Source organism: Paraburkholderia dilworthii (assembly GCF_000472525.1).
GTDB lineage: Bacteria > Pseudomonadota > Gammaproteobacteria > Burkholderiales > Burkholderiaceae > Paraburkholderia > Paraburkholderia dilworthii.
Map to the genome: position 1 here is coordinate 1 of NZ_AWZT01000015.1, position 57,671 is coordinate 57,671.

The window sequence follows — 57,671 nt, forward strand, 5'->3', positions numbered from 1 at the left end:
TTCCCGAGCGACGAAGCCGCCAGCAAACTGCTGTATCTGGCCTTGCGCAACATTGAAAAGGATTGGAAGATGCCGCCTATCACCTGGCGGCAAGCTGTCAATCAGTTCGCCATTCTGTTCGGTGAGCGATTCACCGCCGCCATCAGCTGAGATTTTTAACCGGCCTCAGCACACGAAATTTCTGACACCTCCGCGACGCGGCGCTCGCCTGCGCGACTACGCGCCACGTGCTATCTTTTTCGATTCACATTGCGCTTTCGCTCATCTGCACAACGACGCGCGCCAGCCGCCTGTCGGGCCGCCGGCGCGCGTCCGATGTCACAACATCACCATGTCCGATCTTTCTACTTCTCTTTCCCCCCCACCCCGCCGTTTCGACGTCAACCCGAAACCGCTTGCCGCAGCGCTCGTGCTCATCGCGCTCGGTGCCGTGTATCTGGCTCAGACGGTCAGCGGCCGCCAGGCCGCGCTATATATAGTCGGCGCGCTGCTCGGCATGTCGCTCTATCACGCGGCGTTCGGTTTCACGTCGGCCTGGCGGGTATTTATCGCCGACGGCCGCGGCGCGGGGCTTCGCGCGCAAATGCTGATGCTCGCCGTGGGCGTCGTGCTGTTCTTCCCGGCGCTTGCGTCGGGCAGCCTGTTCGGTCATCCGGTCGTGGGACTCGTGGCGCCCGCGGGCACGTCGGTGCTGGTCGGCGCCTTCATGTTCGGCGTCGGCATGCAGCTGGGCGGCGGCTGTGCGTCCGGCACGCTGTACACGGTCGGTGGCGGCAGCACGCGAATGATCGTCACGCTCGCGGCATTTGTAACCGGCTCGATCGTGGCGACCGCGCACATGCCGTTCTGGACCGCCCTGCCCGCCCTCAAGCCGCTTTCGATGGTGAAAACGCTCGGCGCGGGCGCCGCCATCGCGCTGAATCTGGCGGTCTTCGCGGCGATCGCGGCACTAACCGCGTTCGTCGAACGGCGCCGTCACGGGCGCCTCGTCAACGAGCCGGCGCGTGCGCCGCGCGCATCGCCGTGGCTGCAAGGTCCGTGGCCATTGTTCGTCGGCGCGCTGGCGCTGGTGCTGCTCAATTTCGCGACGCTCGCGCTGTCGGGCCGTCCGTGGGGCGTGACGTCGGCATTCGCCCTGTGGGGCGCCAAGCTTTTTGCGGCGCTGGGCGTGGACGTCGCCAGTTGGCCGTACTGGGCCACGCGCGCGAACGCTGGCGCGCTCGCAGCGCCGGTTACACGTGACGTCACCACGGTGATGGACGTGGGCATCATTCTCGGCGCAATGGCCGCCGCGGCGCTCGCCGGACGTTACGCGCCGGTCTGGAAAGTGCCGGCACGCTCGCTGATCGCCGCCGTGGTGGGAGGTTTGCTGCTGGGCTACGGCGCCCGCCTCGCCTATGGGTGTAACATCGGCGCCTATTTCAGCGGCATCGTCTCTGGCAGCCTCCACGGCTGGCTGTGGCTGGTCGCCGCATTCGCCGGCAACGTGCTTGGCACGCGCCTGCGGCCCGCCTTCGGGCTCGAAGTAGAGGGGGTCCGTCAGACGGGATGCTGATTCTTACCGAAAAGGTTACAAAGTGCCGCGTTTGTAACAGGGGCCATGTTTGTCCGTTACAGCCTCGGTCCGTCCCCAAAGCGTCTAATTAAAAGGTATTAATTACACGCTGCGCTTGCCTCTACAGTCCAATTTCCATTTCAGTCTTATTTACCGGTGGGAACGCGGCAAGTTCGTGTTGCGCGAATGACACGCTCTAGGCCCCAGCGGACAAGGGTTTTCATGGATCCGACGAAAGCTCGGCAGCCGAAAAACGCATGCAGCATGCCCTATTACGGGCTCATGAAATTCTTACCGAAATTTGATGCATCTTTTTGAGATATTTTTTTGAGAAGGGATTGATTTCTTGTTTTGCCCTTCATACAATTCGACCCAAGCTGTTACGAAATGTAACGCGATGTATCAAAAGGTCGCCATCTGTATCGAGGAGGCGACCCGTAGCCGAAGGACAACGTTTTCGGCGAGGCACAAAAGACATAACGGCGAAAAGCCGACTTAGTAATTCGGGGCTTCGGAAACAGAAAAAATGGACCGTAGCAGCGAGACGCTGGACTCAATCCGCGAGATTAACCTGTCGTACATCATGCTTGCGCAACGCATGTTGCGTGAGGACAAACCGGTCGGCATGTTCCGTCTGGGCTTGTCGTCGGAACTGGCTGATTTGCTTGCTGGGCTGTCGCTCGCGCAGATCGTCAAGCTGGCCTCTTCCGATCAGCTTTTGTGTTTCTTCCGCTTCAACGACCACTCGATGCTGTCGGCGTTGACGCAAACGACGAAGCACACCGCAGTTGCACCGACTCACGCGGCGATCCTGCTTGCAGGCCAGCCCGCCGAGCAATTTGCCTGATCGAGGTGACTGCGATGCTCAAGCGTAGCCTGACGGAAGACGCACAAGAAGTTTTTCGCGCCATCGCGCTGATCGAACTCGGCGCACGCATGCAGGTGCTGGAGAGCGAGTTGACGCTCTCGCGCGACCGCATGATCCGCCTGTACCGCGAGGTGAAGGGCGTATCGCCGCCCAAGGGCATGCTGCCGTTCTCGGCGGACTGGTATATGACGTGGCTCGCGAACATCCACGCGTCGCTGTTCTATAACACCTACCTGTTCCTGAAGAACGAAGCGCGGTGCTCGCATCTCGATGCGCTGACCAAAGGGTATCGGCTGTATCTCGAACATTGCAAGCACAGCGAGACCGAACCGGTGCTCGACTTGACGCGCGCCTGGACGCTGGTGCGTTTCTTCGACGCCGACATTCTGCAATTGACGAAGTGCTGCCGTTGCACCGGCAAGTTCGTCGCGCACAAGCATGATTTGCAGCACAACGTCGTGTGCGGCGCATGTCAGCCACCGTCGCGCGCGGGCAAGACGAAGAAAGCCGCAGCGGCTCGCCAGGAAGCACTCGAAGCCGCGCAGGTTGCCCAAGCCGCCTGATTGAATCAATCGATCTGATACACCTTCGATGACGGCTGGTCCGCCCGATTCGAAACCGAAGCCTCAAAAAGAAAAGGTCCGCCGATTTTTGCGCGGACCTTTTTTGTTCGACGTCGACACCTTGGCCACAGCGATGCAGCGACACAGCAATGCGCTGGCCTACGTTGCCATACGCTGCCCTGCGCAACTCATTGCGCAACGAGTCCCACCGTCTGCACGACCAGCCACAGATTCGCCGCCGTAATAACCGCAAACAGCGTCCACGCGAGCATCCGCGTGAGCAGCGTGTTCGCGAACTGGCCCATCAGCGAACGGTCGCCGGTCATGCGGATCAGCGGATAAAGCGCGAACGGCAATTGCAGACTCAGCACCACCTGACTTGCGACGAGTAGTTTGCCGACCGCGCCGTTGCCCATCATCTGCACGCCGATCAGCGCGGGGATCAACGCAAGCGCGCGCGTGATGAAGCGCCGCTGCCAGCACGGAATCTTCAGCTTCAGGAAACCTTCCATGATGACCTGCCCCGCGACCGTGCCGGTAAAGGTCGAGCTTTGTCCGGACGCAAGCAGCGTGATCGCAAACAACACGGCCGCGAAGCCGGTGCCGAGAATCGGCGCGAGCAGTTTATAGGCGTCTTCGATTTCGGTGACCTGATTGTGACCCGTCGCATGAAACGCCGCAGCCGCGAGAATCAGGATCGCCATGTTGATCATCAACGCGAGCAGCAGAGAGACGATGGTATCGATGCGCGACATGCCGATCGCGGAGCCGATGCTCGCCGCATCGCGCTTCACCGCGCGCGTCTGCACGATCGACGAATGCAGATACAGGTTATGCGGCATCACCGTCGCGCCGAGAATGCCGATCGCGAGATACAGCGGCTCGCGTGAGTTCAAAGCCTGCCACGACGGAATCAGTCCTTGCGCGACCGTGGGCCAATGCGGCTTCACGAGTGCGAGTTCGACGATGTAGCCGACGCCGATGGTCGCGATCAGCCCGAGCATGATCGCTTCGAGATCGCGGAAGTTCTTGCCCTTCAGGCCGAGCACGATCAGCGTATCGAACGCGGTAAGCAGCACGCCCGTGGTCAGCGAGCATTTGAAGAGCAGATGAAAAGCAAGCGCGCCGCCGAGCACTTCCGCAAGATCGCACGCGATGATCGACAGCTCGGCCAGCAACCATTGCCCTCGCGCCACCACAGGCGAATAACGGGCCCTCGACAATTCGGCCAGATCGCGCCCGGTGACAATGCCTAATCGCATGCTCAGACATTGCAGAGCCATCGCTGCGAGACTCGACAGCATGACGACGAACAGCAAACTATAGCCATAACGCGACCCGGCTTCGATATCGGTCGCCCAGTTGCCCGGGTCCATATAGCCGATCGAAACCAGCAGGCCAGGGCCGGCGAACTGCAGGATCTTTTTCCAGAAAGGCGCGCCTTGTGAGACGGCGACCGAGCCTTGCACTTCAGATGGACAAAACGGCGCCGTTGCCGTGGTCGGTAGTTTGAACTGCAATCCGGAATTCTCTTGAGAAGGGATGAAAGCGCGGCGCAGACTGGCTGCACCGCGGACCGCCTCAAGTGTACAAAGAAACTTCCGGCAATGTCCCGCTCAGTGCGTAACGGCCAACGTCGCGCACGCGATAGTCGAGCGGATCGTGCAGTGTGTGCACGCGAGCGTTGCGCCAGAAACGATCGAGCGCGAGCGGCGCATGCGTGGCGCGCGCGCCGCAGGCATCGAACAGTTTTTCGCTGACGTCGAGTGCCGCACGATGCGCGACGATCTTTGCTTCCGACGTGGCGAGCGCCACATGCGCGCGCGCTTCGGCGGAAAGCGAAGGGCCTTCGCGCCACGCGGCATCGAGCGCATTCGCGGCGCGCACGGCCAGCGCTTCAGCGCTCACCGCCTCGATACGCATTTCGCCAAAGCGCTGGATCAGATAAGGATCGTCCGTGGCTTTCGTCACGCCCGAGGCCATCCACGGCTTGCCGTATTGCGTGACGTAGGCGCGCGCTTCATCGAGTGCGCCTTGTGCAATGCCCACGAACAGATTGGTCATCACCTGCTGCGAGACCAGCGTGCGCAAACTTGCATACGGGGTGTCGGCGCGTTGCAGCACTTCTTCCGGCTCGACCCGGACATTGGCAAAAGAAACGCTGCCGCTGTCGGTCTGTCGCTGCCCGATCGGATTCCAGTCTTCGTTGACCGTGATGCCCTCGCGTGTGGTCGGTACTACTGCGAACATCGTGTTGCCGGTCTGCGGGTCGTGCCCGGAAACCGTCATCATCTGCGAACCTCGCGTGCCTGAGCAAAAGCCTTTCTCGCCATTCAGAAGATAGCCGCCGTCACCGGTTGCACCCGCAACGAGCCGTGTGTCGAGCGGATTCACCGCATTGCCCCACCACCAGCGCTCTTTTACGGTACCGCCCAGATAGCGCGCGCGTTGTTCCGCATTGCCCCACACATAAACGCTGACCTCCTGCAAGAACGTGAAGCCGAGCAGATGCGCGAGCGCGCTGTCGACCTGCGCGATCTTGCGAATCGTCTCGTAGATGTCGGGCCAGGTAGCGCCTTCGCCGCCGAATTCGCGCGGCACGGCGAGTGTGAGCAAGCCGGCGTCGGCGATCCATTGCTTTTCCTGCGCGGCGTGGCCGCCGGCAAGATCGCGTTGCGCGGCGCTCGCATGCAGTGCATCGAGCAGGCCGGCGAGATCGCGCACTGCGGGTGCGGCGGACGCGTCGCGCGCTTGCAGCGCCGCGGCCTGGCGAAGATCGTTCATGCTATTTCCACGTGATGATGTTCTGGAGGCGAACCTGCGGTGCAGGCGCGGTGCAGGCCCGCGTCGGTTGGACCAGCAGGTTCATGATAGGCGGTGATGCAGGCAACCGATAGGCGCGGTGATATTCATCATGCAAAATGCACTGCATGCAACAGCCGCGCCGCCTCGCGGTTAAGCGGGTGCCATCGCCCCCAAACTCACGCGCGCCGCGCGAGCCGCCGCACGAAGCGATCACCCAGCAGTTGCACCGTCGTCACGATCGCGATTAGCAACACGATCACCGTCACCATCACCGTCGTATCGAAACGTTGATAGCCGTAGCGGATAGCGAGATCGCCGAGGCCGCCCGCACCGACCGCGCCGGCCAGTGCAGAAGAACCGATCATCGCAACCACGGTGATCGTAAAGCCGCCGACAATGCCCGGTAGCGCCTCAGGCAACAGCACATGCGAGACGATATGCCTGCGTTGCGCACCCATCGCCTGCGCAGCTTCGATCAGACCGCGGTCCACTTCGCGCAGATTCACTTCGGCCACACGCGCGAAGAACGGAATCGCAGCGATGCTGAGCGGCACGATTGCCGCCCATACGCCGATGGTCGTGCCGATCAGCAAGCGCGTAAGGGGCAGCAGCGCGACCAGCAGAATGATGAACGGCGTCGAGCGAAATGCATTGACGAGCGCGCCGAGCGTGCTATTCACCGCGCGCTTTTCGAAGATGCCGCCGCGCGTGGTCGTGACCAGCACCAGCGCCAACGGAATGCCGATCAGTGCTGCGATCAGTGCGGACACGCCGACCATCACGACAGTATCGCGTATCGCACCGGCGAGTTCGGAGAGCCAGAGATCAGACATAGCCCAATACCTCGACACGGTTCGCATGGTTGCGCGCGCGTTCGAGCAACGCGGCGATCTGCGCCCGCACGGTGGCGCCCTCGCTCGCACTCATCTGCGCGGACACGATGAGGCGCCCTTGCGCACGCCCTTGAATGCGGTCGATTCCGCCATGCACGAAACTCACGCCGCTTCCGTCGATGCTTAGTGCCGACGCGAGGCCGGCAAGATCGGGATCGCGTGCATCGTCGCCGGTGAAGCGCACGTCGAGCAGCACGCGCGCGTCGGCTTGCGCGATATCGGTGAGCGGCTTCACGCTATCCGCAAGATCCGCCGGCAAATCGTGAACCAGCGTACGCAGCAGCGCTCGCGTAGCATTGTGCTGCGGATCGCCAAATACGCGCCACACGGGGCCGGTTTCGACTACACGGCCTCGCTCGATCACGGCTACCGTATCGCACACCTCACGAATCACCTGCATTTCGTGCGTGATCAGAACGACGGTCAGATTCAGCCGCCGATTGATGTCGCGCAGCAGCGCGAGAATCGCTTGCGTCGTTTCGGGATCGAGTGCGGACGTCGCTTCGTCGCACAACAGGATGTCGGGCTCGGTGACGAGCGCGCGCGCAATGCCGACGCGCTGCTTCTGCCCACCCGACAAGCTTGCCGGATAAGCGTCGCGCTTTGCCGCGAGACCGACGAGTTCGAGCAGCGCATCGACCTTTTTGTCTATCGCCGCTTTCGGCACGCCAGCGATTTTCAGCGGCAATGCAATGTTCTCGCGCACAGTCTTTGCGGATAGCAGATTGAAGTGCTGAAACACCATGCCGATTCGCCGGCGCAGCGTCACGAGTCCGCGTTCGGCGAGTTCGCCGACATTCACGCCATTCACGCGCACCGCGCCTGAAGTCGGCCGTCGAACTTGCCGCGCTCCAGTGTTTGCGCAAGACTCGTCCAGTAGTCGAGATCGGTGTAATGCGCCGAACGTCTCGCGGATGCGTCCACAAGCCATGATTGATATGGCCGACCGCATTCATGTTGAACGCGTTCAACAGGATCTTTTTCTTCGGCATCGCGTGACTCCTGTTGTTTCTATTCAGCGCAAAAGGCGCCGCTTACCAGGCGACCGCGTACAGATTGCCAAATGCCTTGTCGAGTGCGGCGCGCACGGCCGGCGAATGCTGATAGATCGAAATAAACTTGCGAATGCGCGGATCGTTCGCGCTTTCCGGACGCACGACCCATTGGATCGCGTAGTTCCTGTTTTCGAGGCCGTCGAACAACAGCGCGCTATTCGGGTCCGTCGTGCCCGCGAGCTTGATAAAGCTCGGGTAGCCCTGTGCAAGGTCGACGTCGTCGAGCGAACGGGCCAATTGCGATGCTTCGAGTTGAATGATCTTCAGATGCTTGGGGTTGTCGATAATGTCGAGCGTCGTTGCACGACAGTCGATGCCAGGCGTCAGCTTAATGAGCCCTGCGCGTTGCAGCAGCAATAGGCCTCGCCCACCGTTCACGGGATCGTTGGCAATCGCCACGGTCGCGCCGTTTTTCAATTCGTCGAAGCGTTTGATCTTCTTCGAGTAGAGACCGATTTTCATGATCGTGCCCGGCGCAATCGCGACAAAGTTATAGCCACCCTGCTTCTTCGCGTTCTCGAGAAACGGAATGTGCTGGAAGTAATTGACGTCGATGTCCTTATTCGCGAGCGCGGCGTTCGGCGTATTCCAGTCGGTGAATTCGATCACCTTCACGTCGAGTCCCTGTTCTTTGGCCTCGCGCACCGCGACTTTGAGTGCCTCGATTTTCGGGCTCGTGGCCGTGCCGATCTTCAGCGCGGGGGCATCCGCTGCGAACGCAGGCGCTGCGGGCAGAATCAGCGCGAAGCTAAGAGCGCTGACAAGCGCGAGCGTCGCGCGTGGAAAAAACGCCGCACGTTGGAAAGGAAAATGCGCATGATGGACTCTTGTGGTTGATACACGATGTTGTTCGCGGCGAGCCTGATCGGCGGCCCACGCCAAGGTGCGAATCATCATAGAGGCCACCATACATGCTGGTCTACGAACGGATTTTCGAAAGGAAAGTGCCAAAAAAGATTTGCGCGAAAAAAAACCGGACCGTGTTTGTCGCGCGGTCCGGCTTCTTTCCAGCACTCAGTTGCAGCACTCAGTTCCAACACTCAGCAATAGAAACGCCTAGCGCTTGGCCACCTGTTCGCCAGACACCGCAACGGGAACCGGCGTCGCAGCCGGAGCAGCGGAACCCACCGCGGTATCCGTCGCAGGCGCACCGCCCCAGCCGCCGCCGAGCGCACGAATCAGATTAACTGTCGCGACCGCCTGCGTGCCCTGCAAGTGGCTCGCTTGCAGTTGCGTACTCAGCACCTGACGCTCGCCGTCGATCACATCCAGATAGCTGACAGCACCTTCAGTGTACTGTGTACGCGACAGACGCGCCGCGCGCTGCGAAGCCTGCACTGCATTGTTCTGCTCGCGCATCTGATCTTCGAGCAGACGCAGGTCGGCAAGGTTGTCCTCGACCTCGCGGAACGCCACCAATACTTGCTGACGATACTGCGCGACGTCCTCGTCATATCTCGCACGAGCCTGCGCGAGATTCGCCTTGCGCCGGCCACCGTCGAAGAGCGGCACTGTCAATGCAGTGCCGGCGAGCGGCCCCAGAATGAACGCGCGGCTCGACCACATGAACAGATCGCCCAAAGTGGCCGACTCATAGCCGAATGCTCCGGTGATATCGAGCTTCGGGAAAAACGCCGACTTCGCAAGACCGACGCGTGCGTTCGCCGCGGCCATCGCGCGCTCGGCGGCAGAAACATCTGGCCGGCGTTCAAGCAGCGCCGAAGGCAAGCCCGGCGGCACACGCACCGTTACCGGCGCAAGCGGCGCTTCCCCGAACGAGAAGTCCGCTGGCGGCTTACCAAGCAGAATCGCGAGGCTATGCTCCGACGCCGCCCGCTGACGTGCAATGCCCACCGCGTCCGCACGCGCGCTCGCGAGTTCATTGCGGGCACGCGAAACATCGAGCTCGCTGATATCGCCTTCCTTGAAACGGCGCTCGACGAGCTTCAGCGTGTCTTCACGCAATGCCACTGTACGGCGATACAAGTCCTGATCGGTGTCGAGTTCGCGCAACTGGAAGTAGTTTTGCGCGACGTCGGCCTGCAACGACAGCTGCACCGAACGGAACAGCGCTTCGCTTTGCTGCTCGTCCGCGCGAGAGGCGTTCACGTTCGAGCCGACACGTCCGAACAGATCGGCCTCATACGACGCGCCGACCTGTGCACGCCAGATCGTGCCAGTCGTACCGCCCACGCTATCCGGTTGCAATTGCGAGGCCGCCGACGCGCGCTCGCGCGTCGGGCCAAAGCCCGCGTCGACCTTCGGGAACCAGTCCGACTTCGCCGCCCGCGTTACCGCACGCGCCTGCTGCACACGCGCCGCTGCGGCCTTGAGATCCTGATTCGCGGCAGCCGCCTGCTCTTCGAGCGCGTCGAGCTGCGGGTCGCCGAAAATCTTCCACCATTCGCCACGATGCGCGTCGTCGGCGGGCTGTGCCGTCTTCCAACTGCCCGCGTCCTGCGCCGACGCTGCCGATGTCGCAGACACACCCGAAGCCGCTACCGGCGCTTCCTTGAAGGCGGTGGGCGTATCCACCTCCGGCCTCTTGTACGTGGGCTCCACCGAGCAGGCGGCGAGCAGCGCGAGCAGCAAACCGCTTGCGGCCGCGCGGCCCCATCCACTCAAACTTTCAAAGCGTTTCATTGTTGTTTTCTCCTCAGGCGTCCGTGACCGGTGCGCCAATGCGCGGCGAATCCTTCTGCGCGACATGGATCGTTCCGCCGGCCAACGTACGCAGCACCACATAGAACACTGGCGTCAGCATCAGCCCGAACAGCGTGACGCCAAGCATGCCGAAGAACACCGCGACACCCATTGCATGACGCATTTCCGAACCGGCTCCGGTCGACAATACGAGCGGCACGACGCCCATGATGAACGCGATCGACGTCATCAGAATCGGTCGCAGACGCAGGCGGCTCGCTTCAATCGCCGCCGAGAGCGGTGTATGTCCGTCGTGTTCGAGCTCGCGAGCGAACTCCACAATCAGAATCGCGTTCTTCGCCGACAAGCCCACCAGCACCATCAAACCGATCTGCGTGAAGATGTTGTTGTCGCCGCCCGTGAGCCATACGCCGGTTAGCGCGGAGAGCACGCTCATCGGCACGATCAGGATCACCGCAAGCGGCAGCGTCAAACTTTCATACAGTGCGGCGAGCACGAGGAACACGAGCAGCACGCTGATCGGGAACACCCACAAGCCCGCATTGCCGGCGAGAATCTGCTGATACGTGAGGTCGGTCCATTCGAGCTTCACGCCGCGCGGCAGAACTTCGGCCGCCACGCGTTCGGCCGCGGCTTGCGCCTGGCCCGACGAGAAGCCCGGAGCCGGTCCACCGTTGATGTCCGCAGCCGTATAGCCGTTGTAACGCACCACCATTTCCGGACCATAGGTCGGCGTGACCGACACCAGCGACGACAACGGCACCATATCGCCCGCGGCATTGCGCGTCTTCAGTTGCAGGATGTCGTCGGCGCGTTGACGGAACGGCGCGTCCGCTTGCACCCGGACCTGATACACGCGGCCAAAGCGGTTGAAGTCGTTCACGTACAACGAGCCCAGATAGATCTGCATCGTATTGAACACGTCCGTGACCGGCACGCCGAGTTGCTTCGCCTTCACACGGTCGAGATCCACGTTCAATTGCGGCACGTTGATCTGATAGCTCGAGAACGTCGGGCCGAGTTCAGGCGTCTGCGCCGCCTTCTTCACGAACGCCTCCGCTGCCTTGTTCAATTCCGCGTAACCGAGCGCGCCGTGATCCTCCAGTTGCATCTTGAAACCGCCAAGCGTGCCGAGACCGAGCACAGGTGGCGGCGGAAACACCGCGACGAACGAGTCCTTGATCGCGCCGTATTGCTGGTTCAACGCGCCCGCAATCGCACCCGCCGAGAGCTTCTTGTCGCCGCGCTCCTTGAACGGCTTGAGCGTGACGAACACAATGCCCGCGCTCGAACTATTCGTGAAGCCGTTCACCGACAAACCGGGAAACGCCACCGCGCTTTCCACGCCTTTCTGCTTGAGCGCAATCGCGCTCATATCGCGGATCACTTTCTCCGTGCGATCCAGCGACGCCCCATTCGGCAACTGCGCAAACGCGATCAGATACTCCTTGTCCTGCGCTGGCACGAAGCCGCCCGGCACGACACGCGAGATCAGCACCGTTGCGCCGAGCAGGATCGCGTACACCGCCAGCATTGCGCCCTTGCGGCGCAACACGCCGGTCACGCCGCTTCCGTATGCCGTCGAGCCGCGATGAAACACCTTGTTAAAGCCCTTGAAGAAGCGTCCCAGCACGCGGTTCATCACGCGCGTCAGGAAGTCTTCCTTGGCGCCGTGGCTGCGCAGCAGCATTGCGGACAACGCGGGCGACAGCGTCAGCGAGTTGAACGCCGAGATCACGGTCGAGATCGCAATAGTCATCGCGAACTGCTTGTAGAACTGACCCGTGAGACCCGTCATGAACGCAAGCGGCACGAACACGGCGACCAGTGTGAGCGCAATGGCGATAATCGGCCCGCTCACTTCCTGCATCGCCTTATAGGTTGCATCGCGCGCACTGAGCCCGCTTTCGATATTCCGTTCGACGTTCTCCACCACCACGATCGCATCGTCCACCACGATCCCGATTGCGAGCACCATGCCGAACAATGACAACGCATTGATCGAGAAGCCGAATGCAAGCAACAACGAAAACGTACCGACAATCGACACCGGCACGGCGATCAATGGAATAATCGACGCACGCCACGTCTGCAGGAACACGATAACGACGATCACCACCAGCGCGATGGCTTCGAGCAGCGTATGCACGACCGCCTCGATACGCGAACGCACAAACTGCGTCGGGTCGTAGACGATTTTGTATTCGACGCCCGCAGGCATGTCTTGCGCGAGTTCCTTCATCGCGGTGCGGACTTCGTCGGAAATTGCGAGCGAGTTCGCGCCGGGCGCCTGGTTGATCGCGAGCGCAACCGCCGGCTTATTGTCGAGCAGCGAGCGCAGCCCGTATTCCGACGCCGCCAGTTCAACACGCGCGATGTCACGCAGATACGTCACGCCGCCATCGGGCGCCGTCTTCACGATGATGTCGCCGAATTCGCCCTCGGTCTTCAAACGGCCGCGCGCATTCACCGATAACTGCAATTGCGTGCCCGGCACCGAAGGCGATGCGCCGATCACACCGGCCGCCACCTGAATGTTCTGCTCGCGAATCGCGTTGACCACTTCGGTCGCCGTCAAGCCGCGTTGCGCGACTTTCTGCGGATCGAGCCAGACACGCATTGCGTAGTCGCCCGAACCCCACAACTGCACTTCGCCGACGCCCTGAATACGCGCGAGCCGGTCCTTGACGTTCAGCAACGCGTAGTTGCGCAGATACGTCATGTCGTAGCGGTTATTCGGCGAGATCAGGTGGACCACCATCGTCAGCGTGGGCGAACTTTTGATAGTCGTCACGCCGAGCCGTTGCACGTCTTCCGGCAGACGCGGCAGCGCCTGGTTCACGCGGTTCTGCACGAGTTGCGTCGCGAGGTCCGGGTTCGTGCCGAGCTTGAAGGTCACCGTCAGCGTGAGATTGCCGTCGCTATTGGCTTGCGACTGCATATACAGCATGTTCTCGACACCGTTGATTTGCTCTTCGAGCGGAGAAGCAACAGCTTCCGCAATCACTTTCGGATTCGCGCCAGGATACTGCGCGTGGACCACGACCGACGGCGGCACGACTTCCGGGTACTCGGAGATCGGCAGCTTGAAGAGCGAAATGATGCCCGCCAGCAAAACCAATACCGATAGCACGCCCGCAAAGATCGGCCGATCGATGAAGAATTTGGATATGTTCATTGGAAGCTCTTGATGTTTGGAGCAAGCGGTTGGAGCAAGCGCCGCGCATTCCATGCCGCGGCGGCTACGCTCACGAGTTCTTGTCCGCTTTGGCGCGCGCCTGTGCGAGCGGCGCGCTGTTCGGGTCCTGGTCGGTCGTCATGGGCACCATGTGCGCGCGGACCGCGTCGCCCGGACGCACACGCTGAACGCCGTTCACGACGATCCGGTCGCCCGCCTTCAGGCCGCTCTTCACGACGCGCAGATTGCCCTGCATATCGCCCAGGGAGATCTCGCGATACGCGACGTGATTGTTCTGGTCGACGGCCAACACGAACTTCTTGTCCTGGTCGGTGCCCACGGCGGCGTCGTCGATCAGCAGTGCGGGATGCGGTTCGCTGCCGCCCACTTTCACGCGTGCATACAGACCTGGAATCAACGTGCCGTCCTGGTTATCGAAACGCGCGCGCACTCGAATCGTGCCGGACGACGTATCGAGACGGTTGTCCACCGACTCGATCGTGCCGCTGCGCGAGTAGCCGCTTTCATCCGCGAGACCGAGTTCGACCGGCACCTTGCCGCCGTCCTTCGCGCGCCGCAGATATTGCAGATACGTTTGTTCGTCCGCGTCGAACGATGCGTAGATCGGCGAGACCGACACGAGCGTGGTGAGCGGCGTCGAGCCCGCGCCCGCCGACACCACATTGCCGACCGTGATTTCCGCGCGCGACACGCGGCCCGAGACCGGCGCAACAATCTTCGTGTAGCCGAGATTGATGCGCGCGGTTTCGAGCGCGGCTTGCGCGGCCTTCAGGTTCGCGCTAGCTTCGCGCGCGGCGTTCTGCTTCTCGTCGTAGTCGCGCTTGGCGATTGCGTTGTCGGCGATGAGGCGCTGCGCGCGCTCCCAGTCGCTTTGCGTGTAGCCGGTGCGCGCCTGCGCGGCCGCAAGCTGCGCCTCGGCGCGGGCCACTTCGGCCGCGTACGGGCGCGGGTCGATCACGAACAGCGTGTCGCCTTTCTTCACGAGCGCGCCGTCTTTAAAGTTGACGGACACGATGGTGCCCGGCACCTGCGAACGGACATCCACTTTTTCGACGGCTTCGAGGCGGCCCGAATAGCTCTGCCAGTCGGTAATCGTTTTTTGCACCACGGTGGCGACATCGACTTCCGGCACGATGGTCGGCGCGGCAGGCGAACTGGCATCCACACGAATCGCGCCGAACGTGCCCAGCCCGGCAACGACGATCACGGCTAGCGCGGCAATCGCCACACGGCGACGGGAAAGAGGAAGGATGGTCATTTAAAGCTCCCGGTATCGTTGATTAAAGTTCTGCTTATTTCTGTTTCAGCGATGAGCGCGCGCATCGAAGCGCCACTGAAAAAATCGCACCGCTTCCTGCAAGGCGGGCGGATGATCGGCCAACGCCGCATGCGAGATGCTCGGATAGCGGACCACCTGGGTCAGCACACCTGCGTCGATCAGACTGCTCGCGTATTTCTCCGCCTCCACATGCAGCACGTCGTTTTGCGCCGTCGCGATCAGCGTGGCGGGCAGGCCCGCTAGCCGCGACGATTCGAGCGGCGCCGCATATGGATGCATGCGTTGCGACGCCTGGGGCAGATATGCGCGGTAGCAGGCCGCGCACTCTCTTGCCGTGATGTCCGAGCCAAGGCGTTTCTCATCGCCGAGGCGCGTGAGGCTCGGGTCCAGCATCGGCCCGAACAAAGCCTGCGCGGAAATCTGCACGTCGCCGCGATCGCGGGCGATAAAAGCGAGGCAATTGGCCAATTGGCCGCCCGCATCGTGGCCGGCCACGCCAACTTTTCTGCTATTGCCGCCAAATGCACGCGCCCTTGTCTGCACCCACAACGCCGCGCGGTGCGCGTCTTCGGGGGCGGCGGGAAATGGAAACTCCGGCGCAAGCGAATAGCCCACCGACACGACCAGTGCCGGTAAATGTTCTGCGAAATAACGCGAGGCGAAGTCAGCGTGATCGATGGATCCCTTCGTAAAGCCGCCGCCGTGAAAATAAAGCAGTACAGGCAGTGCGGTTTTTTTCGCCTGCCGGTACAAACGCAACGTGATGTCCTGCGCGTGCCCTTCAATCTGCACGTCGGTGACTTCGAGTGCCGTGCTGTCGGCCTCTACCGGCGCACTGCCGGTGGGCACAAAAGAGTACGGCGGTTTAAATGCTTCCATGTCGAGCCGCGCAATGCGCAAAGAACTTCAATGGTGCGAATTGTGGGTTCGGCAGACTCGTAAATAAATGCCTATAATCCGGCAACACAATTCGGCGCCCCTGAACAATCGAATGAGATTGCTCTGTGGATTCGAATCCTGCTCAGTACGCCTGCCCCTTCTGGAGGTTTGCAATGGACCGGCTTCAGGCCATGCAAGTGTTCACACGCGTTGTCGACACCAACAGCTTTACCCGCGCAGCGGAAACGCTCGACCTGCCCCGCGCGTCGGTTACCACGATCATTCAGAACCTCGAAGCGTTCCTTGGTACACGACTCATGCATCGTACGACCCGGCGCCTGTCGCTCACGCCGGACGGCGCCGCGTACTACGAACGCTGCGTGCGCATTCTCGCGGACGTCGAAGAGACCGAGGCCAGTTTTCAGAGCGGCAATAAAAAGCCGCACGGCAAGCTGCGCATCGACATGCCGGGCTCGATTGGCCGCTTGCTGGTGATTCCGCAACTATGTGAATTCCACACGCGCTATCCGGACATCGACCTGCAACTCGGCTTGTCGGACCGGCCGGTCGACCTTTTGCAGGAAGGCGTGGATTGTGTGGTGCGCGTTGGCGCGCTACAGGATTCCTCGCTGGTGGCGCGCCGTATTGGCCTCTTTGAAGGCGTGACGTGCGCGGCCCCGGAATACATCGAACGCGCCGGCATGCCGGCTTCGCTCGAAGACCTGGAAAATCACAAAGCAGTCAATTACTTTTCGAGCCGCACGGGGCGCACGCTCGATTGGGCGTTCATGGTTGATGGTAAAGAGGTTGAAGTAAAAATGAAGAGCATCGTGTCGGTGAATGACGCCGATGCCTACGTGACCTGCGGGCTGGAAGGTTTCGGCCTGATTCAGCCGGCGCTTTTCATGGTGCTGCCGCATCTGCGTTCGGGTCAACTGGTCGAAGTACTGCCCGAGTTGAAGCCTTTGCCGATGCCGATTTCCGCAGTCTATCCGCACAGTCGGCATCTGTCGCCTAAAGTCCGTGTTTTCGTAGACTGGATCGCTGAAGTGTTTGATCGTTGCCCGCTGCTGAGCGGTCGTGGCACGCTCGACGCAACGTGTTCGAAGCGCACGCTGGAAGAACGCGAGTCCGCTCCCGCACTCGATACTCCGGTGATTTCCGAATGGGTTGCGTGATTGAGTTGAATTGAAGCACAGAAACTGAAACAGTGAATTCCAACCGCGGCGCTAATGCCGCGGTTGTTCTTTGTGCCTCTGTTTATATGGGCTTTGGTGCGATTGTTCCGGAATCGCGACAATTCATTTCGCGAAACCGCGATTTATCGACGTCGGCCCGAAGTCTACATTTCACCCTGTCGCAGCGCCGCTTGTGCTGCAAATGAATCGACAGGAGTGAATCATGAAACGCAATCTTCTCGCAGGTCTTGCTCTCTCGCTGCTCGCCAGCGCACCGGTATTTGCACAGAGCAATGGCGGGGGCAACGGCATCGGCCACGCCGGTAGTTATCAGACTCAACCGGTGCCGACGACGGCCGGAAAAACGCGCACCGAAGTACAGGCTGAACTGGTGGCCGCCTATCGTGACGGCTCGCTGCCTTCGCTCAATCGTACGAGCTACCCGAATAAAGGCTTGATCGGACAGACGCAGGCCGCGCGTATCGCTCTGCAGGAAGGGGCGAATGGCGACGTCACGCGTGTGGCTAACGGTCAATAAACACGTAACAAAAGAGCGATGCCGTAACGGTTAGTTTTCCGGAATAAACGCAGGTTACGGCAATAGCTTTCCATTCTTCAGAAAGGAGTACGTCATGACACCATCGGAACTCGATGATTGGGATACAGACGCCGCCGTTTGGACACCGTATCGCGCACCACAGCGTTAAGTGTCGTGCGCCGTTACAATGCGGGCCGCTTCGCGCGGCCCGCTTGCATTCGGCCTGGCAGTCGGCCTGGCAGTCGGCTTGGCAGTCGGCTTGTTAGTCCGCTTGTTAGCGCCTGGGCACGCCTTCGCGCCATTCGCCCCAATGCGTGACAATGTCCTGCACGAGCGGATTGCCCGAGCGGTACAGATTCTCAAGAGCAATCGTGAAGCCGCCTTGAGCGGCGTAGTTGAGCAGGTTGTCCGCGCTCGTCTGTCCGTCGTAAGGACGGTCGAAGTCCGAGCCCGCACGCACCACGGCCACACGGTTCAGATCGACCTTATGCACGGCGGCTGCGCGTTTTAGTGCCTCATACGTGGCATTGTCTTCCTGCTGCGTGGTGCAATAGACGCCCTTTCCATCGGTCAGAATCTTTGTCCAGTCGCGCGCCCGCTGGCCTAGCAGCGTGCCCGACCACCACGTATCGCCGGCGAGCGTATCGCATTGAATGACGGTCGGCGGACGATTAGCCGGTGCGTACGAATATTTGGCGCGCGCGGCCTGCGCCTGTGCATTATCGGAAAGCACGACATTGCGCGACAAAGCGAACGCGGTATCGGCGAGTTGCGTATTGAGCTGGAATACTTCGGTCCGATAATCGAGCGGCGGCTTTTCTGAAGGGCTCTTCGTGTTGATCCCAAGATAGCCGGTATTCCAGCCGGCCGGAATCTCGCGCCCGTCGATCTCCCATTGAATGCCAAAGTCGACAAGGTATTTCGCCCACGCAGCGGAGCCGACCGTGCCCTGTTGAGGATCGATGCCGGCAATGCCCGCCACCATGAAATACGTGCGCCGCAAATCGAAACGCGGCGAGAACGTCAAGGCCATGATCGACGCCGCGGCGTTCGTGTGCCCCATGCCGGTCGTCATCACGCAGACGTCCTGGCGATTGCAATGCACTGCCGGATAATCCGGCGACAGGCCGTCTACTGGAATATCGCGCCACGGTCCGAGCTTATCGAGCCACACCTGACCCTCCGGACCGAACATCGAGATGATCATCACCTTGACGGGCCGGCCCCGCGAGCCGCCCTCGCCGTGCGAGGCAATATCGCTGTCGTCAGCGCTTGCGGGTCCGGAACCAAAGGCCGCGCATGCCGCGAGTGCAATAACGGAGAGAGCGCCAAATGTGCGAGTCAGCATCTTGATCTTCCTTTTGCTTGTGATGCAGTTTGGGAGAGTGCCGCTTCAAGCCGAAAGAAGTATAGATGCGAAGAAATTAATTTCCACTACGTAACACGCTATTTCCCTCGCTGACGCGAAGCTCGCACGAAGCTCATCGCAACTTCTCCGCAAGTCTCCGCAACCTCGCCGCAACTTCGCGTCGAATGACGGAGCATGAAAAAGCAGCTTCAGACGCGCGGCACGTCCGGTTCGAAAAACACCCAACGCACCTGTGGAAACGCGGCCTGCAAGTCCGCCTCGATCGCGTTGATGGCGTCGACCATCGCGCGGCCGCTCGTGTATTCGATCATTTCCGCCTGCACGGCCACCACCACATGGCGCCCCCATTGCAGCGTAATCATGCTGATGATGCTGCGGATCTCGGTGCGCGCGCGCAGATGCGCCTCGATTGCGCGGCGCACTTCCGGGCTTGCCGATTCGCCGACGATCATCGACTTCACCTCGCGCGCCACGAGCCCGGCGATCAGCATCAGCAGCACGCCGACGGCGACGGAGCCTAACGCGTCATAGACGGGATTACCGGTCACCAGCGTGAGCAGCACGGCGGCGAAAGCCATCGCGAGGCCGGCCAGCGCGGCAATATCCTCGCCAGCGACGACCAGCAGTTCCGACTCGCGCGTTTCTCTGAACCAGCGCCACATGTTCTTCTCGGGATGGACCCTGCGGATCTCCTTCAGCGCGCCCCACAGCGAAAACGCTTCGAGCACCACGGAGACGCCGAGCACCACGAGCGCGACATACGCGTACTGCAAAGGCTCCCGTGCGACGAGACGATGCACGCCTTCGTACACGGAAAACGCGCCGCCGACAAAAAACAGCAGCAGCGCAACCAGCAGCGAATAAAAGTTGATCTCACGGCCGCCGCCCATTGGATGCAAAGGGCTTGCCGGCCGGCGCGCCTGGCGTAGACCGAATAGCAGCAGCAATTGATTACCGCAGTCGGCGGTGGAGTGAATGGCTTCCGCGAACATCGAACCGGAACCGGTAAACGAGGCAGCGGCGAACTTGCAGACGGCAATGCCAAAGTTGGCGGCAAGCGCATAAATAATGGCTTTCGGCGATTCTTCTTTCATCGTCCTGGAGGGCGTTGGTCAATTTTCGAAAGGCTTTCAACTGCCGGGAGTCCGTATTATGGACATGCCGGACAGCATGCGTCCAACCGCGGCGCTATTCGCCGCGTGCCTGGCTTTATCGAGCCTCTTCACCGTCCCCTCCACGCAATGCTCATGCCCTCTCGAGCGCCGCCATTTCGCGGACGATCACCAGCAGCATCGAGAGGCTCGCGCCGCCCGTCGCTCTAAGGTCCGCGAGCAGGCGAGCATAGCGCTCGAGTTGCACGGCGCGCTTGTCGCGCCATGCGTGAACCAGCGCATCGGGCGTGGATGCGTCGTCGGCGCCGGCGAGCGCACTCATCGTCAGCGCGCGTTTGAGGCGCGCCAGTTCGGCCAATGCGGACGCGCGTGCCAGCATGTCCCAATGCGACGGTGCCGGCAATGCGGCCGCGCGCTCGCTGATCCAGTGGTAATTGAGCAGCGTGCCGAGCGCGAAGTAGACACCCGCCACGAGTTCGAGTTTGCGCTCGCAGGTGGACGCCACTTCGGCGATGTCGAGCAGTGCCGCTGAAATCTCGCCGCTCGCAATGCGCACCGCGAGTTCACTGTCCACGCCCGCGTCGACCAGCACACGCTGGCGCTCGGACAGTGCTTCGAGATCGGCAGCCGGCAGCAAAGCGGGCCACTGCGGCGCGAGACGCTGCGCGGCGTCGCGGCAACGTGCGAGCAGCCCCGTCACGTCGTCGCTATTCACGCTCGGCGACGACAGATGCCGCAAGAACCACAGCGCCGAACGTTCCACAAGCCGCGCGACTTCGACGAACATGCGCGCCTGCACATCGTCGGGGACACGGTTATCGAGCGCGTCGATGCTGCGCCATACATCGTCGAGATCGAACACATCGCGCGCCATGATGCAGGCTCGCACGATGTCGCCCGGCAGCGCATCGGTTTCCTCCATCAGCCGATGCACGAACTCGCAGCCGACGCGGTTCACCAACGCGTTGGTGAGATGCGTCGCAAGGATTTCGCGGCGCAGCGGATGACGCTGCATCGGCTCGCTGAAGCGCTGGCGCAAAGGCTTGGGAAAGTACTCAATCAGCATGTCGCTGACGAGCGGATCCTCGGGTACCGAAGAATCGAGCAGCGCGTCGTACAGCCACATCTTGCTGTACGCGAGCAGCACCGCGCGCTCCGGCGTGGTGAGCCCCTGTTTCGCGGCCTGGCGTTCGGCCACTTCTTCGTCGCTCGGCAGAAACTCGATCGTACGATTCAGGCGGCCCGCGCGTTCGAGATAGCGCATGAGCCGCGTTTCCGCGTCGAGCAGTTCGACGCCGTAACGGCCGGCAATAGACAGCGCCTGGGTCTGGTAATAGTTGTCCTTCAACACGAGCAGGCCGACTTCATCGGTCATTTCGGCGAGCAGCGCATTGCGTTGCTTGTCCGTCATCTCGCCGTCGGCCACCACGAGTCCCAGCAGAATCTTGATGTTGACCTCGTGATCTGAACAGTCGACACCCGCCGAGTTGTCGATAGCATCGGTATTGATGCGCCCACCGCGCTGCGCGAATTCAATGCGGCCGAGTTGCGTGAGCCCCAGATTGCCGCCTTCGGCCACGACCTTGCAGCGCAGATCGGCACCGTTCACGCGGATCGCGTCGTTCGCGCGGTCGCCCACTTGCAGATGCGTTTCGCGCGAGGCCTTCACATAAGTGCCGATGCCGCCGTTGTAGAGCAGATCGACGGGCGCCTGCAAAATCGCGCGCATCAGTTCGGCCGGCGAAAGCGCCGCCGCGCTGATGCCGAGCACCGACTGCACCGCCGGCGACAGCGCAATGGTCTTCGCCGTGCGCGGAAACACGCCGCCGCCCGCGGAAATCAGCGAGGCATCGTAGTCGGCCCAACTCGAACGATCGAGAAGAAAGAGACGTCCGCGCTCGGCAAGACTGACTGCCGGATCGGGATTCGGGTCGAGGAAAATATGCCGATGATCGAATGCGGCCACGAGCCTGATATGCGGCGACAACAGCATGCCGTTGCCGAACACGTCGCCGGACATATCGCCTACGCCGACCACTGTGAAGTCCATCGTCTGCGTATCGACGCCCATTTCGCGGAAGTGCCGCTTGACCGACTCCCATGCGCCGCGCGCGGTGATCGCCATTTTCTTGTGGTCGTAGCCGACCGAGCCGCCCGACGCAAACGCGTCGTCGAGCCAGAAGCCATACTCCTGCGAGATCGCGTTCGCGTAGTCGGAGAAGGTGGCGGTGCCTTTGTCGGCGGCGACCACCAGATACGGATCGTCGGGGTCGTGCCGCACCACGTCGCGCGGCGGCACGACTGTGGTGCCTGAGAGGTTGTCAGTCAGATCGAGCAAGCCACGCAGGAACGTTTGATAGCACGCGATGCCTTCGCGCATCCACGCATCGCGTTCCGTTTGCGGCGGCGGGTTCTTCACGACAAAGCCGCCTTTCGATCCCACCGGCACGATCACGACGTTCTTCACCATCTGCGCTTTCATCAGGCCCAGGACTTCGGTGCGGAAATCCTCGCGACGGTCCGACCAGCGCAAGCCGCCGCGCGCGACGCGGCCACCGCGCAAATGCACGCCTTCAACACGCGGCGAGTAGACCCATATCTCGAACATGGGTTTAGGTTCGGGCAACCCGGGCACTTGTGCCGGATTGAATTTGAACGATAGATACGGCTTCGGCTTGCGTTGCGCATCGAAGAGGTAATAGTTGGTGCGCTGCGTGGCTTTTATCACGCCTAGAAACTGCCGCAGTATGCGGTCCTCGTCGAGGTTGGGCACCTGATCCAGCGCACTGTCGATCGTCTTCAGTAAGCTTTCCACGCGAGCCTCGCGCGTATCGGCCAATGACGGATCGAAGCGCGCGACAAACAGCTCGACGAGCATGCGTGCAATCGCGGGATTGCCGGTCACCGCGCGTTCGATATACGCGTCGCTGAATGTGGAGCCCACCTGGCGCAAGTACTTTGCATACGCACGCAGTATCGTCACTTCACGCGCGCTCAACTGTGCACGCAGCACCAGGCGATTGAAGTCGTCGCTTTCTATCGCGCCGGTCCACACCTGCTCGAATGCATCTTCGAACAGATCCTTTACGCGCTCGATGTCGAACTCGGCGTCGTCGGCGAGTTCCAGGCCGAAGTCGTGAATCCACGCAGGCATCGCGCCGAGCGCTTCGATCAGATACGGCCGCTCTTCATCGACACGCACGCCGAGATGTTCGAGCATCGGCAAACTGCGCGACAACGCGATCGGCATTCCCGCGCGATAAACCTTGAAGCGAAACGCGCGCGGCCCTGCCTCGATCGGACGGTACAGGTTCATCGCGAGGCGCTCGCTGCCCTGCACGCGTTCGATCAATTCGATATCGCGCACCGCCGTGCGTGCGGGATAGTCGTCGCGATAGCCGGGGGGAAACGAATCCGCATAGTGTTGCAGCAGACGGTTGCCGTGCTCTTCACCGAACGCGTCGAGCAGCGCATCGGCGACATCGTCCTGCCAGCGGCGCGCGACCTGCACGAGACGCGCTTCGAGTTCGCGCGTATCGACGTCAGGCATACCGCCCGGCTTCGCATGCACGACGAAGTGAATGCGCGCGAGCGTCGATTCGGAAAGCAGCGGCGTGAACTCGACGCTTTCTCCGTTAAACGCATCGGCGAGCAGATTGGCGATACGTTGCCGCAAATCGGTGTTGTACTTGTCGCGCGGCACGAACACGAGACACGACACGAAGCGGTCGAAACGATCGCGCCGCACGAAGAGACGCGTGCGCTGATGTTCCTGCAAACGGAGCACACCGAGCGCGATATCGTAAAGCTGGTTCTCGTCGGCCTGGAAAAGTTCGTCGCGCGGATAGGTTTCGAGCACGGTCACGAGCGATTTCGCCAGATGACCTTTCGGCAAGAATCCGGCCCTTCTCACGATGTTTGCGCATTTGCGCCGAACGATCGGAATTTCGGCCGTCGATAAAAAATACGCGGTCGACGTGTAAAGCCCGATAAAGCGCCGCTCGCCGACCACCTTGCCGTCCCCGCCCGTCAGCTTGATACCGACGTAGTCCAGGTAGCCGGGCCGATGCACGGTCGCGCGCGAGTTGGCCTTGGTGAGAAAAATTGGCGAAGCGCTCGAAATGATTTCGGCAGCGGCGGGGGGCAAGGCCGTTACTTCGGAAGTAGCAGCGGTGCCATCCACTGCGCGCAGTTCATCGCGCATGATGCCAAGACCCGAGCCCGGCACCGCGCGCAAGCCGTAGCCCGCGCCCTGTTGCACGAGTTCGTAGTCGCGGTGGCCGAGAAAGGTGAAGTGATCGGCCACCATCCATTCGAGAAACGCGCGGGCTTCCATTGCATCCGGACCGCTCTCGCCCGTCTTCATAGCCTTGATCGTGACACGCGCGAGTTCGACGATCTTCGGCCAGTCTTCCACTGCGGCGCGCACGTCGCGCAGCACTTTCGCAATATCGTCGCGCAGCGCGTCGAGTTTCGCGGCGTCGCCGCAACGGTCTACTTCGAAGTGGATAAACGAGGCCAGTTGCGAGCGCGTGTCGGCGGCTTCTTCCGCGCCCTGGGTGACGCGCGCGATGTCGCCGTCGGCCGCGCGCCAGATGCGAAACACCGGATGCACGACCGAATGCAGCGCGAGCCCCTGACGGTTCACAGCCATCGAAACCGAATCGACCAGGAACGGCATGTCGTCGTTGACGATCTCGATCACCGTGTGATCCGAGTGCCAGCCATGCTGTTCGAGAATCGGGTTGTAGACGCGCAGCCTTTCCTTGCCGGGCACGAAGCGCTGCGCCGTCTGCCAATGCGCGAGCGCGGCGCCATATAGGTCGGCGATGGAGCGGCTTTGCAGATCGTCGGCGTCGACGAAATCGTAGTAGTGCCGCAGAAAGGGCTCGACGATGTGAAACGTCGGCTCGGGCAAGCGCCCTCGTGCGAACTCGACGACATCGTTCAGCAAGTGCGTGACGGCTTCTTCGTTCTTTGCTTGCATGATGAACTCCCCGGCTGGCGGCAATGGCGAGTATCGCCCGGATCGCATGCATCGTCTGAAGAGGGATTATGCGCCTGCACGCCGCAACGCGACCGATGCGGCGAGTTAGGTTATACCCGCTGCCCGGGCTCATGCTGCAAGCGCGCAATCGCAGCCTGGCGCATGGATTCGATGTCCACGGCTTCTTGCGCGAGCCAGGCGCGCAGCTGCTCGGCGATCCACGCGGGATCGTCGTGCGGCAGATCGTGCCCCGCCCACGCATGCTCGCGATGCGGCGCGCCCCACGCTGCGGCTAGCTTCGTGGAACAGATGGGATCGACTAGCCGGTCGTCGCGCGAAGACAGAACCAGCAGCGGACACGCCGGTTTGGCCGCGCCTGCCGTAAAGCGCGCCGCCGCGAACAATTGACGCAAGGCATTGACGCGGCTCACCGGCGCGCTGCGGCGAATCATGCTCCATGATTCGAGGTCGGCATTAAGCGCGTCGACGCTGTTGCATGTCAATCGATGAATGGCGCGCTCCGCGTGCATTGCGTCGTTCCAATGCATCACGATTGTCGAAAGACCCGGCCATGCCGACGGACGCAGCCGTTCGTGTACGCGGCTGAACGGACGCATGCTGGTGTTGATCAGCACGACCCGCGCGATTTCGCCGGGATGCCGCTGCGCCCACGCGGTCGCGACCATGCCGCCCAGTGACATTGCCAGCACGTTGAATGGGCCGCGCGGGGTTGTGTTGGACACATCGGCGCGGACTGCGTCGCTGCTGGCCGCGTTTCTGCGGGCCGCGCCTGTGCCAACCCGGCCTCCTTCCGCAGCAGCAATGCGTACGAACTCGACCATTCCGGCGACCGTGGCCGGCGCACGCAAATGCGCGAATTCGCCGTTACCCGGCAAGTCGATCAGCAGCACGCGCGACGCCCCAGCCGCTTGCCGTAACGCGTCCGGCAAGCCGCCCCAGTGACGCGTCTCGCGTGTCAGTCCGCGCAGTAGAATCCACGTGCTCATGCGGTGTCCGGCCTGTACCAGTGGTCGATCGCGCTTTGCAGCAATTGTTCGCGGCGATTGCCTTGCGGCAACCAGCGCTGCGACGAAAAAACCGCGCGCGCGAGAAAATCAAGCAGGTTCGCGTGCCGCCGCAACACGCGCGCCGTGCGATGCGCCTTGACCGGATTGAACATGCCCTGACGCGAAAACAATTGCCGCGGATTCTTCTTGATCCATAGCCACGAGCCGAGCTCGAGCGTCATCGGCAGGAACACGTTGGGTGCGGGCGCGCGGTCGTACGCGAAGTCCCAAAGATCGCCGTGCAGCAGATATTGATGACTTTGCGGCTCGAACGTGTACCCATGATGAGGATGCGAACGCTCGAACATGGTCTTCAGCACGTACATTTCCGGCAGATGCGGCATCAGCTTGCGTGTGCGCGCGTATGGAAACCAGATGCTGTCGGTCCAGCCGTAGCCCGAATGGCAATCGAGCGCGATGCTCAGCGGCCGCGCGGCCAGTTCCGTTTCGACGACGTGCAGCAGCGCGGCCGCCTCGGCTTCCATCGGAGCGCCGCGGCGTCCGCGATACCACGGCAGCCACGCGCCGACGCGCTGCCCACCGGCCAGCAGCGGCACGCGCTCGTCGGCATTCTGCGGCGCGTTGCGCATCAGATCGACGCCGTTCGGATTGGCGCGCGTGGCCGCCCACATGCCGCCAGGATTGACGATCGGCATGAAGACGAGGCGGATCGACTGTAGTTGCCGGACCAGCAGTTCGTCCCATTCGAGCCGCGCGAGCAGCGCGCGCATGTATTCGAGTACGAGTTGCGAGCCGATCCGCTCCAGTCCATGAATGCCGCCGAAGAAGCCGATGGCCGGCGCTCGCGGATCGGTCGAACCAATGCTCGCGGTATGCACACCGAAGCGCCGGCCGCGCACCGTCGTCTCACACAGCGTGCGGATCGCGAAACTTGCGCTGCCCTGATCGAGGATCGCTTTGAGATCTTCGTACTCGGCAAAGGTGTCGGGGAGGAAGCTCAAAGGCTGCATGAGGGCGTCGCGAGTAGTGCTGGATGTCGGGGACGGCACGGCGAATGAAGCAATATAGCCTGGCGGCGAGTCAGCATGCATGACGGCCACGCACCGATCAAACACTGTCATGCCGGCGTCATCAGGACGTCATACCGCCTGCCACAAATCGCCTCCTTTCTCCCCATAAAGCCCCTCCACTTTAGTCGCCCACTCATCGATCTGCGCCTTCTACTGGAATAATCACGGCCTTGCTGCCGACAGTCAGGCCAGCCAACCAAGTTCCGCCCCTCGCCTTCGATGGAAACCCTTGTCGTCTTGCTGGTCCTGCTGTCCGCGCTGCTGCACGCCACGTGGAACGCGTTCCTGCATCTATCCGAAGACCGCGTCTGGCTGCTCGGCATGATGGCGATTCCGTATATCGCCGTGAGCGCAGTCGGTGTGATGGTGCTGCCGATGCCCGCGCCCGCCGCGTGGCCGTATATCTTTGCGTCAGTGGTGCTGGAATTCGGCTATCTGCTCGCGCTAATCCGCGCCTATCGAAGCGGCGACTTCGGGCAGATCTATCCGATTGCGCGCGGTCTGTCGCCGATGCTGGTCTTCGTCGGCGCGCTCGTGTTCGCGCATGAATCGCTCAAGCCGCTCGCCGCGATCGGGGTCGCGCTCGTGTCGACGGGCATCGTCTCGCTCGCGTTTCGCCGCGGCATGCGCTTCTCCGGCGAGAGCGTGCCGTTCGCGCTGCTGACCGGGTTTTTTATCGCAACGTATTCGGTTGTCGACGGAATCGGCGCGCGCGTCGCAGGCAATGGCCTGAGCTACATCATGTGGGTTTATCTGATCTGGAACGTGCCGCAGTTTCTGCTCGCATGGCATTGGCGCGGCGGCGCGAAAGGGCTTTTCATCGGCCGCTCGGTGGTGCTCAAAGGCATGGCGTCTGGCGCGCTCGCGCTCGTCGCGTATTGCCTGATCATCGAGGCGTACCGTTATCTGCCGATCGCGATGGTCTCCGCGCTGCGCGAATTGAGCTCCATCTTTGCGGTGCTGATCGGCTGGCTTTTCATGCGCGAGAAGCTCACCGCGCGGCGGATCGTTGCGTGTGCACTCGTCACGCTCGGCGCGGTGCTGATCCGGATTTGACGCGGGGGCGGCTGGCGGCCGCCGCATTTGCGCAAACTGCGCTGGCCTGGCGTCGATGGCGTCCGCGAGCGTGTTGAAGGCCGACGCAATGTCTCGTTGGGCACGCACGCATATTGGCACAACACGGTGCGACTGCGGCGCGGCCACACCCCACCATGAACCGCTCGTTCGCGCTTGTCGCGCTCCCGCTGCTCGCCCTGTGCTTGCCCTTCTTTGCCATCTACGCCAACTCTACGCACGCCCAAGACACAATCGGGCATGGTGGTGGTGTGTACCTTTCGTGCATGGGAAGGTCGCCGCCTCCTATAGCACTGCTTCGGCCGTCCCAAAGCGCACTAAATCCGGAAACCCATCAGTGCGCAAGTAATAAGGCGCCGGAAAATCGCGCTTTCTTATATCAGCGCTGCAAAGTAAGAATGCGCTAGGCCATGTTCTGAATGCGCAACGCCTGATGACGATTTTCGGATTTGTCCGATGTGCGTCGAAGTATCGATGTCGATAGGTTTGTGATTGCAGTGAAAGCTACATTCCAACGAATCCGGCGAAAGCCGTTTATCCGACAAGAACGATAGTCAACTTCAACGATGCAAGAGCGATATTCATGCGACTTTACAGATCGCAACCGATAGGGGCTTTTCGCAAATCATCGATCGTATCCCCGTCATACTTACTGCTTCTAAAGCATTCATCGCACAGCCGGTGTATCGACCAAAGGTTGCGAACACACAACTCTATTACCGGTACATCATCGGAGAGCACTCGTCCGTCGCTCCTTCCGTCAGCTTTGTTGTGAACTCGATTGCTCCCTGGAACACCGAATCAAAGGCAGAATAAATGGCTAAATCGGAAATTATCGTTCACTGGATCGAAAACGGATCGAATTCAATGACTGCCTACCAGGCACTGATGGGAGTGAAAGATAACCCACGTGATGCATTATCAGTTCTCAACACCAGTACGGCACTTGTTGCTACGGTGTCAAATATATCGCAGATGCTCCCAGCCGATTCGCATTATTACTAATGGAACGGTGGCGACGTCAGCACTAACAAAGATCGTCGTGGACTGGCAGGACCCGAATAAAAAGGTGCAGACGGGGGATATTCTAACGCTGCTCAGTGCTAGTGGAACGGTTGCGGTAACACTGCTTTTTTTGGGCTGAAGCTGGATCAGGTGCAGCGGCGGCAATCAGTGCTATAGCGTTATCCGCCGATTTACAGGCTTCATTCCAACATATGTAAGTAGCGCGAAAATATGGTTAGGGAATGCGCTTGGAAACATTATGCAAATTTCTAACCCGGCATCAGTCGCAAGCTCACACTTTATTGGGGGAGTGTGGCGAACGGAAGCGGCTACAACCTGTTCAGCTATGACGAAATCATGGGCACACATGGGCTATTCGTATGTTTGACCGATGAAGGTATGGTAGGACGTACGCTTAAAATCAAGGGCAACGCGGTTCCGGGGAGTCTTTCGCCTATTAACGAATCTATGTACAGATCCGAATACTGCCGATACCGGTACGATCTAGATGGGGGTACCGACTGGGCTAGCTGGTCTGACTACTGCCCTACCTTGTACAAGTAACAGTGATGAAAATGCCACAAACCGTCCGGGCTTCGCTTATTGGATTCTTTATAGCTTTTGCGCTTGAAGCGACGGTCGAGATCGCTCTGCTTGCCCTTCACGCCCTGCCGTTCTTCGGTTTCGCGGCCGTGCTGGCAAGCCTTGCAGCAAACCCGCTTGCATTAACTTGGGCGATTACGAAGAGAAGGTGCGGGTATGAGCTATTGAAATGGATAGCGGCCTTCAGCCTGACGTGGACTGTAGTCGGGATGCCATATCTGCATGTATTGGGATTATGGGCAGTCGCGCTCATAACGGTCTGTGTATGGACTCGCGTACTAGCGGTGGTGCTGATGCAGCGCAAGGCATCAAAAGCCTGGATCGACAGTAATACAGGATCATATATTCGTTAGAACCATAACAGCAACCTCCAATCTATCGAAAAATGACAACGCCCGCTCCGCGCGGGCGCTTCTTCCTCTGCATCAGAATCAACTCACCGACTGTTTCTGGGGCCCAGGCGAACGCGCTAACTCACGGTTTCAGCATTCGATAAACTTTCGCAGACTTCCGCCACGAAGCCAGCGACCATGTATTTATCGCGACGGCAACGCACAACAGGACGATTTTAAAGCTTGTGCACGCCCCTTCGCTCATTGCCTTCTGAATAAACATAAACCCCACGAGGGCCGTAAAAAGGAACCTTGCAAAAAGGTCACCTGGTGAGCCAATGCCACAAATCTCTCCTGTAGTGTGATTCAGCCATCCTATGAGCGTTTGCCAGTTTTCCGGGTCTCGGAGCACCGCAGTTACCACGGTGCCGTTTTCTAACGGGGGGCACCGCGCATGACCACAGCATATTGGCGCCTGCCTGCCACTGTGACATTAAATGTCACGCTTTCCGTCTGCAAACCATACTTGTCTTTAGCGGCAGTTATGCCGTTGATGTCTTCAAGGGTCACAGTAAGCGCGTGATAGGTCATAAATTCTTTGGTATATGGCTGTCTGGCTGGCTGTCCGCCCGGATAGTCCGATGCTACCGGGCATCGCACCGGTTTCTGTAAAGATTCGTCGCAAGCCGGTTCAACGGAAACCTTCGCCACGCCACGGTCGCCCAGGCTCAGCACCTGGACGCGACGCGATCCGTACGCGTAGCCGCGCCAAGCGTTTCAGCACGCGGGATGAAATTGCGCTTCGTTTGAAGGCGGCTCACTGATTGAGTCCGGCTTGAACGGGTTCAGTTTTCCGTTTTTTCATACCCCCACATCGCTCGGGCGTCCAGCGGCTGTCCGTCGCCGCGATCGGGGCGCTGCGCCAGCCAGTCTGACAGCACGCTCGCGCTCCAAATTGGCTCCTACGTTTTGATTTAAATGGCTCTGAAGCTAAGAGCCAAATCTAACTATAGTCGCTGCATGTGCCGCGCCCCGCGCGGCGTCCGCCGAGACCGAGGAGCCACGCGATGAACCTGAAGAACGCAGAACTGAAGAGCCGCAAGGATGCAGCCACGCCGCGCGGCGTCGGCGTCATGTGCGATTTCTACGCGGAGCGCGCCGAAAACGCGGAGCTGTGGGACGTGGAAGGCCGCCGCTTCATAGACTTTGCTGCGGGGATCGCGGTGTGCAATACAGGTCATCGCCATCCGAAGATCGTGGCCGCCATTCGCGACCAGCTCGACCATTTCACGCACACGGCGTATCAGATCGTGCCGTACGCGTCGTATGTGGAACTCGCCGAAAAGCTCAACGAACGCGCGCCCGGCGATCATCCGAAGAAGACCGCGTTCTTCACGACCGGCGCTGAAGCAGTCGAAAACGCGATCAAGATCGCGCGCGCCGCGACCGGCCGCCCCGGTGTGATCGCCTTCACCGGCGGCTTTCACGGCCGCACGCTGATGGGCATGGCGCTGACCGGCAAGGTCGCGCCGTACAAGGCCGGCTTCGGTCCGTTTCCGTCCGACGTGTTCCATGCGCCGTTCCCCAATCCCCTGCATGGCGTGAGCACGGCCGATTCGCTGAAGGCCATCGAATTCCTGTTCAAGGCCGACGTCGATCCAAAGCGCGTGGCCGCGATCATCTTCGAACCGGTTCAGGGCGAAGGCGGGTTCTATCCCGCGCCGGCCGAGTTCGTGCGCGCGCTGCGCAAGCTGTGCAACGAGCACGGCATTCTGCTGATCGCCGATGAAGTGCAAACCGGCTTCGCCCGCACCGGCAAGCTCTTCGCGATGCATCACTACGACGTGGTGCCCGATCTGATGACGGTCGCCAAGAGCCTTGCGGGCGGCATGCCGCTGTCGGGCGTGATCGGCCGCGCCGACGTGATGGATGCCGCGGCGCCCGGCGGGCTCGGCGGCACCTATGCGGGCAATCCACTCGCGGTGGCCGCCGCGCTTGCGGTGCTCGATATCATCGACGAAGAGAAGCTGTGCGAACGCGCCACGATTCTTGGCGACCGCGTCAAGGCGAAGCTCATCGCGCTGCAAAACGACGCGCCGCAAATCGCCGACGTGCGCGGCCCCGGCGGCATGGTGGCCGTCGAGTTCTGCAAGCCGGGCACAACGGAACCGGACGCGGAGTTCACAAAGCGCGTGCAGACACGCGCGCTCGAACGCGGCTTGCTCTTGCTCGTGTGCGGCGTCTATTCGAACGTGGTGCGCTTCCTGTTCCCGCTGACGATTCAGGATACGGTTTTCGACGAAGCCCTCGCGATTCTGGAAGACGTCATCAAGGACAGCGTCGCTGTCGCAGCTTGAGGAAAGCGCAATGACCAAGCTCACTCTGAAAGACCCGGCTCTGTTGAAAACTCACGCCTACCTCGCGGGCGAATGGCAAGGCGCCGACGACGGTGCCACGTTGCAAGTCACGAACCCGGCGACCGGCGAACTCATCGCGACAGTGCCGCGCATGGGCACAACGGAAACGCGCCGCGCAATCGACGCCGCCAACGCCGCATGGCCCGCCTGGCGCGCGACCACCGCCAAACAGCGCGCGGTGATCCTGCGCAAGTGGCATGACCTGATGCTCGAGAACGCCGACGATCTCGCGCTCATTCTCACCACCGAACAAGGCAAGCCGCTTGCCGAGGCGAAAGGCGAAATCCAGTACGCGGCCTCGTTCCTCGAATGGTTCGCGGAAGAAGGCAAGCGCGTGAACGGCGACACGATTCCCACGCCAGCAAGCGACAAGCGCATTGTCGTGACCAAGGAGCCCGTCGGCATTTGCGCGGCGATCACGCCGTGGAATTTCCCAGCCGCGATGATCACGCGCAAAGTCGGTCCGGCGCTCGCGGCGGGCTGTCAGATCATCGTCAAGCCGGCTGAAGCGACGCCGCTGTCCGCGCTCGCGCTCGCCGTGCTGGCCGAGCGCGCGGGCGTGCCGCGCGGCGTGTTCAACGTGGTGACGGGCGAGCCGAAAGCGATCGGCGCGGAAATGACCGGCAATCCGATCGTGCGCAAGCTGTCGTTCACCGGCTCGACGCCCGTTGGCCGTCTGCTGATGGCGCAGTGCGCGCCGACCGTGAAAAAGGTGTCGCTCGAACTGGGCGGCAACGCACCATTCATCGTTTTCGACGACGCCGATCTCGACGCCGCGGTGGCCGGCGCGATTGCATCGAAGTATCGCAATAGCGGCCAGACGTGCGTTTGCACGAACCGCTTCTATGTGCACGATAAGGTGTACGACGCGTTTGCGGAGAAACTGCGCATCGCCGTCGAACAATTGACAGTGGGCCGCGGCACCGAAGCGGGCGTCACGCAAGGTCCGCTGATCAACGAAGCGGCGGTGCTGAAGGTCGAGTCGCATATCGAAGACGCACTCGCCAAAGGCGCGCGCGTCGTGACGGGCGGCAAGCGTCATGCGCTCGGTCACGGCTTCTTCGAGCCGACCATCCTCGCGGATGTCACGCCCGACATGAAAGTGGCACGCGACGAAACCTTCGGTCCGCTTGCGCCGCTGTTCCGTTTTTCATCGGACGAGGAAGTGATCCAGCTCGCCAACGATACCGAGTTCGGTCTCGCGTCGTACTTCTATAGCCGCGACCTCGGGCGGGTCTGGCGTGTTGCGGAAGCACTCGAATACGGCATGGTGGGCATCAACACGGGATTGATCTCGAACGAGGTCGCGCCGTTCGGCGGCGTCAAGCAATCGGGCCTGGGGCGCGAAGGCTCGCACTATGGCATCGACGATTACCTGGTCATCAAGTACATGTGCCTAGGTGGCATCTGAATGTGAAAACGGCACGCAAAAGCGTGCCGTTTTTTTTGCTCGCACGCGGTTAAAACCGCCGCGCCGTTACCAAGCCTTACTGACCGACGTACACCGGAGCCGAATACGAGCTTGAGCGGACTTCAGCGCGGTTGCCAGTTTGCGACGAACCATTCGTTGCCGAACCGTAGCCGCTCGCTTGAGCCGTACCGTTTTGTGCGGCGACGCGCGCTTCCGCAGCCTGAATGTTCGCGGGGTAATCGTAGTCGTTGGACGTTGCCGGGTTGTAGCCGGCCTTCTCCAACTGGATCAACTCGGCGCGAACCTGAGCGCGCGTCACCGGCTGGCTCGATTGCGCGAAAGCGGCGAGCGGTGCGGAAATAAGGGCAGCGATAACAGCAGCTTCGATAAGCGATTTCATGATTACTACCTCCAGAGATTGTTTTGTGGGGCGCTGAAGGCGGTTTGTCTTCAGCAGATGGACACAGTCTAGGAGGCCAGCGACTTAGGGTAAACCCCGGATCAGTGAATTCACTGTTGCCGCAGTTGTGATAATGCGGCGGCATGCGCGTTGATTAGCGCTTTCGGCGACACGAAGCCGCCTGTCACCTGCCGGTCGCTTCGCGGACTTGCGCCGAATCGGGCGCGATACGTCCGCGAGAAGTGTGACGGCGATTCGAACCCGCACGCGACGCAAATCGACATAATCGACATGTCGGTCTGTTGCAGCAGCTCGCGCGCGCGAGAAAGCCGGAGTTGCAGATAAAAATGCGTCGGCGTGTCCTTCAGCGACGCGCAGAACAGTCGTTCGAGCTGTCGTCGCGTCACGCCGATTTCCTGCGCGAGCCGGTCGGGCGTCAACGGCTCTTCCATATGCTGCTCCATCACGCCGATCACCTGAATCAGCTTGCGGTTATGCACGCCGTAGCGCGCGGCAATTTCCATGCGTTGATGGTCGGAGCGCTGGCGGATGCGGCTCACCACGAACTGCTCGGACACGGCCGAAGCCAGCGCCGCGCCATGCTTGCGGCCGATCAGGTCGAGCATCATGTCGATCGACGCCGTGCCGCCCGCGCACGTGATGCGCCGCGCGCCGATCTCGAAAAGCTCCTGACTGGCATTCAGCGACGGATAGCGTTCGCGAAACGCCGACAACGCTTCCCAATGCACAGTCACGTTGTCCGCAGCGCCGAGCAGCCCCGCTTCCGCCAGAACGAAACTGCCGGTGTCGATGCCGCCGAGCGTCGCGCCGGCGCGTTCGAGGCGCTTGAGCCACTCGGCCAGCTCGCGCGTGTAGCACGCGAGCGGCTCGAAGCCCGCCACGACGAACAGCATGCGCACATCGCTTACTTCGTCGATTGCAGCGTCGGCGTTGATCGAAATGCCGTTGCTGGCTGCGACCGGCGCGCCGTCGAGACTCAGGATGCGCCATCGGTACAACTCGCCCTGAAAACGGTTCGCAACGCGCAACGGCTCGACCGCCGACATGAAGCCGATCGCCGAAAAACCCGGCAGCAGCAGGAACGATATCTCTTCAGGCATTTCGCGGGACCAGGTCAGATACGAAGGCGAACGCGTGAGACGGAAGCGGCAAGCGCAAGCCAACGCGCGGTTCCCGGCGAGCGTAGCAAGCGCATGGCAGGCGGGCAAGGCACGCCAAAATTCTTCGCCCGCCGATGCTGCATTGCAATGGCGCGACTGCGGCGCCGCATGCTGGTTTTCCCTTGTTGTCGCGTGCAAGCAAGAACGGGTCGCTGACGGTCGCTTTGGCGGCAATATGGGGCATTAACGTTAGGGCACTGAGGTCGGATCATTCATTCGGGCGGTCGGGGCAGCGCAGTCTGGCAGCGGTCGGGCAGCAGTTGAACGTCGTAGGAATCGCGCAGTCCAGCCATCAATGCAGGCATCGGTTCATGCATCGGCCCAAGCTGCACCTCACGCTTCACTAGTCCACGGGCCGCGGTTCGCGGGCTTACCTCGAAACAGTCGGTTCGAAAACGCGCGGTTAAACGTGCATAAGCGTCAATAGGGGAACGTCATGAAGTTACGCATCAAAACGCTGCTGGCCCAACTTGTGTGCCTCGCGGCAGCATTCGCCGCCGCCGTTACCGCACTGCCCGCGTTCGCGCAGGATCCGCCAGCCTGCCGCGCCGTGCATTTCGCGGACATCGGCTGGACCGACATCACCTCGACGACCGCGCTCGCCTCCACCGTTTTCGAAGGGCTCGGTTATCAGCCGGTTACCACCGTTGCTTCGGTGCCGATTTCGTTTGCTGGCTTAAAGAGCAAGCAGCTCGACGTGTCGCTCGGCTACTGGTGGCCCGTGCAGGAGAAAGCCATTGCGCCGTTCGTCGAATCGAAGTCGATCCAGGTGTTGCAGCCGCCGAATCTGACCGGCGCCAAGGCAACGTTCGCGGTGCCGGCATATGCGTACGACGCGGGCCTGAAAACTTTTGCCGACATCGCCAAACATCGCGATCAGCTCGACGGCAAGATCTACGGCATCGAACCGGGCAGCAGCGCGAACGCGGCCATCCAGAAGATGATCGCCACCAACCAGTTCGGCCTCGGCGGATTCAAGCTGATCGAATCGAGCGAAGCGGGCATGCTCGTTTCGGTGGACCGTGCGATCCGCGAAAAGAAATGGGTGGTGTTTCTCGGCTGGGAACCGCATCCGATGAACATCCAGATCGACATGAAATATCTGTCCGGCAGTGAGGGTGTATTCGGTCCGAACGACGGCGAAGCGCGCGTTTATACGCTGACGTCGCCCGACTATCTGACGCGTTGTCCGAACGCGGGCAAGCTCGTGAGCAATCTGCGCTTTTCCACGCAACTGGAGAACGTGGTGATGCAATCGGTGATGAACAGGCAAAAGCCCGCCGATGCCGCGAAGGCGTACCTGAAGAAGAACCCGCAAGTACTCGACGCATGGCTCGCCGGCGTGAAGACCTATGACGGCAAGGACGGTTTGCCCGCGGTCAAGGCGTATCTGGGGCTTTGATTCAGTGCGCGACTCGTGACACTTTCATCTACAGGAACTAGCACGCATGAACCATGAAGTCATCGTGACCTGCGCGGTCACCGGTGCAGGCGACACCGTCGGCAAGCATCCGGCCATTCCCGTCACGCCCAGGCAGATCGCCGAGGCCGCGATCGAAGCCGCGAAAGCGGGCGCCACCGTCGCGCATTGCCATGTGCGCGATCCGAAAACCGGACGCGGCAGCCGCGATCCGCAACTGTATCGCGAGGTAGTCGACCGGATCCGCTCGTCGGGTACGGACGTCATCATCAATCTGACGGCGGGCATGGGCGGCGATCTGGAGATCGGTCCCGGCGAAGACCCGATGCGCTTTGGCGCGAACACGGATCTGGTCGGCGGCCTGACGCGCCTTGCGCACGTCGAGGAGTTGCTGCCGGAAATCTGCACGCTCGATTGCGGCACGCTGAATTTCGGCGACGGCGACTACATCTACGTGTCGACGCCCGCGCAATTGCGGGCGGGCGCGGCGCGTATTCAGGAACTCGGCGTGAAGCCCGAGCTGGAAATCTTCGATACCGGCCACTTGTGGTTCGCCAAGCAATTGCTCAAGGAGGGTCTCCTCGACGCGCCGCCACTTTTTCAACTCTGCCTCGGCATTCCGTGGGGCGCGCCCGCCGATACGACGACGATGAAAGCGATGGCCGACAATCTGCCGCCCGGCGCGCAATGGGCCGGCTTCGGCATCGGACGCATGCAGATGCCGATGGTCGCACAGGCGATGCTGCTCGGCGGCCATGTGCGCGTCGGCCTCGAAGACAACATCTGGCTCGATAAGGGTGTGCCCGCAACCAACGGCACGCTCGTGCAGCGCGCGGTGGAAATCATCGAACGCCTAGGCGGACGCGCGCTGACACCCGCCGAAGGACGACGCAAGCTCGGTCTGCCCGCGCGCGGCGAACGGCAACTCGAACGGCGCGTGGCCGGGGAATACGCTTAAGCGTGCCGCGTTGCATGTGCTTGCGAACGGCTAAGGCTTCGAAGAACTCATAGGCAAACAAGGAAACATCAGCAATGGCAGTAATCGTCGATATCAAAACATTCGCCGCAATCGGCGCGGGCGTGATCGGCAGCGGCTGGGTGGCGCGCGCGCTTGCGCACGGGCTCGATGTGATCGCGTGGGACCCCGCGCCCGGTGCGGAAAAGCAGTTGCGCGAGAACGTCGCCAATGCGTGGCCCGCGCTGGAACGCGTTGGCCTTGCCGCGGGTGCGTCGCCGTCCAGGCTGCGCTTCGTCGATACGATCGAAGCATGCGTGGCGCACGCGGACTTCATTCAGGAAAGCGCGCCCGAGCGCGAGGAGCTAAAGCTCGCGCTGCATGAACAGATCAGCCGCGCCGCGAAACCGGACGCCATCATCGCGTCGTCCACTTCTGGCCTGTTGCCGACCGGCTTCTACGCGCGGGCCGTGAATCCGCAGCGCTGCATCGTCGGGCATCCGTTCAATCCGGTGTATCTGCTGCCGCTCGTCGAAGTGCTCGGCGGCGAGAGCACCGCGCCTGAAACTATCGACGCCGCGCTGCATATTTATCGCTCGCTGTCGATGCGTCCGCTGCGAGTCCGCAAGGAAGTGCCCGGCTTTATCGCCGACCGGCTGCTCGAAGCGCTGTGGCGCGAGGCCCTGCATCTTGTCAACGAAGGCGTGGCGACCACCGGCGAGATCGACGACGCTATCCGCTTTGGCGCGGGCATCCGCTGGTCGTTCATGGGCACGTTCCTCACCTACACGCTCGCGGGCGGCGATGCCGGCATGCGCCATTTCATGCAGCAGTTCGGCCCCGCACTCGAGCTGCCGTGGACTAAACTGATAGCGCCGAAGCTGACCGACGAATTGATCGACCGCGTCGTGGACGGCACCGCCGAACAGGTCGGTCCGCGCTCGATCAAGCAGTTGGAGCGTTATCGCGACGACTGCATTACGAGCGTGCTGGCCGCAATCGGCGAAGCCAAGGCACGGCACGGACTGACACCTGCGGATTGACGCGAGCCAAGCCGAGCCGAAGCGAGCGGCCCGCCGCACCCGTCGCACAGCGCCGCGCACGCGTCTAAACGAAACAATGGAGACCCGCACCATGCCGCAAACCGCTTCCCTGCCCTGCTATCGCGACACGGTGCGTGCGGAATGGGTCGACTACAACGGCCATTTGCGCGACGCGTTCTACATGCTGATCTTCAGCTTTGCGACCGACGCACTGATCGACGAAATCGGTTTGCCCGACTCCGTGCGTAAGGAACGCGGCCGCTCGATCTACACACTCGAAGCGCATATCAACTATCTGCACGAGATCAAGGAAGGCGCGCGCGTGCGCGTCGATATGCGCGTGCTCGCGTGCGACACCAAGCGACTGCATCTTTACCTGGAGATGTTCGCTGGCGACAGCGAAACGCCGGTTGCGGCCGGCGAGCAGATGCTGCTGCACGTCGACACCAGCGCGCCGCGCTCCGTCGCGTTCGATGCGGACGTGGCGGCTCGCGTGCGGGAACTGGCCGACGCGCATGCCGCGTTACCGCCCGCGGCGTACGCGGGCCGCATGATCGGGTTGCCCGCAGCCGTGCAACGCAGCCGGAGCCAACATGCTTGAGCCGCAGATGGCTGCATTTATCGCGCGCGCCGCCGCGATCTATCCGGGGCATAGCACCTCGTTGACGCCGCGCGAGCAGCGCGAAATCTACGACCGCTATGCGGCCGCGCTCACTCCGCCTCTGCCGCAACAAGTCGTCATCGAAGATGCGCAGTTTCTCGCGGCCGCTGGTCATTCGATTGCGCTAAGGCTGTACCGCTATGGTGCAAAGGCCGGCGCAATGCCGCGCGGCACGGTGCTGTATTTCCACGGCGGCGGCTTCGTGCTTGGATCGCTGAACAGTCATCAGCTCATCACGGCACGCCTTGCCGCGGATACCGGCCTCGATGTGATCGCCGTGGATTACCGGCTCGCGCCCGAACATCGCGCGCCGGCCGCGCATGACGACTGCATGGAAATCACGCTCGCCGCGCTGCAACGGCGGCTCCCGTTCAATTTGCCTGTCGGCGCCACGCTGCAACTCGCGGGCGATAGCGCTGGGGCCACGCTCGCCGCCAGCGTGGCGATGCGATTGCGCGACGAAGGCATCGGAGGGATAAACGGTCTTGCGCTGATTTATCCGATGCTCGGCACCGACCCACAGCCACCCGCACGCGATACCGAAGCGCAAGCGCCCATGCTGACGCTCACCGACGTCCACGCGTTTCGCGACATGTATTGGGGCGAATCGGCGCCATACCCCGAGTGGACAGTCCCGCTCGACGCCGCGCGTTATGACACGCTTCCACCCACGCTTGCAATCGGCGCCGAACACGATCCGCTGCGCGACGACGCGCGCGTCTTCGCCGAACGTATTCTGGCGGCGGGCGGAGAGGCGCGGCTGTGGATCGGCGCGGGACTCGTGCACGGCTGCTGGCGCGCTCTCGAATCGAGTCCTGGCGTGCAGGCCATGCATGAAGAGGTGTGCCGCTTTCTGTCTGCGAAAGCCGGCCCGGCCTGAGCGTCCAAATTCCCGCAGGTCTTATGCGCTTTCAATAAAAGCGTTTGTCAATCGGCCAATAAAGTCAACCTCGTGGCATAGCGAGTTTCCTTTTCGCTTACGCCATTCCCGCACTGGGCGTCGCAGTTCCCTTTGCTCTGTTGGCTGACCCACTGAATAAAAGAATCGCCGCGTCGACACTGTCATGCGGCAGACGGTGCGCTCATCAAGGCCCCCGTTGCGCGAGCCGCACACGAATTGCACGGCTCTTGTAGCGCGAATAGCCATATTGTCCATTTCCCCAAGAGAATGCGATGTGCCCGCCGTGCCGGCAGGTATGTGTGGCTGCCACAAGCAGCCGTTCCTGTAAAAGGAAAATCGTATGTTGATGCGAGAAGTTATCCCTCACGCTCTGAATCGCGGCAATGCGCTTCTTTCGGAGAACCCGCTGGCAACGGATTCGCCGAAAACCTTTCATCATTCGTTCGACATCTATCTAAAAGATTCGAACGCGTTCATGAACACGTATTTCTCGCGCTATTTCGAGTGGCAAGGCGTGTGTCGCGAGCGGTGGTTTCATGAGTGCATTCATGACGACCTGCTCGGATCGGACGGCATGTTCGTGACCAAACGCGCGCACCAGGAATACGTGCATGAGACGTTTCCGTTCCAGCGCGTGGATTGCTACCTGAACACGGTACAAGTGAGGCAATGCTCGGCGTATCTGCTATTCCGCTTTTGCGTCGATGGCCGGAAGGTATCGCAAGGCTATCAGCAGATTCTCTACGCAGGACGCGACCGGAAGATCCGGCGCTTTCCGGACGGAATCGTCGACCGTGTGAAGGAGTATGAGTTGCCGTTGTCGGCGCTGACGGAATAAGCCCCAGCGCTCAAACAGAAGCCTTAACGCCGGCGCGCGTCGCGTGCCGGCGATCCGGACAACGCCCTGTCCGCTGCCGAGCCCGGTAGCGGTAGCCGCACGGTGAAGGTGGTGTGCATGCCGCGCACCGACGCGCATTCGATACTGCCGCCCAGCAACTCGGTCGCGCGGCGGCAAAAAGCGAGGCCCATGCCGGCGCCGCTGCCATGTCGCTTCGTCGAAAAGAACGCGTCGAAAATATGCGGCAGAACGTCCGGGGGAATACCCGGGCCCGTGTCGCGGAATTGCAGTACACAGAAGTCCTGGTCTTCGAGCGCACTGATCGTGATCTGCCCTTCGCCGCTCACATGAATCGCATGCAACGCGTTTTTCAGCAGATTGAACAGCACGAAGACCACGACCGTATCGGAGCCGGAAAAGCGCAACCTGGGATCGATCGGCAAGATCGTGATGCGCTCTCGTTCGTCGACGCGAAACGGATAACGCTCGAGCGCGGAGTTCACACACTGCTGCACCGGGTGCGCGCTAAAACGGCTACGGTCCAGCCGGTCGAGCGTGTATGAAGCCAGCGCCATTTCGACCATCGCGCTCGTGCCGGACACTTCGCGCCTGATCGCCGTCGCAAGCTGGCCGATGCGCTCCGATTGGCCGGCGTGTTCGTGATCGTCGTAAAGGCCGTGCGTGACGGCGAGACGATAACCTGCGAACACGTGGCTCCAGACGCTCGCGATCTCGTCGGCGTGCATGCCGATGGTGGCGAGCGGCGTCGCGATCTCGTGCGCGATGGTAGCCGCAAGCGCATACGGATGAATCAGGTGATAGCGGACGATCGTGATGGCGAGGAGCCCAAGGCTCAATGCGATGAACAACACGCCAGGCGGATAGAACGGATAGCCGTAGTTGACGGCGTAATCCACCGCCGCAAACGAGTACAGGCCAAGCGCCGCGAGACAAAGGTCGAGACGCCGGCGCGCCTGGCCGCCCGCACTCCTGCGCGCGCCGAGCAGAAGCTGGCCGCTGCGCGCAGCAAGCAATACGGTCTGCAAGACATGCAGCGGATGCAGAGGCCCGGCAATCGGATAGTAGCCAAAGAAATAATGCTGATAACCGGCGACCACTTCATCGCCGGGCAGCAACACCGCGAGCACGAAACACAATCCGTACGACGCCAGCAGCACTGGCCGCTCGCGACGCCGCGCCGCCACTTCCGTCACGAAGTGATAGAACGTGGTGGGCAGAAAGAGAATGAACAGATAACCGACGCGGACCAGCAAACCAGCAATCTGCGGATCCCGGGTCTGGAACAGCAAAGTCCAGGTGCCCTGCCATGCGAAAGTCGCCGCGCACATCAGAAGGAAAGGCGCCGATAGCCGCGTGACCCCTTGCGTAATGATCACGTAGAGACCGAACACCACGAACATGGCCGACACGAAGGCAGTTGGAATGGCGTACATGTGGCTCGACGTGCCGGCACGCGTTAGCGCGCCCGGTTACTCCGCCACTGAACGAACGTGAGCGGCTTGATGCCCGCCTCGGCCACTTCGGACGCCTCGACCGGACTCCAGCAGTAGAAGGCGTCACCCCAGCCGGGAATGGCTTGCGGCTTCAGCATCCTGAATTCGACGCCAGACCGGTAGGCGAGATGCGGCCAGAAAAGCGGCATGACTTCGCGCACCGCCATCTGTCTCAGCAATTCGGCGGGGCCGCTTTCGTCTGCAACGATTTCGCCTTGGGAGATCCAGTCGTGCTCGGCCCACGCGACGAATACGCTTGCCCTTCCCTCGCGGTCGAACATGAGAATCGCGTTCTGCTCGGGACGCCAGTAGTACTCGACGATGCCCTGGTTCTTCACCACTTCGTCGATCACCGCGCGCGTGCGCGGATCGCAATACGTCACGCCGTTTTCGCCCAACGCGAGCCATCCCGTTTCGGAGCAGTGGCGGCTCTTCGCGTCTTTCAGAAAGTGGACGAGCCGGTTTGCCGAATCGGCGTCGGTCTTGCGCAGATACAAATCGACAATGCCGGCGTTGAATGCCTTGACCGCGACAGTTTCGTCGGCGACGCCTGTGAGCAGAATCTTCGCGCAATGCAGGTTGGATATCGACGACAAAAATTCGACGCCGCTCACACCAGGCATGTCGTAATCCACCACCACGGCCGCCACTTCGGAAAAACGGGAATCGCGCGCGAGCACATCGCGCTGCGGCGACGTTTCGACGAAGCGCTCAAAGCCGGTTTCGCTCAGGCACGCAGAAGCCGGCGCAAATTCCAGCGAGTTCTCGCGCGCGTGCTGGCGAATGAAGGCGAGTCCCGCTTGAGGACGCGAGAAAAACAGATTGGTGGAAACGTCCGGAAAGAAACGGCGCAGCGCGTCGAGGTAGTTGTCGTTGTCGTCGACGAAAACAACCGTTGTCGGATAAGAGACGGGTGGTCGAATAAACTTGTTCATATTTTTAGCGTGGTTCGTCAGGCCGCCGCAGGGTCGCTGTGACTGGCTCGCCGGTCACAGCATGCGCTGACGTAAGACACGCCGGCGCGCCGCCATGTGCGTACGCGCCGGTCTTCAATCGCTGGTTGCCGGGCCGGTCCCGTTGAACCATATAGTACAGGGCTCTTGGCATCAACAGTACAAAGTTACGCGTGTTGGCGGCAGCGTATGCGTGCTGAATGAAACGAATGAGCAGCGCCGAAAAGTGCTGCCGCGGCCGTGTTATTTGCTGCGGCTCCGATGCACGCAATCATGGCCGCGCAGCCACTTCGTCGAGATGATCCAGCAGGGCCGCGGGGTCGTCGTAGACGCGCAGCGCGCCCGCTCGCTCCAGTTCTTCGGTGCCGTAGCCGCCCGACAGCAATCCGACGCCGAGCGCGCGACAGCGGCGCGCCGCGAGCATGTCCCAGATGCTGTCGCCGACCACGACCGAGTGCTCGATCTCAACGCCAAGCCGTTCCGCCGCCGCGATGAAAAGGTCTGGGTCGGGCTTCGCGTATTTGACGTCGTCGCGCGTCACGACGACAGCTTTCGCCGGATCGACGCCAAGCGCCTGCAGATTAACCGCGGCGGTTTCCATGCGGCCGCTGGTCGCCACGGCCCACGGCGTACCGGCTTGGGTCAACGCGTCGAGCAATTCACGCGCGCCCGGCAGCGGACATACTTGCGCGCGCAACCTTTGATACGCCGCCGCATGAGCATGGCGAAGACGCTCACTGCGCTCGGCGCTGATGTCGCCGTGCGTCTCACGCAGAAGCTGATTGGTGAAGAGGCCGCCGCTCATGCCGATCTTTCGATGAATCCGCCAGACCGACAGCGAAATGCCTTCACTGTCGAGCGCTTCTTTCCACGCCAGCACGTGTTGATAGACACTGTCGACGAGCGTGCCGTCGAGATCGAACAGAAATGACGTCTGGATACGCATGGTGGGCTCCTTTCGATGGCTACGCCCACCAATATGCCACGGCGCACGCCGCGCGGCATCAGCGCGTCTTGCCGCGAGCGCCCTTTCCGGACGCGCCGGCGCGCGGCGCATCCTTGCTGGGTGGAGCGCCGGAGTTCAATTGCTCGATCCACGACAAAGCGTCGACATACGACAGAAACTGTTTCAGATAGCCTGGCGACAACTCGCGCATGAGCGACAGCGAACGGTGCACGAGGCTGCTCGAATTGAGCGGACCGGCGTTGCCGGGCGCCGGTTGCAGCGACTGCCGCAACTGCTTTTCGGTGCGGACTTTGGCCCACGTCTGCCTGAAATATTCGAGCGCGGGGAGTTCGGGATATGGCGCATGGCCGCGTTGATGATGCCGCGCCTCGCTTTGCATGTAGCCGACGAGTTCGGCAAGCGCGCCGCGTGCAGGCTCATTTTCAGACGATGGCTGAATCGCCGCGGCTGCCGCACGCCCGGCATCGCGGGCATATGCGTCGAGTAGCGCGGAAAGCCTCTCTTCGAGCAGACGCCGCGCCGCGCCGGTATGCGCGGCGGCGCGGCGCTCCAACGTGTCGATGAAATCGAAGCGCAACGGATCGAGGCGGTCGACGCCGCGCGCGCGCGAGGCGTCGAGGGTAGCGCGCGGGGTTGGTGCGGGCGGGCTGGTTGGTGTGGTCTGCGGGGCGGGTGTGGTTTGAGGCGTGAGTGTGGTCTCGGCTGTGCTCGCGGTCTCGGCGGTACGCGCAGTCTGAGCCGGGTACGCGGTCTCAGCAGTGTGCTTGGTTTCGGCCGTATGCGTAGTCTGGGCCGTATGCGTAGTCTGGGCCGTATGCATAGTCTCAGCCGCGTCCCCAGTCCGCGGTCCAATCTGCGAACGGTTCGACATCAGCGTCGCGTCCACCTTCGCCCTGTTACTCACGGGGCTTGCCTGCGGCAGCCGACAGCCGGGGAACCGGCGCTATCTCCACGCGACGATTGCGTGCCCGCCCTTGCTCGTCCGCATTCGAGCTGACCGGTTGTGCCGAGCCGAACGCCGCCGCAAACACGGACGACGCGGGGACGCCTGCATCGATCAACGCGCGGGTCACCGTCAGCGCGCGCTGCGCCGACAGTTCCCAGTTGTCCGCGAAACGGCGGTTGCCTTCGCGCAGCCGCTGGTCGTCGGTGAAGCCGCTCACCATCAGAATCTCGTCGTTCGCGCGCAGATACGCGGACAACGGAGCCGCGAGGCTCTTCAACAGCTCACGCCCTTGCGGCTGCAACTGGTCGGAGTTCAACGCGAACAGCACGTTGCCGCTGATGCCGATCCGCCCGTTCACCAGCGTCACGCGGCCCGCCGCGAGCGGTCCCGCCAGCGCCTGCTCGAGCGTCTTGCGGCGCTGCGTTTCCAGCTGGCGCTGCTTGACCTCCTGATCGAGCTTGTTCGACAGTTCCAGCTGCACGCCGATGACGGCCACGAGAATCAGCATGAACGCGCCAAGCAGCACGGACATCAGGTCGCCGAACGCCGCCCAGATCGGCGCGCCGGGCTCCACGCCGCCGTCGATGTCCTCGCTCATCCCGCTCATGCTGCCTCGGCTCCATCCGCTGCGCGTTGGGCCGCGAGCAGTTGCAGATCTTCGACGATCTGTTTTTGCGACATCACGCTGAGATCCACCACCTCGCGCGCCTGCGCGACGTAGTACGCAAGCTGTTCGTCACTGCGCGCGAGCGACTTGTCGAGAGCGGCTTCGATTCTTTCCAGGTGGGCGACGAGCTTGTCGTTCGACTCGCCGAACCGCTGTACGGCCGCGCCGAACGCTTCGCCGAGGCTCGCGACTTCGACGGCGCCGCCGGTGATCTGCGCGGCAATCGCGCCGATCCGGTCCGCCTCGGCCTCGACCTTCTCCGCGAACCGTGTGCCGACGCGCTCCAGCAAATCCGCCGACGTCGCGACGAGCGCATCCACCGCCGTTCGCTGCTGCGTCGATGCGTGATTGACGGCATCGAGCAGCGTTTCGAGCGTCTCCATCAAGCGGCTGCGCTCCTGCAACATTGCGGTATCGCGCACCATGCTGTCCGAGAGCTTCTGACGCAGTTCGGCGACCACTTCGGCTGCCGCCTTCGGCGCCTCCGACGCCGCCTGCACAAGCCGCGAAATTTCGGCGATCGTCTCGCTGGCATGCGCCTGGGTTTGTGCAGAAATATCGGTCGCGGTCTGCGCGAGCGTGTCGCATATCTGCTGCTGACGGCTCGCCGTGCGCTCCCCTGCTTGCTGCCATTCCTTGCCGAGCGCGGCTGCCATCGAGTCGAGCTTCGAGGTCCACGCAGTCAACCGCTCTTCGCTGCGCTCGCCCACTTGCTGCCACTCCTTGCCGAGCGCAGCTGCCGTCGAGTCGAGCTTCGAGGTCCACGCCGTCAATCGCTCTTCGTTGCGCTCGCCTGCCTGTTGCCACTCCTTGCCAAGCGTGGTCGATATCGAACCGAGCGTCGCCGCCCATGCCGCGAGCCGCGCTTCGTCTCGGGACGCCAGTTCGGTCTGCAAATCCGCATGCGACTGACCGACGCTCCGCACCAACGACGCCGAATGCTGTTCGAAGCTCGCCGCCGCGGCAGAGAGCGTCTGCTCGTGCCGGGCCGCCAGCGTCTCGGCAGACTGCTCCTGACGCGACAGCGCCTCCTTCCACACATCCGAGACGTTGGCCGCCGCGGTTTCCAGCCGCGCGGACATGCCATCGACCAGGCTGGCCGAGCGCTCGTCGAAAGTCTGCGTGAAGCGCTCGAGCGACGCGCGCAACTGCTGCGTCATTTCCTCGTTCGAACTCTGCTGGCCCGCAAGCGCCTTGGTCCAGATATCTGCGACCGTCGCAGTGGCCGACTCGAAACCGCTCGATAAACCATCAAGCTGGCGCTGCACCGCCTGCGTCACGCTCTCGTGCAGCGCCGTGCTCTCACGCGCGAGGCCGGCCATCGTCGCCTGCATGACGGGTTGGAGCGCCTCGCCCGCGGCGCGCGTGCTGTCCGCGACGCTCTCCTTGAGCGACTGCTCGACCGAGGCCGCGAGCCGCGTATAGGCGACCTGCGCCTTGCTGTGGAACGCCTCCTGGCTCGCAAGCTGGCGCTCGTTCAACGTAAGGCTGTGCTGCTCCATCGCCGTCATCATCGTTTGCAGGCGGTCGACCAGCGTCGGCATCAATTCGGCCTGTGTTTGCAGGAGCCGGAAGCTTTCGTCGCGCTGATGAGCCTGCGAGTAGATGCGCAAGCTCGTCGCGATTTCGACGTCGAGCCGTTGCGCCGCTTCGAGCCGCTCGCGGCGGCACAGCGCGGACAGCAGGCCGAGCATCGCCGAGCTTGCGACGCCGGCAATCGACGTGCCGAACGCGAAGCCGAGCCCCTTGACCGGCGCGGCGAGCGAAGCGCGAATGGCCGCGAGGTCGGTTGCGCTTTCGAGCGCCATGCCGGTGCCGCGCAGCGTCACGACCATGCCCAACAGCGTGCCGAGCATGCCGAGCAGCACCAGCAAGCCGACCAGATAAGGCGTAAGTGCAGGCCCCGGCAACGCGACGCGCTCGCCTTCGATACGCAGACGCGCCGCATTGCGCACACTCGGATGCAGCAACTCGAGCCATGCGCCGAGCCGCGGCGGCGGCTCGGATAAACCGGCGACGGCGCGCGCAAGCGTCCCCGTGGCCTGGCTATAGCGGCGCAATTCGAGCGCGCCCGCCAGATAGCAGGCGCCGATCAGCAGCGTGACCGCCAGCGCCAGCCAGTTCGAACCGACATAGCCGATGGCGATGCCGCACACCACGGCGAGACCTGCCGCGAACACAACGAGATCGATACGATATCTGGACATAGTGTCCCAGTTAGCGAGTACGAAGGGCGGCGAGCAGCCCTTCGACCGGTTGTAAACGAATATCCAGCTCAGCAAGCAACACGCTTTGCATGTCCTTGCGGAATACGTCGAGCCAGGCGCCGGGCGGGTCCGCCTGGGCATGCGTCGGCGGTGGTTTTGGGGCGACGGTGCTCGTCGCTGTGCCTGTGCCTGTGCCTGTGCCTGTGCCTGTGCCTGTGCCTGTGCCTGTGCCTGTGCCTGTGCCTGTGCCTGTGCCTAGGGCCGAGCTTGGGTTTGTGCCCGGGTCAGTTCCAACGCTGGCTTCAGCAGCTTCCGTGGTGCTGCTGACGCTGTCGCCGGCTCTTGTCCCATCGTCCGCCGCCTGGGAGGCGGCCTCCGCCTTCTGCGCGGCGTCGCGCAGCCGCTCGAAGTGCCCGGCGAGCAGCATAGGCACGCTCGCCAGCAGATTCCGCTCGCGCTCGCCGAGCGCGCGTTCCATCACGGCGTCCAGCAGCGCGAGACGGCTCATCGCGGGAGCCTTTGCGGCGAGCAGCGCGCGCAGGCGTCCGCGCAAATTGCCGACGCCGGTTTCCATCGACTGCTGCATGGCCTGATAGCGTTGGCGAAACAGCGCGTAGTCCACCGGCACCGCCTGTGCCTCGACATACGCGGGACTGCGGCGCTTTGCGGCGGCAAACGCGCTGTCGCCGGTAATGGTTTTGACGAGCGACGCCCGCACGCGCGCGTATTCCGCCTCCTCAGCGCTGCCGAACGCTCGCGCCGCCGCGGGCACCGCGGGCGGCGCGCCGTTGAGCGCCGAGGACAGCGCAATCGCGTCCGTCCAGCCGAGCCACTGGCTCAGTTGGTCAGAAAGCGATTGCCGGGGTTCGGGAACATCGACATCGGCGAAACCTGCCAGCAGGCGGACGAACGCCGGGCCGCTGAGAGCTGTGCGCTGGGGGGCTTGCAACATACCACCGGATGCAAAAAAGTCAGCAGTTTACACGCTGACGCGGACGACGGCTTCCGTCTCCGAAGATCGGCCCCCAACGCGGACCTCTTGCGGCGTTGCCTGGCGCGTTCCGCAGAGTCCGCGCATTCGCGCCGACGGCCGCACGGTCACGCGATGCTTACCCGCCAGCGCATCCCCTCAGATAGCCCCGCGCGGACGATGCTCGTCCGTATCGACGCAACACACGAGCGCATCGGCGTCTTCGTCGCCGATGCTCAGATAGATGTGTCCAATCGAGCTGTCGAAGTAAAGACTGTCGCCCGGCATCAGCTTGAACGACTTGCCGTTTTCAAAGCGCAATTCGAGCTTGCCGCTCAGCAGGAAAACGAATTCCTCGCCCGAGTGCCGAATGTATTCCGGAAAGTCCGACACGGACCGCGCGTGAATGTGCGCGCGCATCGGCACCATGCGTTTGCCGGTCAGATTGTTCGCCAGCATGCCGTACTCGTAGTTCGGCGTGTCGTAGACCTGCTGCTTGCCCGCCGCCGTGAACGACGGCTTCATCGCACCGGCGGCCGGCTTGCGGCGCCGCCCGAAAATCGCGTCGAACTCGAGTTCCAGCGAATGCGCGAGCGCCGCGAACTTGTCGTAGGTCAGCGCGATGTCGCCGCGCTCGGCCTTGGAGATTGTCGATACCGCAATGCCCGAGCGCTCAGACAAGTCGGCCAGCGTCAGCCCGCGCGCTTTGCGCGCCTGCCGCAAATGCGCGCCCACCAGCTTGTGATCGAGCAAGGGCGGCGCTTCATGCACGCGCGCCTTCTGTTGTTCCACTACGGCTTTGGCCATCTCATCTGATTCCGCTTGCCATGAAAATTTCTCGTATGTGAGAAATTTATTTTTTCTCGTATATGATAACTCACGTCGATTCCACCTTTTCTGTGGGAACCCTATCGTGTCTACCCTTGCACTCAGTAAGTCCGGTTTGACGAAGACCCGCGTCATCACCGCCACGACCATCGGCACGGCGCTCGAATTTTACGACTTCACGATCTACAGCTTCTTCGCGATCCAGATCGGGCAGTTGTTCTTTCCGGGCGCGTCGCCGGTCAACCAGTTCCTGCTGTCGATCGGCGTATTCGGCGTCGGCTTCGTGGTCCGGCCGCTGGGCGGTGTGGTGATCGGCGCCTACGCAGACCGCGCGGGGCGCAAAAACGCGATGGTTCTGACCATCATGCTGATGGCGCTGAGTTGCGCGATGATCGCGTGCGCGCCCACTTATGCGGTTGCGGGACTCGCCGCGCCGTTGATCGTGCTGGTGGCGCGCCTGATTCAAGGTTTCGCGGCGGGCGGCGAGTTCGGGCCCGGCACGACGCTGCTAGTCGAATATGCGACCGACAACACCCGCGCCTTCTTCGCAAGCTGGAATTTCGCCGCGACCGCAGCGGGGCTCGTGCTCGGCGCGCTCGTCGCGACGCTCGTCAACGTGCTGCTGCCGAAGCAGGCGGTGCTCGAATGGGGCTGGCGTATTCCGTTCGTGCTCGGCATCGTCGCGGCACCGGCCGGTATGTTGATCCGCAGGCGCCTCGAAGAAACGCTAACCGCGCGCGAGCCCGGCGAACCTGCGCCGCGCGGCGCCCTCAAAGCCGCGCTCACCACGCACCTCAAGCTGACTATTCTCGGCACGTTCGCCGAATTGGGCGGCTCCGTTTCAGTCTACATCACCGCGTTTTTTCTGCCGAGCCATGCGGTGCGCGCGCTGCATCTTTCTTCCACGGCCGCGGTGATCTCGGGTATCGTCAGTTCGCTCGTGCTCTTCGTTGCGGCGCCGCTCGCCGGCATGCTGGCCGATCGCTTCACCCGCAAGCGCGTGCTGGTGATTTCGCGCGTGGTCATGCTGTTGCTCGTGTATCCGGCGTTCGCGTTTCTGAGCGCGCATCCGTCGATGGTTGCGCTTTGCATCGTCTCTGCACTGCTCGCCGTGTTCGTATCCGGGCAGATCGTGCCGGTGCTGGTGATGATTCCGGAACTGTTCCCGAAGCATGTGCGGGCAACGGGAATCGCGTTGACGTATGTGGTGAGCGCTTCGTTCTTCGGCGGCTTCTCGCCGTTTATCGCAAGCTGGCTGGTCGCGCGCACGGGCAATCCGCTCGCGCCGGCCTGGTACGTCGCCGCTGCCTGCGCAATCTCGCTGGTGCCGGTAATCTGGCTGAAAGACCGTACCGGCGAAGCACTTGCCTGATGAAGAGGATGCAATGAGTCAAGACAACGAATTGACCGGCCGCAGCGCGGTGGAGTTGCGCCGCATGATCGGCGCAAGGGAAATCTCGCCTGTTGAACTGCTCGAAGCGTGCATCGCGCGAATCGAGGCTATCAATCCCGCGGTAAACGCGATTACCGCGACGGATTTTCCGGCCGCGCGAGCCGCCGCGAAGCGCGCCGAAAAGAAGGTGCTCGACGGCGAACCGCTGGGCCTCCTACATGGCTTGCCGCTTGGCGTGAAGGATCTGGAAAACACGGCCGGACTTCTTACTACCTACGGCTCGCCGATGTCGCGCGGCAACATTCCCACGCATGACGTCGTACTCGTCGAGCGCTTGCGCGCGGCCGGCGCGATCGTCACCGCCAAGACCAACGTCCCGGAACTGGGTGCGGGCGCAAACACGCGCAATCCTGTCTGGGGCGCAACCGGCAATCCGTTCGATACCGCATTGAACGCCGGAGGTTCGTCTGGTGGCTCGGCAGCCGCGCTCGCGTGCGACATGCTGCCCGTATGCACCGGCTCGGACACCGGCGGATCGCTGCGCATTCCCGCTTCAAAATGCGGCGTCGTGGGCTTTCGTCCGACGCCGGGACTGGTGCCGAATTCTCGTAAGTCGTTAGGGTGGACGCCGATTTCGGTAGTAGGTCCAATGGGGCGCACCGTCGCTGAAGCGTGTCTGCAACTTGCGGCAACTGCTGGTGTGTCCGCAGGCGACCCGCTCAGTTTTCCCGTCGATCCGCAGAGCTTCGCTGCGCCTGTCGACATCGATCCCGGCACCTTGCGTGTCGGCTGGACAGAGGACTTCGGCAGTTGCGATGTCGATGCATCGATCCGTAAAGTGTTTCGCGAGCGCATCGCGCTAATCGCGCCGTCGTTCCGTTCATGCGAGGAAGTGCGTTTCGGTCTCGGCGACGTACATCGCTGTTTCGACGTGATTCGCGCGGAGAGCTTCGTCGCTGGTCTGCACGACGCTTATTCGCGCGACCCAAACCAGCTTGGTCCGAACACGCGCGCCAATTATGAACTCGGCGCCAGCATGAGTCTCGCCGACAGCGCCTGGGCGCAAGCCGAGCAGACGCGCATCTTCAAACGCTTTCAAGCAGCGTTCCAGCAATACGACGTGATCCTCTCGCCGACCACGCCGGTTTCGCCGTTTCCGTGGCAACAACTCTATGCCGCACAAATCGAAGGGCGCGAGCAAGACAACTACTACCGCTGGCTCGCGCTCACTTACGTCGTCACGCTGACCACGCATCCCGCGGTGTCGCTGCCTTGCGGTGTGGATCATGCGGGCATGCCGTTCGGCCTGCAGATCGTCGGCCCGTTTCACGGCGACCGCAAGACGCTTGGCGTCGCGCACGCAATGGAACAGATGTTCGCGCAATCACCGGTTTTGCGACGGCCGCGTCCAGACCTGTCGAAGCTCACGAAGCCGGATGCATCGCTGAAATCCATCGTGACGTCGCCTCCTCTTTTCGACGAGTCCACCGCGAACGGCTCGGACCTCTCGGCGGTTTAACCGATGACTGCAATCAAATTCGATACCCTAGTGCTAGGCGCCGGCATTGTCGGCGTATGCGTGGCCGTGCATCTGCAAAAACGCGGCCGGCAGGTTGCCTTAGTGGACCGCAAGCCGCCCGGCAACGAGACATCGTTCGGCAACGCCGGATTGATTCAGCGCGAAGGTGTCTATCCGTATGCGTTTCCGCGCGGGCTCGGCGCCCTGCTTCGGTATGCGGGCAACCAGTCGCTCGACGTGCGTTATCACGCCGATGCACTGTTCCATGCCGCGCCGTTCCTGTGGAAGTACTGGCGCAATTCCGATCCAGCGAAACATGCGGCGATTGCGAGGTCGTACTCGACGCTTATCGAACACTGTGTGAGCGAGCACCGCGCGTTGGCCGCCGACGCGGGCGCGAGCGCATTGCTGCGCCCCACCGGCTGGATCAAGGTATTTCGCAGCAACGCGGCTCACGACGCGGAAATACGCCTCGCGGAGCAATGGCGCCGCGAATATGGCGTCGAGTTCGAAGCGCTCGACGCTGCCCGTCTGCAGCAGGCCGAACCCGATCTCGACAAGGCATTGCAAGGCGGTCTGCGGTACACGCAGGCGGATTCGGTGAACGATCCCAACGCGCTCGTCACCGCCTACGCGAAATACTTCGAGGCACTCGGCGGACGCTTTTTTGCCGGCGACGCGAGCACCCTTCGCAATGGCTGGGAGGTGACGACAAGCGCGGGGACGATCGCGGCGTCTTCAGTCGTCGTCGCATTAGGGCCGTGGTCGGACGCGCTCAGTTCGCGGCTCGGTTATCGCCTGCCGCTCGGCGTCAAGCGCGGCTACCACATGCACTACGCGCCGCGAGAAGGGGCGCGGCTCAATCATCCGGTGCTCGACGTGGAAAACGGCTACCTGCTCGCGCCAATGGCGCGCGGCATCCGCTTGACGACAGGCGCTGAAATCGCGCTGCGCGATGCGCCGAAAACGCCCACGCAACTCGCCGCCGTCGAACCGATTGCGCGCACGCTGTTCCCACTGGACAGACGTCTCGACGATCAACCGTGGATGGGCGCACGGCCTTGCACGCCCGACATGATGCCGGTCATCGGGCGCGCAGAAAAACACCAGGGCTTATGGTTCGCGTTCGGTCACGCACATCACGGACTCACGCTAGGGCCGGTGACAGGCCGCCTCATCGCCGAAATGATGACGGGTGAGCAAACGCTGGTGGACCCGCAGCCCTTCAGGGTGGACCGGTTCTAGCGGCCAATGTGAGCGGCGTTTTTGCCGCTTGCCTGGCCCGCTGCCGATATCGCTCGCTGGCTTTAGTGCAGCGGTTGCAGCACGGCCCAGCGGGTCCAACCGCCGTCGTGCCCCGCCACGCTGACACGCAACGCGCGCGAGCCGTCCGCAAAGATCAGCGATTCGGTGCGGCATGCATCGCAATCCGGAACATCGCGTAAGGCCACGAAGCCGTGCTCGTGTTTGAACGTCAGATTTCCTTCGCGCAGTATGCCGAGGTAAGACGGTTCCTGCTCGTCAAATGGCTGAACAGTGCAACGGTTCAGCAGTACTGCAGCAACTTCTGCATCGCACATGGTCTCTCTCCTGACTGGTATAACAGCGCCCGTGCCGGGGCGCCCTATGTTGTCGTTTTTATGAGGGCATTCTAGAATGCGTCCGCAAAAACTTCACCTTCTATTGCGGTTCCTCATCTCGGTAGGGGTCGTTCATTCAGGCGGGCGGCGCGCCAAGGCGCCCGCGCATTGCGCAGCGCTGCCCGGGCGGCTGAACAGATATCCTTGCAGTGCGTCGCAACCCATGTCGCGCAGCGTCGCAGCTTGCTCTTCGGGCAGTGTCAGGGGTGCCGCGCGAACGCTCGACTCCTCGCCGCGCAAATGACACGCGCGCATCACGCAATGAACGCGGTGCGCGGCGAGCCGAGCGGGCGTCTTTCCATTGCCGTCACCGCATGGGTCGTGCTGACGTTTCTGCCGGAAACAGTGGAGCGCTTTCGCGCGAAAATGCCGGAGATACAGTTGGAATCATTCGAAGGCTTATTGGCGATCGCGACACCGCGCCTACGCGACGGCACGCTCGACGTTCATGTGGGCCGCCAGGCGCCGGGCGCGACGAGCTGCGACTTCCTCTACCAACCGCTGTTCGCATCCAGCCGCGCCGTCGTGGCGCGGCTGGATCATGCGCGTGCGGAGTGCCCTTCGCTGGCGGAATTGCTCGACGCCGACTGGCTTCTCCACTGTCGGCAACATCATGCGTACCGGCGAACCGGCCGACGCCGCGTCGCGATGCTTTATCGATTGCCTGATCGAAACGATCCGCGACGAATCGTGGGCCCGGACGGTAAACTTCGCCGGGCAATGCAATCAGTCGAAGTACTCGTTTAGTGCTTTTTTGGTCTACACCGGTTCTGCGTTCTTTTAATAAAGCAAAACGCCGCGAGCCCAAAGGCTCGCGGCGTCAGCTAGGCTAAACGAGAACCGGACAATCAGGCACTGACCGCCACTCGGCGTGGCGACACCGCAGAGACAACAAACGTCACGACAACGTTCACCACCAGTGCGATAAGGCCGATATAGACCGGGTAGACTGCGTCGCCGAGATGCAGCGCGAACACCGGCTTGAGTCCCTGCGAAATCGCGAGCGCCGTGCCGAGCACGATACCCACGAGCCAGCCGGCGAACAATCCCGGCGTATTCAAACGCCGCGTGTACAGCGAGAACACGATGGCCGGGAAAATCTGCAGGATCCACACGCCGCCGAGCAATTGCAGGTCGATCGCATATTGCGTGGGCAGGAAGACGATGAACAGCAGCGCGCCGAACTTCACCACCAGCGACACGATCTTTGCGTTCGACGCCTCAGCCTCCGGCGTAATGTTGGGCGACACCAGCGGACGCCACAAATTACGCGTGAACAGATTGGCCGCGCCGATCGACATGATCGCTGCGGGAACCAGCGCACTGATCGCGATCGCTGCCGCGGCGAACCCCACGAACCACGACGGAAACAGCGTGTTGAAGAGCGCCGGCACCATGTCCGAAGCCGACTTCACATGCACGCCGGCCGCAATCGCCATATAGCCGAGCAACGCGATCAGACCGAGCAGCAGCGTATAAGCCGGCAGGAAGATCGCATTCTTGCGGACCGTATTCGCCGACGAGGAGGACAGCACCGCCGTCATCGTATGCGGATACATGAATGCCGCGAGCGCCGAACCTAATGCGAGCGATGCATAAGCGGTGAATTGCGTCGGCTTGAGAATGATGCCGGTCGCGCCGCCCTTCGCCTTGAAATAGGTATCCGCTGCATCGAACACATGGGCGTAGCCGCCGAGCTTCGCGGGAATCAGCCACACGGCCGCGATCACGACGATGTAAATCATGATGTCCTTCACGAATGCGATCATTGCCGGAGCGCGCAAGCCGCTTGCATAGGTATATAGCGCGAGAATCACGAAGGCGACGATCAGCGGCAATTCGCCGGTCACGCCAAGCCCCTTGATCACCACTTGCATGCCGACGAGTTGCAGCGCGATGTACGGCATGGTCGCGACAATGCCGGTCAGCGCGACGGCAGCCGGAAACCACTTGCCGCCGTATTCGCCCTGCACGTAGTCCGCTGCGGTGATGTGGTTCTTCGCATGCGCGACTTTCCACAGTTTCGGCATCACGGCGAACACGAACGGGTAAACGATGATCGTGTAGGGCAACGCGAAAAAGCCATAAGCGCCGACGGAATAGACGAGCGCCGGCACGGCGATCACTGTGTATGCCGTGTAGAAATCGCCGCCCACGAGAAACCACGAAATGACCGTACCGAACTGCCGGCCGCCGAGACCCCACTCGTGCAATTGCGTGAGATCGCCGCGCTTCCAGCGCGCGGCAAAGAAGCCGATCACCGTCACAAGAGCAAAGAACGCGATGAAGACGGTCATCGCCACCGGATTGACAGGATTCAGATCGCTCATTTGACACCTCGATACACGACGTAAATCAGCAGCGAGGTCAACGGCACCCACAAGAACTGATACCAGTAGAAGAACGGAAAGCCGGCAAACGACGGACGCGTGTCGTTATAGAACGGCAGCCACAACAGCGCGATATACGGGAGCAAAAGAATGAGCCAGAGCCATGACCGGCCGGCGGATGGGGAGGTCTCCATGTACTTCTCCTAGGTCTATTATTGACACCGCGGGTCCAGATTCGTGGTCCGGCACGCGGGAACCCGGTACCGGGTATCTGCTTGCAATACCCGGTGCAAAACCGGAACCTGCTTTGGCGCACTGCTAACGTCCAATGAACCCGAGCATTAACCAAGCCCGACTCAGAACGCTCGTACGAATTGCGCGTCGCAATGACGGCGACGGCGGCCCACAAGACGCAGTACGCCGCGGGGATGTAGTATTCGCCTTCGTAAGCGTC

At 62.0% G+C, this 57,671-nt stretch carries 44 protein-coding genes and 3 pseudogenes; 20 read left to right on the top strand and 27 right to left on the bottom strand.

Annotated features, from left to right (window positions below; genetic code table 11):
- From F759_RS43020 to flhC, 4 genes and pseudogenes are all read left to right on the top strand, one after another.
- A pseudogene (locus F759_RS43020) lies at positions 1-150 on the top strand (IS256 family transposase); the annotation flags it as partial.
- 181 nt (positions 151-331) lie between these two features.
- Positions 332-1,555 (top strand): YeeE/YedE family protein, encoded by a 1,224-nt coding sequence (locus F759_RS0115095; protein ID WP_027800588.1) that lies wholly within the window; start codon positions 332-334, stop codon positions 1,553-1,555.
- A 526-nt stretch (positions 1,556-2,081) separates the two neighbouring features.
- Entirely contained in the window at positions 2,082-2,402 is a 321-nt protein-coding gene (flhD, locus tag F759_RS0115100; protein ID WP_006052742.1) for a flagellar transcriptional regulator FlhD, read from the top strand.
- 14 nt (positions 2,403-2,416) lie between these two features.
- A complete protein-coding gene (gene flhC, locus F759_RS0115105) occupies positions 2,417-2,986 on the top strand; it encodes a flagellar transcriptional regulator FlhC (RefSeq protein WP_020068238.1) in 570 nt (189 codons plus the stop codon).
- Positions 2,987-3,174: 188 nt separating this feature from the next.
- Here flhC and F759_RS0115110 read toward each other — a convergent pair whose 3' ends face one another.
- The 9 genes and pseudogenes from F759_RS0115110 to F759_RS0115155 all read right to left on the bottom strand — a co-directional run bounded on the left by F759_RS0115110 (position 3,175) and on the right by F759_RS0115155 (position 15,760).
- Positions 3,175-4,506: an Nramp family divalent metal transporter gene (locus F759_RS0115110; RefSeq protein ID WP_027800589.1), complete on the bottom strand. Its 1,332-nt coding sequence runs from the start codon at positions 4,504-4,506 to the stop codon at positions 3,175-3,177.
- Positions 4,507-4,567: 61 nt separating this feature from the next.
- Positions 4,568-5,770 carry an acyl-CoA dehydrogenase family protein gene (locus tag F759_RS0115115; protein WP_027800590.1) on the bottom strand — a complete coding sequence of 401 codons (1,203 nt, stop codon included), beginning with the start codon at positions 5,768-5,770 and terminating at the stop codon, positions 4,568-4,570.
- 197 nt (positions 5,771-5,967) lie between these two features.
- On the bottom strand, positions 5,968-6,624 hold the full coding sequence (locus F759_RS0115120; RefSeq protein WP_027800591.1) for a methionine ABC transporter permease: 657 nt from the start codon (positions 6,622-6,624) through the stop codon (positions 5,968-5,970).
- Positions 6,617-7,594, bottom strand: a pseudogene (locus F759_RS37800) (methionine ABC transporter ATP-binding protein); the annotation flags it as partial. The gene F759_RS0115120 and the pseudogene F759_RS37800, both read right to left, overlap by 8 nt.
- A gap of 124 nt (positions 7,595-7,718) precedes the next feature.
- Positions 7,719-8,636: a MetQ/NlpA family ABC transporter substrate-binding protein gene (locus tag F759_RS0115130; RefSeq protein ID WP_244438832.1), complete on the bottom strand. Its 918-nt coding sequence runs from the start codon at positions 8,634-8,636 to the stop codon at positions 7,719-7,721.
- A 159-nt stretch (positions 8,637-8,795) separates the two neighbouring features.
- Positions 8,796-10,382, bottom strand: coding sequence for an efflux transporter outer membrane subunit (locus F759_RS0115140; RefSeq protein ID WP_027800593.1), 1,587 nt, complete (start codon positions 10,380-10,382; stop codon positions 8,796-8,798).
- Between the two features lie 13 nt (positions 10,383-10,395).
- Complete coding sequence (locus F759_RS0115145) at positions 10,396-13,581, bottom strand: efflux RND transporter permease subunit (RefSeq protein ID WP_027800594.1); 3,186 nt, start codon at positions 13,579-13,581, stop codon at positions 10,396-10,398.
- Positions 13,582-13,651: 70 nt separating this feature from the next.
- Positions 13,652-14,860 (bottom strand): efflux RND transporter periplasmic adaptor subunit, encoded by a 1,209-nt coding sequence (locus tag F759_RS0115150; protein WP_027800595.1) that lies wholly within the window; start codon positions 14,858-14,860, stop codon positions 13,652-13,654.
- Between the two features lie 45 nt (positions 14,861-14,905).
- The gene (locus F759_RS0115155; protein ID WP_027800596.1) at positions 14,906-15,760 is read right to left on the bottom strand and encodes an alpha/beta hydrolase; all 855 of its coding nucleotides are present in this window, start codon (positions 15,758-15,760) and stop codon (positions 14,906-14,908) included.
- A 173-nt stretch (positions 15,761-15,933) separates the two neighbouring features.
- Between F759_RS0115155 and F759_RS0115160 the strand changes: the two genes are divergently transcribed.
- Entirely contained in the window at positions 15,934-16,938 is a 1,005-nt protein-coding gene (locus F759_RS0115160; protein ID WP_027800597.1) for a LysR family transcriptional regulator, read from the top strand.
- 223 nt (positions 16,939-17,161) lie between these two features.
- Positions 17,162-17,476 carry a DUF4148 domain-containing protein gene (locus F759_RS0115165; protein ID WP_027800598.1) on the top strand — a complete coding sequence of 105 codons (315 nt, stop codon included), beginning with the start codon at positions 17,162-17,164 and terminating at the stop codon, positions 17,474-17,476.
- A gap of 274 nt (positions 17,477-17,750) precedes the next feature.
- Here the strand turns inward: F759_RS0115165 and F759_RS0115170 are convergent, their stop codons facing one another.
- The 5 genes from F759_RS0115170 to F759_RS0115190 all read right to left on the bottom strand — a co-directional run bounded on the left by F759_RS0115170 (position 17,751) and on the right by F759_RS0115190 (position 26,982).
- Positions 17,751-18,824, bottom strand: a complete 1,074-nt coding sequence (locus F759_RS0115170; protein ID WP_027800599.1) for a purine-nucleoside phosphorylase — start codon at positions 18,822-18,824, stop codon at positions 17,751-17,753.
- Between the two features lie 209 nt (positions 18,825-19,033).
- Positions 19,034-19,939, bottom strand: a complete 906-nt coding sequence (locus tag F759_RS0115175) for a cation diffusion facilitator family transporter (RefSeq protein ID WP_027800600.1) — start codon at positions 19,937-19,939, stop codon at positions 19,034-19,036.
- A gap of 151 nt (positions 19,940-20,090) precedes the next feature.
- A complete protein-coding gene (locus F759_RS0115180; RefSeq protein ID WP_027800601.1) occupies positions 20,091-24,944 on the bottom strand; it encodes an NAD-glutamate dehydrogenase in 4,854 nt (1,617 codons plus the stop codon).
- Between the two features lie 110 nt (positions 24,945-25,054).
- Positions 25,055-25,951, bottom strand: coding sequence for an alpha/beta fold hydrolase (locus tag F759_RS0115185; RefSeq protein ID WP_027800602.1), 897 nt, complete (start codon positions 25,949-25,951; stop codon positions 25,055-25,057).
- On the bottom strand, positions 25,948-26,982 hold the full coding sequence (locus tag F759_RS0115190; protein ID WP_027800603.1) for a M14 family zinc carboxypeptidase: 1,035 nt from the start codon (positions 26,980-26,982) through the stop codon (positions 25,948-25,950). The genes F759_RS0115185 and F759_RS0115190 overlap by 4 nt, the downstream gene beginning before the upstream one ends.
- Positions 26,983-27,261: 279 nt before the next feature.
- On the opposite strand from F759_RS0115190, the gene F759_RS0115195 reads away from it, so the two are divergent.
- From F759_RS0115195 to gabD, 4 genes are all read left to right on the top strand, one after another.
- The gene (locus F759_RS0115195; protein WP_027800604.1) at positions 27,262-28,098 is read left to right on the top strand and encodes a DMT family transporter; all 837 of its coding nucleotides are present in this window, start codon (positions 27,262-27,264) and stop codon (positions 28,096-28,098) included.
- A gap of 1,592 nt (positions 28,099-29,690) precedes the next feature.
- Positions 29,691-30,077 (top strand): hypothetical protein, encoded by a 387-nt coding sequence (locus tag F759_RS40130; protein WP_152530642.1) that lies wholly within the window; start codon positions 29,691-29,693, stop codon positions 30,075-30,077.
- 1,046 nt (positions 30,078-31,123) lie between these two features.
- Complete coding sequence (locus F759_RS0115205; RefSeq protein WP_036024481.1) at positions 31,124-32,413, top strand: 4-aminobutyrate--2-oxoglutarate transaminase; 1,290 nt, start codon at positions 31,124-31,126, stop codon at positions 32,411-32,413.
- A gap of 10 nt (positions 32,414-32,423) precedes the next feature.
- A complete protein-coding gene (gabD, locus tag F759_RS0115210; protein ID WP_036024483.1) occupies positions 32,424-33,884 on the top strand; it encodes an NADP-dependent succinate-semialdehyde dehydrogenase in 1,461 nt (486 codons plus the stop codon).
- Positions 33,885-33,960: 76 nt separating this feature from the next.
- Here the strand turns inward: gabD and F759_RS0115215 are convergent, their stop codons facing one another.
- Together F759_RS0115215 and F759_RS0115220 are read right to left on the bottom strand one after the other, a co-directional pair.
- Positions 33,961-34,284 carry a DUF4148 domain-containing protein gene (locus F759_RS0115215; RefSeq protein WP_027800607.1) on the bottom strand — a complete coding sequence of 108 codons (324 nt, stop codon included), beginning with the start codon at positions 34,282-34,284 and terminating at the stop codon, positions 33,961-33,963.
- A 110-nt stretch (positions 34,285-34,394) separates the two neighbouring features.
- Positions 34,395-35,405, bottom strand: coding sequence for a GlxA family transcriptional regulator (locus F759_RS0115220; RefSeq protein WP_027800608.1), 1,011 nt, complete (start codon positions 35,403-35,405; stop codon positions 34,395-34,397).
- Positions 35,406-35,901: 496 nt separating this feature from the next.
- Between F759_RS0115220 and F759_RS0115230 the strand changes: the two genes are divergently transcribed.
- The 6 genes from F759_RS0115230 (at position 35,902) to F759_RS0115255 (ending at position 41,283) form a co-directional block, all read left to right on the top strand.
- Complete coding sequence (locus F759_RS0115230; RefSeq protein ID WP_027800610.1) at positions 35,902-36,867, top strand: choline ABC transporter substrate-binding protein; 966 nt, start codon at positions 35,902-35,904, stop codon at positions 36,865-36,867.
- Between the two features lie 46 nt (positions 36,868-36,913).
- The gene (locus F759_RS0115235) at positions 36,914-37,843 is read left to right on the top strand and encodes a BKACE family enzyme (protein ID WP_027800611.1); all 930 of its coding nucleotides are present in this window, start codon (positions 36,914-36,916) and stop codon (positions 37,841-37,843) included.
- 74 nt (positions 37,844-37,917) lie between these two features.
- A complete protein-coding gene (locus F759_RS0115240; protein ID WP_027800612.1) occupies positions 37,918-38,883 on the top strand; it encodes an L-carnitine dehydrogenase in 966 nt (321 codons plus the stop codon).
- A 91-nt stretch (positions 38,884-38,974) separates the two neighbouring features.
- A complete protein-coding gene (locus F759_RS0115245; protein WP_027800613.1) occupies positions 38,975-39,484 on the top strand; it encodes a thioesterase family protein in 510 nt (169 codons plus the stop codon).
- Positions 39,477-40,424, top strand: coding sequence for an alpha/beta hydrolase (locus F759_RS0115250; RefSeq protein WP_027800614.1), 948 nt, complete (start codon positions 39,477-39,479; stop codon positions 40,422-40,424). Before F759_RS0115245 ends, F759_RS0115250 begins: the two co-directional genes overlap by 8 nt.
- A gap of 361 nt (positions 40,425-40,785) precedes the next feature.
- The gene (locus F759_RS0115255) at positions 40,786-41,283 is read left to right on the top strand and encodes an acyl-CoA thioesterase (RefSeq protein ID WP_027800615.1); all 498 of its coding nucleotides are present in this window, start codon (positions 40,786-40,788) and stop codon (positions 41,281-41,283) included.
- Between the two features lie 23 nt (positions 41,284-41,306).
- On the opposite strand, the gene F759_RS0115260 is transcribed toward F759_RS0115255, so the two are convergent.
- The 8 genes and pseudogenes from F759_RS0115260 to F759_RS0115295 all read right to left on the bottom strand — a co-directional run bounded on the left by F759_RS0115260 (position 41,307) and on the right by F759_RS0115295 (position 50,314).
- Positions 41,307-42,737 (bottom strand): sensor histidine kinase, encoded by a 1,431-nt coding sequence (locus F759_RS0115260; RefSeq protein WP_027800616.1) that lies wholly within the window; start codon positions 42,735-42,737, stop codon positions 41,307-41,309.
- A gap of 23 nt (positions 42,738-42,760) precedes the next feature.
- Positions 42,761-43,732 carry a response regulator gene (locus F759_RS0115265; RefSeq protein ID WP_027800617.1) on the bottom strand — a complete coding sequence of 324 codons (972 nt, stop codon included), beginning with the start codon at positions 43,730-43,732 and terminating at the stop codon, positions 42,761-42,763.
- A gap of 289 nt (positions 43,733-44,021) precedes the next feature.
- Positions 44,022-44,696, bottom strand: a complete 675-nt coding sequence (locus F759_RS0115270; RefSeq protein WP_027800618.1) for an HAD family hydrolase — start codon at positions 44,694-44,696, stop codon at positions 44,022-44,024.
- Positions 44,697-44,754: 58 nt separating this feature from the next.
- Positions 44,755-45,366: pseudogene (locus F759_RS37810) on the bottom strand (DUF2894 domain-containing protein); the annotation flags it as partial.
- Positions 45,367-45,613: 247 nt separating this feature from the next.
- Entirely contained in the window at positions 45,614-46,261 is a 648-nt protein-coding gene (locus F759_RS0115280; RefSeq protein WP_027800619.1) for an OmpA family protein, read from the bottom strand.
- A gap of 5 nt (positions 46,262-46,266) precedes the next feature.
- Entirely contained in the window at positions 46,267-48,537 is a 2,271-nt protein-coding gene (locus F759_RS0115285; protein WP_027800620.1) for a DUF802 domain-containing protein, read from the bottom strand.
- Positions 48,538-48,547: 10 nt separating this feature from the next.
- Positions 48,548-49,489 (bottom strand): DUF3348 domain-containing protein, encoded by a 942-nt coding sequence (locus tag F759_RS0115290; protein ID WP_027800621.1) that lies wholly within the window; start codon positions 49,487-49,489, stop codon positions 48,548-48,550.
- 177 nt (positions 49,490-49,666) lie between these two features.
- The gene (locus tag F759_RS0115295) at positions 49,667-50,314 is read right to left on the bottom strand and encodes a helix-turn-helix domain-containing protein (RefSeq protein WP_027800622.1); all 648 of its coding nucleotides are present in this window, start codon (positions 50,312-50,314) and stop codon (positions 49,667-49,669) included.
- 106 nt (positions 50,315-50,420) lie between these two features.
- Here F759_RS0115295 and F759_RS0115300 point away from each other — a divergent pair, with 106 nt between their 5' ends.
- The 3 genes from F759_RS0115300 to F759_RS0115310 are packed head-to-tail and all read left to right on the top strand — an operon-like array spanning position 50,421 to position 54,492.
- Positions 50,421-51,707 carry an MFS transporter gene (locus F759_RS0115300; protein ID WP_027800623.1) on the top strand — a complete coding sequence of 429 codons (1,287 nt, stop codon included), beginning with the start codon at positions 50,421-50,423 and terminating at the stop codon, positions 51,705-51,707.
- A gap of 13 nt (positions 51,708-51,720) precedes the next feature.
- On the top strand, positions 51,721-53,247 hold the full coding sequence (locus F759_RS0115305) for an amidase (RefSeq protein WP_027800624.1): 1,527 nt from the start codon (positions 51,721-51,723) through the stop codon (positions 53,245-53,247).
- A 12-nt stretch (positions 53,248-53,259) separates the two neighbouring features.
- Complete coding sequence (locus F759_RS0115310) at positions 53,260-54,492, top strand: NAD(P)/FAD-dependent oxidoreductase (RefSeq protein ID WP_027800625.1); 1,233 nt, start codon at positions 53,260-53,262, stop codon at positions 54,490-54,492.
- A gap of 62 nt (positions 54,493-54,554) precedes the next feature.
- Here F759_RS0115310 and F759_RS0115315 read toward each other — a convergent pair whose 3' ends face one another.
- Complete coding sequence (locus tag F759_RS0115315) at positions 54,555-54,827, bottom strand: hypothetical protein (RefSeq protein WP_027800626.1); 273 nt, start codon at positions 54,825-54,827, stop codon at positions 54,555-54,557.
- 321 nt (positions 54,828-55,148) lie between these two features.
- Between F759_RS0115315 and F759_RS44080 the strand changes: the two genes are divergently transcribed.
- Complete coding sequence (locus F759_RS44080; RefSeq protein WP_051377288.1) at positions 55,149-55,634, top strand: LysR substrate-binding domain-containing protein; 486 nt, start codon at positions 55,149-55,151, stop codon at positions 55,632-55,634.
- 101 nt (positions 55,635-55,735) lie between these two features.
- Here the strand turns inward: F759_RS44080 and mctP are convergent, their stop codons facing one another.
- Both mctP and F759_RS0115330 read right to left on the bottom strand, forming a co-directional pair.
- Positions 55,736-57,217 carry a monocarboxylate uptake permease MctP gene (gene mctP / locus F759_RS0115325; RefSeq protein WP_027800627.1) on the bottom strand — a complete coding sequence of 494 codons (1,482 nt, stop codon included), beginning with the start codon at positions 57,215-57,217 and terminating at the stop codon, positions 55,736-55,738.
- A complete protein-coding gene (locus F759_RS0115330; protein WP_006049469.1) occupies positions 57,214-57,411 on the bottom strand; it encodes a DUF3311 domain-containing protein in 198 nt (65 codons plus the stop codon). Before F759_RS0115330 ends, mctP begins: the two co-directional genes overlap by 4 nt.
- Between the last annotated feature and the right edge of the window lie 260 nt (positions 57,412-57,671).

Bases quoted from the DNA above. Each gene is read 5' to 3' on its own strand.
- F759_RS0115095 (WP_027800588.1), top strand. From the start codon at position 332: ATGTCCGATCTTTCTACTTCTCTTTCCCCCCCACCCCGCCGTTTCGAC.
- flhD (WP_006052742.1), top strand. From the start codon at position 2,082: ATGGACCGTAGCAGCGAGACGCTGGACTCAATCCGCGAGATTAACCTG.
- flhC (WP_020068238.1), top strand. From the start codon at position 2,417: ATGCTCAAGCGTAGCCTGACGGAAGACGCACAAGAAGTTTTTCGCGCC.
- F759_RS0115115 (WP_027800590.1), bottom strand. From the start codon at position 5,770: ATGAACGATCTTCGCCAGGCCGCGGCGCTGCAAGCGCGCGACGCGTCC.
- F759_RS0115120 (WP_027800591.1), bottom strand. From the start codon at position 6,624: ATGTCTGATCTCTGGCTCTCCGAACTCGCCGGTGCGATACGCGATACT.
- F759_RS0115130 (WP_244438832.1), bottom strand. From the start codon at position 8,636: ATGATGATTCGCACCTTGGCGTGGGCCGCCGATCAGGCTCGCCGCGAA.
- F759_RS0115140 (WP_027800593.1), bottom strand. From the start codon at position 10,382: ATGAAACGCTTTGAAAGTTTGAGTGGATGGGGCCGCGCGGCCGCAAGC.
- F759_RS0115145 (WP_027800594.1), bottom strand. From the start codon at position 13,581: ATGAACATATCCAAATTCTTCATCGATCGGCCGATCTTTGCGGGCGTG.
- F759_RS0115150 (WP_027800595.1), bottom strand. From the start codon at position 14,860: ATGACCATCCTTCCTCTTTCCCGTCGCCGTGTGGCGATTGCCGCGCTA.
- F759_RS0115155 (WP_027800596.1), bottom strand. From the start codon at position 15,760: ATGGAAGCATTTAAACCGCCGTACTCTTTTGTGCCCACCGGCAGTGCG.
- F759_RS0115160 (WP_027800597.1), top strand. From the start codon at position 15,934: ATGGACCGGCTTCAGGCCATGCAAGTGTTCACACGCGTTGTCGACACC.
- F759_RS0115165 (WP_027800598.1), top strand. From the start codon at position 17,162: ATGAAACGCAATCTTCTCGCAGGTCTTGCTCTCTCGCTGCTCGCCAGC.
- F759_RS0115170 (WP_027800599.1), bottom strand. From the start codon at position 18,824: ATGCTGACTCGCACATTTGGCGCTCTCTCCGTTATTGCACTCGCGGCA.
- F759_RS0115175 (WP_027800600.1), bottom strand. From the start codon at position 19,939: ATGAAAGAAGAATCGCCGAAAGCCATTATTTATGCGCTTGCCGCCAAC.
- F759_RS0115180 (WP_027800601.1), bottom strand. From the start codon at position 24,944: ATGCAAGCAAAGAACGAAGAAGCCGTCACGCACTTGCTGAACGATGTC.
- F759_RS0115185 (WP_027800602.1), bottom strand. From the start codon at position 25,951: ATGAGCACGTGGATTCTACTGCGCGGACTGACACGCGAGACGCGTCAC.
- F759_RS0115190 (WP_027800603.1), bottom strand. From the start codon at position 26,982: ATGCAGCCTTTGAGCTTCCTCCCCGACACCTTTGCCGAGTACGAAGAT.
- F759_RS0115195 (WP_027800604.1), top strand. From the start codon at position 27,262: ATGGAAACCCTTGTCGTCTTGCTGGTCCTGCTGTCCGCGCTGCTGCAC.
- F759_RS40130 (WP_152530642.1), top strand. From the start codon at position 29,691: ATGAAAATGCCACAAACCGTCCGGGCTTCGCTTATTGGATTCTTTATA.
- F759_RS0115205 (WP_036024481.1), top strand. From the start codon at position 31,124: ATGAACCTGAAGAACGCAGAACTGAAGAGCCGCAAGGATGCAGCCACG.
- gabD (WP_036024483.1), top strand. From the start codon at position 32,424: ATGACCAAGCTCACTCTGAAAGACCCGGCTCTGTTGAAAACTCACGCC.
- F759_RS0115215 (WP_027800607.1), bottom strand. From the start codon at position 34,284: ATGAAATCGCTTATCGAAGCTGCTGTTATCGCTGCCCTTATTTCCGCA.
- F759_RS0115220 (WP_027800608.1), bottom strand. From the start codon at position 35,405: ATGCCTGAAGAGATATCGTTCCTGCTGCTGCCGGGTTTTTCGGCGATC.
- F759_RS0115230 (WP_027800610.1), top strand. From the start codon at position 35,902: ATGAAGTTACGCATCAAAACGCTGCTGGCCCAACTTGTGTGCCTCGCG.
- F759_RS0115235 (WP_027800611.1), top strand. From the start codon at position 36,914: ATGAACCATGAAGTCATCGTGACCTGCGCGGTCACCGGTGCAGGCGAC.
- F759_RS0115240 (WP_027800612.1), top strand. From the start codon at position 37,918: ATGGCAGTAATCGTCGATATCAAAACATTCGCCGCAATCGGCGCGGGC.
- F759_RS0115245 (WP_027800613.1), top strand. From the start codon at position 38,975: ATGCCGCAAACCGCTTCCCTGCCCTGCTATCGCGACACGGTGCGTGCG.
- F759_RS0115250 (WP_027800614.1), top strand. From the start codon at position 39,477: ATGCTTGAGCCGCAGATGGCTGCATTTATCGCGCGCGCCGCCGCGATC.
- F759_RS0115255 (WP_027800615.1), top strand. From the start codon at position 40,786: ATGTTGATGCGAGAAGTTATCCCTCACGCTCTGAATCGCGGCAATGCG.
- F759_RS0115260 (WP_027800616.1), bottom strand. From the start codon at position 42,737: ATGTACGCCATTCCAACTGCCTTCGTGTCGGCCATGTTCGTGGTGTTC.
- F759_RS0115265 (WP_027800617.1), bottom strand. From the start codon at position 43,732: ATGAACAAGTTTATTCGACCACCCGTCTCTTATCCGACAACGGTTGTT.
- F759_RS0115270 (WP_027800618.1), bottom strand. From the start codon at position 44,696: ATGCGTATCCAGACGTCATTTCTGTTCGATCTCGACGGCACGCTCGTC.
- F759_RS0115280 (WP_027800619.1), bottom strand. From the start codon at position 46,261: ATGAGCGAGGACATCGACGGCGGCGTGGAGCCCGGCGCGCCGATCTGG.
- F759_RS0115285 (WP_027800620.1), bottom strand. From the start codon at position 48,537: ATGTCCAGATATCGTATCGATCTCGTTGTGTTCGCGGCAGGTCTCGCC.
- F759_RS0115290 (WP_027800621.1), bottom strand. From the start codon at position 49,489: ATGTTGCAAGCCCCCCAGCGCACAGCTCTCAGCGGCCCGGCGTTCGTC.
- F759_RS0115295 (WP_027800622.1), bottom strand. From the start codon at position 50,314: ATGGCCAAAGCCGTAGTGGAACAACAGAAGGCGCGCGTGCATGAAGCG.
- F759_RS0115305 (WP_027800624.1), top strand. From the start codon at position 51,721: ATGAGTCAAGACAACGAATTGACCGGCCGCAGCGCGGTGGAGTTGCGC.
- F759_RS0115315 (WP_027800626.1), bottom strand. From the start codon at position 54,827: ATGTGCGATGCAGAAGTTGCTGCAGTACTGCTGAACCGTTGCACTGTT.
- F759_RS44080 (WP_051377288.1), top strand. From the start codon at position 55,149: ATGAACGCGGTGCGCGGCGAGCCGAGCGGGCGTCTTTCCATTGCCGTC.
- mctP (WP_027800627.1), bottom strand. From the start codon at position 57,217: ATGAGCGATCTGAATCCTGTCAATCCGGTGGCGATGACCGTCTTCATC.
- F759_RS0115330 (WP_006049469.1), bottom strand. From the start codon at position 57,411: ATGGAGACCTCCCCATCCGCCGGCCGGTCATGGCTCTGGCTCATTCTT.